Annotated in this window: 53 protein-coding genes and 1 pseudogene (1 of these 54 cut by a window edge); 24 read left to right on the top strand and 30 right to left on the bottom strand. The window is 59.5% G+C overall.

Annotation, left to right across the window (positions count from 1 at the left end):
• A protein-coding gene (locus tag AC1DIH_RS22330) for a methyl-accepting chemotaxis protein (protein WP_477773326.1) crosses the window boundary here: on the top strand, positions 1 to 773 show its final stretch. Its footprint begins 853 nt before the window's first position; the window shows 773 of its 1626 coding nt (coding positions 854–1626); the start codon falls outside the window, past its left edge; it ends in the stop codon at positions 771 to 773.
• Between the two features lie 118 nt (positions 774 to 891).
• Here AC1DIH_RS22330 and AC1DIH_RS22325 read toward each other — a convergent pair whose 3' ends face one another.
• From AC1DIH_RS22325 to AC1DIH_RS22315, 3 genes are all read right to left on the bottom strand, one after another.
• Positions 892 to 2190 (bottom strand): NAD(P)/FAD-dependent oxidoreductase, encoded by a 1299-nt coding sequence (locus tag AC1DIH_RS22325; protein WP_477773325.1) that lies wholly within the window; start codon positions 2188 to 2190, stop codon positions 892 to 894.
• 60 nt (positions 2191 to 2250) lie between these two features.
• Positions 2251 to 2424, bottom strand: coding sequence for a DUF3094 family protein (locus AC1DIH_RS22320; protein ID WP_054595534.1), 174 nt, complete (start codon positions 2422 to 2424; stop codon positions 2251 to 2253).
• Positions 2425 to 2500: 76 nt separating this feature from the next.
• The gene (locus tag AC1DIH_RS22315; protein ID WP_019691642.1) at positions 2501 to 3127 is read right to left on the bottom strand and encodes a DUF1780 domain-containing protein; all 627 of its coding nucleotides are present in this window, start codon (positions 3125 to 3127) and stop codon (positions 2501 to 2503) included.
• Positions 3128 to 3379: 252 nt separating this feature from the next.
• Between AC1DIH_RS22315 and AC1DIH_RS22310 the strand changes: the two genes are divergently transcribed.
• The 3 genes and pseudogenes from AC1DIH_RS22310 to AC1DIH_RS22300 all read left to right on the top strand — a co-directional run.
• Complete coding sequence (locus tag AC1DIH_RS22310; protein ID WP_477773324.1) at positions 3380 to 4723, top strand: aromatic acid/H+ symport family MFS transporter; 1344 nt, start codon at positions 3380 to 3382, stop codon at positions 4721 to 4723.
• 74 nt (positions 4724 to 4797) lie between these two features.
• Positions 4798 to 6066, top strand: a complete 1269-nt coding sequence (locus AC1DIH_RS22305; protein WP_477773323.1) for an OprD family porin — start codon at positions 4798 to 4800, stop codon at positions 6064 to 6066.
• A 494-nt stretch (positions 6067 to 6560) separates the two neighbouring features.
• Positions 6561 to 6953, top strand: a pseudogene (locus tag AC1DIH_RS22300) (methyl-accepting chemotaxis protein); the annotation flags it as partial.
• Positions 6954 to 6973: 20 nt separating this feature from the next.
• On the opposite strand, the gene AC1DIH_RS22295 reads toward AC1DIH_RS22300, so the two are convergent.
• The gene (locus AC1DIH_RS22295) at positions 6974 to 7213 is read right to left on the bottom strand and encodes a DUF2790 domain-containing protein (RefSeq protein WP_477773322.1); all 240 of its coding nucleotides are present in this window, start codon (positions 7211 to 7213) and stop codon (positions 6974 to 6976) included.
• A 121-nt stretch (positions 7214 to 7334) separates the two neighbouring features.
• Here AC1DIH_RS22295 and AC1DIH_RS22290 point away from each other — a divergent pair, with 121 nt between their 5' ends.
• The 3 genes from AC1DIH_RS22290 (at position 7335) to AC1DIH_RS22280 (ending at position 9363) form a co-directional block, all read left to right on the top strand.
• Positions 7335 to 8267 (top strand): LysR family transcriptional regulator, encoded by a 933-nt coding sequence (locus AC1DIH_RS22290; RefSeq protein WP_477773321.1) that lies wholly within the window; start codon positions 7335 to 7337, stop codon positions 8265 to 8267.
• A gap of 130 nt (positions 8268 to 8397) precedes the next feature.
• Positions 8398 to 9084, top strand: a complete 687-nt coding sequence (locus tag AC1DIH_RS22285) for an energy-coupling factor ABC transporter permease (protein ID WP_477773320.1) — start codon at positions 8398 to 8400, stop codon at positions 9082 to 9084.
• A gap of 63 nt (positions 9085 to 9147) precedes the next feature.
• Positions 9148 to 9363: a hypothetical protein gene (locus AC1DIH_RS22280; RefSeq protein WP_477773319.1), complete on the top strand. Its 216-nt coding sequence runs from the start codon at positions 9148 to 9150 to the stop codon at positions 9361 to 9363.
• Between the two features lie 9 nt (positions 9364 to 9372).
• Here the strand turns inward: AC1DIH_RS22280 and yacG are convergent, their stop codons facing one another.
• The 5 genes from yacG to pilB are packed head-to-tail and all read right to left on the bottom strand — an operon-like array spanning position 9373 to position 13986.
• Positions 9373 to 9573, bottom strand: coding sequence for a DNA gyrase inhibitor YacG (yacG, locus tag AC1DIH_RS22275; protein WP_427532279.1), 201 nt, complete (start codon positions 9571 to 9573; stop codon positions 9373 to 9375).
• The gene (gene coaE / locus AC1DIH_RS22270; RefSeq protein WP_427532277.1) at positions 9570 to 10193 is read right to left on the bottom strand and encodes a dephospho-CoA kinase; all 624 of its coding nucleotides are present in this window, start codon (positions 10191 to 10193) and stop codon (positions 9570 to 9572) included. The genes yacG and coaE overlap by 4 nt, the downstream gene beginning before the upstream one ends.
• The gene (locus tag AC1DIH_RS22265) at positions 10190 to 11062 is read right to left on the bottom strand and encodes a prepilin peptidase (RefSeq protein ID WP_477773318.1); all 873 of its coding nucleotides are present in this window, start codon (positions 11060 to 11062) and stop codon (positions 10190 to 10192) included. Before AC1DIH_RS22265 ends, coaE begins: the two co-directional genes overlap by 4 nt.
• Positions 11063 to 11064: 2 nt before the next feature.
• Positions 11065 to 12282 carry a type II secretion system F family protein gene (locus tag AC1DIH_RS22260; RefSeq protein ID WP_477773317.1) on the bottom strand — a complete coding sequence of 406 codons (1218 nt, stop codon included), beginning with the start codon at positions 12280 to 12282 and terminating at the stop codon, positions 11065 to 11067.
• Positions 12283 to 12285: 3 nt separating this feature from the next.
• Positions 12286 to 13986 carry a type IV-A pilus assembly ATPase PilB gene (pilB, locus tag AC1DIH_RS22255; RefSeq protein WP_477773316.1) on the bottom strand — a complete coding sequence of 567 codons (1701 nt, stop codon included), beginning with the start codon at positions 13984 to 13986 and terminating at the stop codon, positions 12286 to 12288.
• Positions 13987 to 14212: 226 nt separating this feature from the next.
• Here pilB and AC1DIH_RS22250 point away from each other — a divergent pair, with 226 nt between their 5' ends.
• Both AC1DIH_RS22250 and AC1DIH_RS22245 read left to right on the top strand, forming a co-directional pair.
• A complete protein-coding gene (locus tag AC1DIH_RS22250) occupies positions 14213 to 14629 on the top strand; it encodes a pilin (protein ID WP_477769432.1) in 417 nt (138 codons plus the stop codon).
• A gap of 274 nt (positions 14630 to 14903) precedes the next feature.
• Positions 14904 to 15260 carry a BON domain-containing protein gene (locus tag AC1DIH_RS22245; RefSeq protein WP_477773315.1) on the top strand — a complete coding sequence of 119 codons (357 nt, stop codon included), beginning with the start codon at positions 14904 to 14906 and terminating at the stop codon, positions 15258 to 15260.
• Positions 15261 to 15430: 170 nt separating this feature from the next.
• On the opposite strand, the gene AC1DIH_RS22240 is transcribed toward AC1DIH_RS22245, so the two are convergent.
• The 16 genes from AC1DIH_RS22240 to dksA form a co-directional block, all read right to left on the bottom strand.
• On the bottom strand, positions 15431 to 15730 hold the full coding sequence (locus AC1DIH_RS22240; RefSeq protein ID WP_477773314.1) for a DUF2845 domain-containing protein: 300 nt from the start codon (positions 15728 to 15730) through the stop codon (positions 15431 to 15433).
• A 2-nt stretch (positions 15731 to 15732) separates the two neighbouring features.
• Positions 15733 to 18675, bottom strand: coding sequence for a DUF748 domain-containing protein (locus AC1DIH_RS22235; protein WP_477773313.1), 2943 nt, complete (start codon positions 18673 to 18675; stop codon positions 15733 to 15735).
• Between the two features lie 106 nt (positions 18676 to 18781).
• A complete protein-coding gene (locus AC1DIH_RS22230; RefSeq protein ID WP_477773312.1) occupies positions 18782 to 19798 on the bottom strand; it encodes a class I SAM-dependent rRNA methyltransferase in 1017 nt (338 codons plus the stop codon).
• 244 nt (positions 19799 to 20042) lie between these two features.
• Positions 20043 to 20915, bottom strand: coding sequence for an oxygenase MpaB family protein (locus tag AC1DIH_RS22225; RefSeq protein ID WP_427532259.1), 873 nt, complete (start codon positions 20913 to 20915; stop codon positions 20043 to 20045).
• Positions 20916 to 20977: 62 nt separating this feature from the next.
• Entirely contained in the window at positions 20978 to 22915 is a 1938-nt protein-coding gene (gene acs, locus AC1DIH_RS22220; RefSeq protein WP_477773311.1) for an acetate--CoA ligase, read from the bottom strand.
• 191 nt (positions 22916 to 23106) lie between these two features.
• Positions 23107 to 24771, bottom strand: coding sequence for a glucose-6-phosphate isomerase (gene pgi / locus AC1DIH_RS22215; protein WP_477773310.1), 1665 nt, complete (start codon positions 24769 to 24771; stop codon positions 23107 to 23109).
• A gap of 245 nt (positions 24772 to 25016) precedes the next feature.
• On the bottom strand, positions 25017 to 25397 hold the full coding sequence (panD, locus tag AC1DIH_RS22210) for an aspartate 1-decarboxylase (RefSeq protein ID WP_477773309.1): 381 nt from the start codon (positions 25395 to 25397) through the stop codon (positions 25017 to 25019).
• Between the two features lie 200 nt (positions 25398 to 25597).
• Entirely contained in the window at positions 25598 to 26458 is an 861-nt protein-coding gene (gene panC / locus AC1DIH_RS22205) for a pantoate--beta-alanine ligase (protein WP_477773308.1), read from the bottom strand.
• Positions 26455 to 27255: a 3-methyl-2-oxobutanoate hydroxymethyltransferase gene (panB, locus tag AC1DIH_RS22200; protein ID WP_477773307.1), complete on the bottom strand. Its 801-nt coding sequence runs from the start codon at positions 27253 to 27255 to the stop codon at positions 26455 to 26457. Before panB ends, panC begins: the two co-directional genes overlap by 4 nt.
• A 398-nt stretch (positions 27256 to 27653) precedes the next feature.
• The gene (gene folK / locus AC1DIH_RS22195) at positions 27654 to 28139 is read right to left on the bottom strand and encodes a 2-amino-4-hydroxy-6-hydroxymethyldihydropteridine diphosphokinase (RefSeq protein WP_477773306.1); all 486 of its coding nucleotides are present in this window, start codon (positions 28137 to 28139) and stop codon (positions 27654 to 27656) included.
• Between the two features lie 4 nt (positions 28140 to 28143).
• Positions 28144 to 29547 (bottom strand): polynucleotide adenylyltransferase PcnB, encoded by a 1404-nt coding sequence (locus AC1DIH_RS22190; protein ID WP_477773305.1) that lies wholly within the window; start codon positions 29545 to 29547, stop codon positions 28144 to 28146.
• Between the two features lie 846 nt (positions 29548 to 30393).
• Positions 30394 to 31827, bottom strand: a complete 1434-nt coding sequence (locus AC1DIH_RS22185; protein ID WP_054595560.1) for a sigma-54-dependent transcriptional regulator — start codon at positions 31825 to 31827, stop codon at positions 30394 to 30396.
• 22 nt (positions 31828 to 31849) lie between these two features.
• On the bottom strand, positions 31850 to 34804 hold the full coding sequence (locus tag AC1DIH_RS22180; protein WP_477773304.1) for a sensor histidine kinase: 2955 nt from the start codon (positions 34802 to 34804) through the stop codon (positions 31850 to 31852).
• Positions 34788 to 34964 (bottom strand): hypothetical protein, encoded by a 177-nt coding sequence (locus AC1DIH_RS22175; RefSeq protein WP_003176118.1) that lies wholly within the window; start codon positions 34962 to 34964, stop codon positions 34788 to 34790. Before AC1DIH_RS22175 ends, AC1DIH_RS22180 begins: the two co-directional genes overlap by 17 nt.
• Before the next feature lie 77 nt (positions 34965 to 35041).
• Entirely contained in the window at positions 35042 to 35938 is an 897-nt protein-coding gene (gene gluQRS / locus AC1DIH_RS22170) for a tRNA glutamyl-Q(34) synthetase GluQRS (RefSeq protein WP_477773303.1), read from the bottom strand.
• Between the two features lie 84 nt (positions 35939 to 36022).
• Positions 36023 to 36466: an RNA polymerase-binding protein DksA gene (gene dksA / locus AC1DIH_RS22165; protein WP_427534217.1), complete on the bottom strand. Its 444-nt coding sequence runs from the start codon at positions 36464 to 36466 to the stop codon at positions 36023 to 36025.
• Positions 36467 to 36798: 332 nt separating this feature from the next.
• Here dksA and AC1DIH_RS22160 point away from each other — a divergent pair, with 332 nt between their 5' ends.
• Both AC1DIH_RS22160 and sfsA read left to right on the top strand, forming a co-directional pair.
• Positions 36799 to 37971, top strand: a complete 1173-nt coding sequence (locus AC1DIH_RS22160; RefSeq protein ID WP_054595564.1) for a pyridoxal phosphate-dependent aminotransferase — start codon at positions 36799 to 36801, stop codon at positions 37969 to 37971.
• Positions 37971 to 38684 (top strand): DNA/RNA nuclease SfsA, encoded by a 714-nt coding sequence (gene sfsA, locus AC1DIH_RS22155; RefSeq protein ID WP_477773302.1) that lies wholly within the window; start codon positions 37971 to 37973, stop codon positions 38682 to 38684. The genes AC1DIH_RS22160 and sfsA overlap by 1 nt, the downstream gene beginning before the upstream one ends.
• On the opposite strand, the gene AC1DIH_RS22150 is transcribed toward sfsA, so the two are convergent.
• Positions 38681 to 38998, bottom strand: coding sequence for a Rieske (2Fe-2S) protein (locus tag AC1DIH_RS22150; RefSeq protein ID WP_477773301.1), 318 nt, complete (start codon positions 38996 to 38998; stop codon positions 38681 to 38683). The genes sfsA and AC1DIH_RS22150 overlap by 4 nt on opposite strands.
• Positions 38999 to 39183: 185 nt before the next feature.
• On the opposite strand from AC1DIH_RS22150, the gene AC1DIH_RS22145 reads away from it, so the two are divergent.
• From AC1DIH_RS22145 to AC1DIH_RS22130, 4 genes are read left to right on the top strand one after another with little or no spacing between them, the layout of a single operon-like run.
• The gene (locus AC1DIH_RS22145; protein ID WP_477773300.1) at positions 39184 to 40071 is read left to right on the top strand and encodes a heme/hemin ABC transporter substrate-binding protein; all 888 of its coding nucleotides are present in this window, start codon (positions 39184 to 39186) and stop codon (positions 40069 to 40071) included.
• Between the two features lie 50 nt (positions 40072 to 40121).
• Positions 40122 to 41105 (top strand): FecCD family ABC transporter permease, encoded by a 984-nt coding sequence (locus AC1DIH_RS22140; protein WP_427534221.1) that lies wholly within the window; start codon positions 40122 to 40124, stop codon positions 41103 to 41105.
• Positions 41105 to 41872, top strand: a complete 768-nt coding sequence (locus AC1DIH_RS22135; protein ID WP_477773299.1) for a heme ABC transporter ATP-binding protein — start codon at positions 41105 to 41107, stop codon at positions 41870 to 41872. Before AC1DIH_RS22140 ends, AC1DIH_RS22135 begins: the two co-directional genes overlap by 1 nt.
• Before the next feature lie 9 nt (positions 41873 to 41881).
• Positions 41882 to 42733, top strand: coding sequence for a ChaN family lipoprotein (locus AC1DIH_RS22130; protein WP_477773298.1), 852 nt, complete (start codon positions 41882 to 41884; stop codon positions 42731 to 42733).
• A gap of 255 nt (positions 42734 to 42988) precedes the next feature.
• Here AC1DIH_RS22130 and AC1DIH_RS22125 read toward each other — a convergent pair whose 3' ends face one another.
• From AC1DIH_RS22125 to AC1DIH_RS22115, 3 genes are all read right to left on the bottom strand, one after another.
• Positions 42989 to 43261 carry a TfoX/Sxy family protein gene (locus tag AC1DIH_RS22125; protein ID WP_019691679.1) on the bottom strand — a complete coding sequence of 91 codons (273 nt, stop codon included), beginning with the start codon at positions 43259 to 43261 and terminating at the stop codon, positions 42989 to 42991.
• 222 nt (positions 43262 to 43483) lie between these two features.
• Positions 43484 to 43828: a pentapeptide repeat-containing protein gene (locus AC1DIH_RS22120; protein ID WP_054595571.1), complete on the bottom strand. Its 345-nt coding sequence runs from the start codon at positions 43826 to 43828 to the stop codon at positions 43484 to 43486.
• Between the two features lie 92 nt (positions 43829 to 43920).
• Positions 43921 to 45477 (bottom strand): bifunctional aminoglycoside phosphotransferase/ATP-binding protein, encoded by a 1557-nt coding sequence (locus tag AC1DIH_RS22115; protein ID WP_477773297.1) that lies wholly within the window; start codon positions 45475 to 45477, stop codon positions 43921 to 43923.
• 117 nt (positions 45478 to 45594) lie between these two features.
• Here AC1DIH_RS22115 and mrcB point away from each other — a divergent pair, with 117 nt between their 5' ends.
• From mrcB to AC1DIH_RS22100, 3 genes are read left to right on the top strand one after another with little or no spacing between them, the layout of a single operon-like run.
• The gene (gene mrcB / locus AC1DIH_RS22110; protein ID WP_477773296.1) at positions 45595 to 47919 is read left to right on the top strand and encodes a penicillin-binding protein 1B; all 2325 of its coding nucleotides are present in this window, start codon (positions 45595 to 45597) and stop codon (positions 47917 to 47919) included.
• A 16-nt stretch (positions 47920 to 47935) separates the two neighbouring features.
• The gene (locus AC1DIH_RS22105; RefSeq protein ID WP_477773295.1) at positions 47936 to 48694 is read left to right on the top strand and encodes a tetratricopeptide repeat protein; all 759 of its coding nucleotides are present in this window, start codon (positions 47936 to 47938) and stop codon (positions 48692 to 48694) included.
• Positions 48694 to 49029, top strand: a complete 336-nt coding sequence (locus AC1DIH_RS22100; RefSeq protein WP_477773294.1) for a YqcC family protein — start codon at positions 48694 to 48696, stop codon at positions 49027 to 49029. Before AC1DIH_RS22105 ends, AC1DIH_RS22100 begins: the two co-directional genes overlap by 1 nt.
• Positions 49030 to 49047: 18 nt before the next feature.
• Here AC1DIH_RS22100 and AC1DIH_RS22095 read toward each other — a convergent pair whose 3' ends face one another.
• A complete protein-coding gene (locus AC1DIH_RS22095) occupies positions 49048 to 49467 on the bottom strand; it encodes a DUF4124 domain-containing protein (protein ID WP_477773293.1) in 420 nt (139 codons plus the stop codon).
• A 399-nt stretch (positions 49468 to 49866) separates the two neighbouring features.
• On the opposite strand from AC1DIH_RS22095, the gene AC1DIH_RS22090 reads away from it, so the two are divergent.
• The 6 genes from AC1DIH_RS22090 (at position 49867) to msrQ (ending at position 55849) form a co-directional block, all read left to right on the top strand.
• A complete protein-coding gene (locus AC1DIH_RS22090) occupies positions 49867 to 51591 on the top strand; it encodes an acetolactate synthase 3 large subunit (RefSeq protein WP_477773292.1) in 1725 nt (574 codons plus the stop codon).
• A 2-nt stretch (positions 51592 to 51593) separates the two neighbouring features.
• Positions 51594 to 52085, top strand: a complete 492-nt coding sequence (gene ilvN, locus AC1DIH_RS22085) for an acetolactate synthase small subunit (RefSeq protein ID WP_003205610.1) — start codon at positions 51594 to 51596, stop codon at positions 52083 to 52085.
• 48 nt (positions 52086 to 52133) lie between these two features.
• Positions 52134 to 53150, top strand: coding sequence for a ketol-acid reductoisomerase (gene ilvC, locus AC1DIH_RS22080; protein WP_003185459.1), 1017 nt, complete (start codon positions 52134 to 52136; stop codon positions 53148 to 53150).
• Between the two features lie 144 nt (positions 53151 to 53294).
• Complete coding sequence (pssA, locus tag AC1DIH_RS22075; RefSeq protein ID WP_054595577.1) at positions 53295 to 54152, top strand: CDP-diacylglycerol--serine O-phosphatidyltransferase; 858 nt, start codon at positions 53295 to 53297, stop codon at positions 54150 to 54152.
• Positions 54153 to 54215: 63 nt separating this feature from the next.
• Positions 54216 to 55229 carry a protein-methionine-sulfoxide reductase catalytic subunit MsrP gene (msrP, locus tag AC1DIH_RS22070; protein ID WP_477773291.1) on the top strand — a complete coding sequence of 338 codons (1014 nt, stop codon included), beginning with the start codon at positions 54216 to 54218 and terminating at the stop codon, positions 55227 to 55229.
• Positions 55229 to 55849 (top strand): protein-methionine-sulfoxide reductase heme-binding subunit MsrQ, encoded by a 621-nt coding sequence (gene msrQ, locus AC1DIH_RS22065; protein WP_477773290.1) that lies wholly within the window; start codon positions 55229 to 55231, stop codon positions 55847 to 55849. Before msrP ends, msrQ begins: the two co-directional genes overlap by 1 nt.
• Positions 55850 to 56005 lie beyond the last annotated feature (156 nt).

The following is a 56005-nucleotide window of genomic DNA, read 5'->3' as shown; positions in this document are numbered from 1 at the left end:
TCGACAGCACTCAGGGCCTGCAACAGCAGAACAACGAGATCGAACAGGCGGCGACTGCGGTCAACGAAATGACCACCGCCGTGGAGGAAGTCGCGCGCAATGCGGTGTCGACTTCCGATGCGACCCGCCAGTCCAGTGAGTCGGCGCAACTGGGGCAGGAGCGGGTCAGCGAAACCGCCAGTGCCATCAGCGCCCTGGCCAACGATGTGCAGCACACCGGTGAACTCGTGCAGTCACTGGCCAACCAATCCCAGGACATCGGCAAAGTGCTGGATGTGATTCGCGCCATTGCCGAGCAAACCAATTTATTGGCCCTCAATGCGGCGATTGAAGCTGCCCGGGCGGGGGAAAGCGGTCGGGGTTTTGCGGTGGTGGCCGATGAAGTGCGCGCGCTGGCGCATCGCACGCAGCAGTCGACCCAGGAAATCGAGCAGATGGTGCAGGGCATGCGCAACGGCTCGAGCCTGGCACTCGAGTCCATGCAGGCCAGCGCCTCCCGTGCCGCCAGTACGCGGCTACTGGCCGAGCGGGCGGGCGAAGCCCTGCAAACCATCACCGCGTCGGTGCATGAAATTCACGAGCGCAATCTGGTAATCGCCAGTGCTGCCGAAGAGCAGGCGCAAGTGGCGCGGGAAGTGGATCGCAATCTAGTGAACATCCGTGATTTGTCGGTGCGTTCTGCGGCAGGTGCGGATCAGACCAGCGCTTCCAGCCATGAACTGTCGCAACTGGCCAGCGCGTTGCAAGGCATGGTGCGGCGCTTTCAGGTGTAAATTTGAGCGATAAAAAATGTGGGAGCGAGCCTGCTCGCGATGGCGATAGGTCAGTCAACATTGAGTTAACTGGCAGTCCGCTATCGCGAGCAGGCTCGCTCCCACATCACTGGTTTTGTTAGTGCAGCTTCAGACGCGGTTCAGTGCCGCGACCAATCCTGCTGCCGAGCATCAGCATCGCCGTGCGGAACGGGCCGTACAGCGCGACCTGGTGCATGCGGTACAGCGACACGTAAAACATCCGTGCCAGCCAGCCTTCGAGCATTACGCTGCCGGTCAGGTTGCCCATCAAGTTACCCACAGCCGAAAAACGCGATAGCGAGATCAGGGAGCCGTAATCGGTGTACTTGTACGTCGGCAACGGCTTGCCTTCTATGCGCAGTTTCAACGATTTGGCCAGCAGCGAGGCTTGTTGGTGTGCGGCTTGCGCACGTGGCGGTACGTTGCGATCGGTGCCCGGTTGCGGGCAGGCCGCGCAGTCACCAAAGGCGAAAATGTTTTCGTCGCGGGTGGTTTGCAGGGTCGGCAGCACTTGCAGCTGGTTGATCCGGTTGGTTTCCAGGCCATCGATGTCCTTGAGGAAACCCGGCGCACGGATTCCGGCTGCCCAGACTTTCAGGCTGGCCTTGATCTCCTGGCCGCTGGCCGTGATCAGCGCATCGGCAGTCACTTCACTGACCGCTGCGTTGGTCAGCACCTTGACCCCGAGCTTCTCCAGGGTTTTATGCACAGGGCCGCCGATCCGCTCCGGCAGGGCAGGTAGCACCCGTGGGCCGGCTTCGATCAGGGTGATGTGCATGTTTTCCGGCAGAATCCGGTCCAGGCCGTACGCCGCCAGTTCGTGGGCCGCGTTGTGCAGTTCCGCCGCCAGTTCGACGCCGGTGGCACCCGCGCCGACGATGGCCACGCTGATCTGTTGCACCGCATCGGATTGCCCGGCGTGGGCGCGCAGGTAGTGGTTGAGCAATTGCTGGTGGAAGCGCTCGGCCTGTTTACGGGTGTCGAGGAACAGGCAGTGTTGCGCCGCGCCCTGGGTGCCGAAATCGTTGGTGGTGCTGCCGACCGAAATCACCAGCGAGTCGTAAGCCACTTCGCGTGCCGGCACCAGTTCCCGGCCATTTTCATCGTAGGTAGCCGCCAGCTGGATTTTTTTCTGTGCGCGATCGAGCCCGCTCATGCGCCCCAGCTGGAACTCGAAGTGGTTCCATTTTGCCTGGGCGACATAGTTGAGTTCGTCTTCGGAAGAGTTCAAGGAACCGGCCGCCACTTCATGCAACAGCGGTTTCCAGATGTGCGTCAGGTTCGCGTCGACCAGCATCACACTGGCGGTGCCACGCTTGCCCAGAGTCTTACCCAGACGGGTAGCCAACTCCAGACCGCCGGCGCCGCCGCCAACGATGACAATACGATGAGTCATGGGGATATCTCGCAAGGCTAAAGGAAATCGGTGCAATTACCCGAGCGAGCGCCACGCTGCTCATAGCGTCAGGTAACTGATAAGTCGGCTCACAAGGCCCAGGCCAATGGTCACTGCCAATACCACCACGAGGAGCATCCACGGCCGGAAAGGCCGGCGCTCGACTCGGTTCTGGGACAGTTGCAGATACTCTTCGACATGCTGCTGGTCGTCGGGTTTCAGGCGGCTGGTCATGATAAGCCCTCGTCAGGTAGACGTTGCTAAATGTATAGAAGCTACAGCAGGGGCGCCAACAATTGCTGTCGTGGGTTCACAGGCTGATCCCGACGTCGAAGAGGATGCTGCGCCCCAGATTGCTGCGTAAAAAGTCCGGTGCATCGGGATGGGCAAACAGCACTCGGGCGAAGGTCGGGCCGACCAGTGACAGCGAGCGCCACCCCTGGCGCAGGTATTCGGTCGGCGGCGGGAAATGGCTGTTGAGGTCAAGCACTTCGCGCTTGAGGCTGGCGAAGGCGATGATGTCCAGTTCCCCCAGGTCCATCCCCCGCTCTTTGTAGTTGTGCGCTTTTTTGCGCAAGGTCGGTGCCAGCCTCAGCAAGAACTCGTTGGCTGGAATACGCCTCGGCTTGGCTTCGCGGCGCACCAGTTGGCTCAGGGAGAACGCACTGCGCCGGCGTTGCAGTTCGTCGCGCCACTCGTCATTGAGTCGTCGACCTTCGTCGAGCACGAAGAACACCTCGAAATTCGCCTCGCGAAACAGTACGTCCGGCGGTTCACCGGCGGGGGTGAATTCGTCGACGCGGTAGGGAATGTTCAAGCCTTGCAGCAGGCGTTGGCAAACCCAACGCTCACGCTCCCATTTGCGGGCATTGGAAAGGAACGCGTTGGCTTGCTCGGCCGCGATGGTCAGCAGGCGCAAATAATCTGAGTCATCCATAGGCCAAGCTTAGCGTTCAAATGCGATCGCAAAGAAGACAGTTTGTCGGAGAGGAAAAACTTTCCCGAGTCTTCATCGTTGCAAGCATCCAGCGATCTTCCTCCAAAGCCCGGTCCAGGGCACTGCACAAAACGGATAGCGATCTGCACAAAGCGGATATTGCCGCGCGCCAAGCGTCCCTACCCTTGGCTGTACGGACGTTTACCGCGTTACCGAAGCTCTTAAAAAAACAACAACAAGAGAAAAGATGCCATGCGCACGATCGACGTACATGAGGTTATCGACAACGCACGCTTCAACCGTTTTCACTGGAGGGTGCTGTGCTGGTGTGCCCTGATCATCATCTTCGATGGTTACGATCTGGTGATCTACGGCGTGGTGCTGCCGATGCTGATGAGGGACTGGGGGCTGAGTCCTCTGCAGGCAGGTGCATTAGGCAGTTATGCACTGTTCGGCATGATGTTCGGGGCACTGTTTTTCGGCCCGCTGTCGGACAGGATCGGCCGCAAAAAAGCCATCACCCTGTGCGTGATGCTCTTCAGCGGTTTTACCGTACTCAATGGTTTTGCCGGCAACCCCACTGAATTTGGCATTTGCCGGTTCATCGCCGGGCTGGGGATTGGCGGGGTGATGCCCAACGTGGTGGCGCTGATGAACGAGTACGCGCCGAAAAGAATCCGCAGCACCCTGGTAGCGATCATGTTCAGCGGCTACTCGGTGGGCGGCATGCTCTCGGCCGGGCTCGGTATCGTGCTGATCCCGAGCTTCGGCTGGCAGTCGGTGTTTTATGTGGCGATTGTGCCGTTGCTGCTGTTGCCGCTGATCATGTACTTCTTGCCCGAGTCGGTAGGTTTCATGCTGCGTCAGGGCCGCAATGAACAGGCGCGCAAGGTTCTCCAACGGGTTGACCCGGCTTATGTTGCGCAAGCCACCGATCAACTGCACATGACCGAAGTAAAAGGCCGCGGCACCCCGGTTTTACAGCTGTTTCGTGAAGGCCGGGCGATGCGCACGCTGATGCTGTGGCTGGCGTTTTTCTGCTGCCTGTTGATGGTGTATGCCTTGAGCTCCTGGCTGCCGAAACTGATGGCCAACGCCGGTTATAGCCTGGGTTCGAGTCTGTCATTCCTGCTGGTACTGAACTTCGGTGCCATCTTCGGCGCGGTCGGCGGCGGCGTGTTGGGTGACAAACTCAACTTGCCGAGGGTCTTGGCGGCGTTCTTCGCCATCGCCGCCGTATCGATCACCTTGCTCGGCTTCAACAGCCCGATGCCGGTGCTCTATCTGCTGATCGCCATTGCCGGCGCCACCACGATCGGCTCGCAGATCCTGTTGTACGCCTGCGCCGCACAGTTTTACTCCATGGCCATTCGTTCCACCGGTTTGGGCTGGGCCTCGGGTATCGGTCGCAACGGGGCCATTGTCGGCCCGCTGCTGGGCGGTGCGTTACTGGGGATCAGTCTGCCGCTGCAACTGAACTTCATGGCGTTCGCCTTGCCAGGGGCGGTCGCCGCCATCGCCATGACCGTGTTCGCCATCAGCAGCCAACGCAGCAGCAAAGACGTCGCCTCGAGACTGGTGCCGTCCAGCGTCTGACTCCCACCACCCGCATCGCAACGCTGCGGGTGGCGTTCGCCAACCTGTCGATCAATAACAATAAGAGAAAAGCGATGAAACAGATTCTCCCCACGTTTGGTTCAGTGGCGTCCCTGGCGGTCGCCTCGGGTTTCTCCAGTGGCTTGATGGCCGCCGAGGGCGGCTTTATCGAAGACACCAGCGCCACCTTGCAGGCGCGCAATTACTACTTCAGCCGCGACTTCTCCGACATTGTCGGGGCCAACAAACAGTCGAAGGCCGAGGAGTGGGCCCAAGGCTTCATCCTTAACGTCAAATCCGGTTACACCCAGGGCACCATCGGTGTCGGCGTGGATGTCATCGGCTTGCTCGGCCTCAAGCTCGACAGCAGTCCGGACCGGGTCAATACCGGGTTGTTGCCGGTACAGAGCGATGGGCGCGCGGCGGATGATTACAGTCGTCTGGCCGGCGCATTGAAGCTGCGTTACTCACGTACCGAATTGAAGGTCGGTGAATTGCAACCCAACCTGCCGGTGCTGGCCTTCAGCGATATTCGCTTGCTGCCGCCGAGCTACCAAGGGGCGAGCATCAGCTCCAACGAGATCAACGGCCTGACCTTGCAGGCAGGGCATTTGAGTTCGACCAGCCTGCGCAACGAGTCCGGCGAGCAAAAGATGCAGGCGATGCTCGGCCATGTGCCGCAGCGCCAGGCCAGCAGTGACGGCTTCAACTTTGCGGGCGCCGATTACGCCTTCAATGACAAACGCACCTCGGTCAGCGCCTGGTACGGGCAACTGGAAGATATCTACAACCAGCGCTTCCTCGGCCTCAAGCACAGTGAACCGTTGGGCGACTGGACCCTGGGCGCCAACCTGGGCTACTACGACTCCCGTGAGGACGGTAAAAAGTTGCTGGGCAGCATCGACAACCGGGCGTTCTTCTCCTTGCTCTCGGCCAAGCATGGCGGCCATACGTTCTATGTCGGTTATCAGGGGATGTATGGCGACAGCGCCTTCCCACGGGTCTTCGCCAACATCTCGCCGCTGGGTAACGAGGTGCCGACCTACGAGTTCGCCTACACCGACGAACGCTCCTGGCAGGCGCGCTATGACTACGACTTCGCCGCCCTCGGGGTGCCGGGGCTGACCAGCACTGTGCGTTACATCACCGGCAACAACGTCGACACCGGCAAGGGTTTCGAAGGCAAGGACCRCGAACGCGATCTCGATCTCGGTTATGTGCTGCAGAGCGGCACCCTCAAAGGTCTCGGGATACGCGTGCGCAACGCCGTGGCGCGTTCCAACTACCGCAGTGATATCGACGAAAACCGCTTGATCCTCAGTTACACCTGGACGCTGCTATGACCGGCGCGCAAGAGCGCGGGCCGCGCAAGATCGGTGCGGGTTTGTTGTTGATGAGTGCTGGCGTGGGCGCTGTGATGTTGGCCTGGGGCGATAATGAGCGGCTGCTGCTGGCTGGCGGGATCAACCTCGCATTGCTGTTCGCTGCGGCGCTGTATCGTCGACAGCCACCGGTGACAGTGACGCCGCTGCTTGAGTCTGAAACTCCCGTGCCGAGCGTGGAGCTGATTGAGCCCCCGACCCCGGCAGTGCAACCCGAGCGCGAATGGCCCGGTGCGATTGTGCACCTCACGCTGGAGCAATTGACCGAGTCGGTGCTGCAAACCGAGGAAGACATGCGTTTTGCCAATCAACTGGCGCGCACGGCCGGCGAGCGGGTGAAGGCGAGTGCGCTGAGCATGCAGTCTTCGGCCAGTGTGCTGGGGGACCTGAACCTCTACATGCAGCGTCTCGATCAAGTATTCGATGAACTCGGCGCTCAGTCGATGCGCATCGGTGCGATTGTCGGCAGCATTCAGGATATTTCCCGACAGACCAATCTGCTGGCGTTGAACGCAGCCATCGAGGCGGCACGGGCAGGCAGCCATGGCCGAGGCTTTGCAGTGGTGGCGGACGAAGTGCGCAATCTGTCACGTCAGGCGGCGGATTCCAGTGCGCAGATCAGGCAGATCGCGACGGGTCTGGAACAGTCAGCCGAGCATGCGCGTCAAGGTATCGAGCAGTTGGCCGGCTCAACGCGTCTGGGGCTGGAAAAGGCCGAAGTGGCGCTGCACTCGATGGACGAACTGCAAAGTGGTGCGCTGGCCCGGGTCGAAGTGGTCGAGCGCATCATGGCGCGCTTGGCCGGGCTGCATGATCTGGCGTTGCAGGCGAAACGGATGGTCGTTTGAGTCGTGCCGCGAGCCAGGGATCACAGATCGCTCGTGCAGCTGCCCATGACCTGGTAAGTCACGCGATGGGTCTGGCCTTGATGATCGATGTAGACCATGGTCGCCGGCACGACGTCGCAGGCGGTGGCGGTGTTTGTCACCGATACCACCTTGGCGATGTCCAGCGGTTGTGACGGGTTGTACGGGGTGGCGGGTTCGTTGCCGGCGGCCATGGCTGAGGTGGCGGCAACGGTCAGAAACAGGCTGATCAAGGTTTTCATTGTTGTGTGCTCCGTGTGGGGTCCGATGATTGAAGTCTATGCCTTGCCCGCTACCGATAAAGGGGCAAACGCCTGATGCAGCCTTACGTGTAACGCAACAGTCAGTGCCTGAGGAGGGCCTATGGATCTGCTCAATAACTTGCGGGTGTTTGTCCGCGTGGTGGACAGCGGCAGCTTTACCGCCGCCGCCGACGCACTTGAACTCTCGACCGCGCAAGTGTCCCGGTTGGTCGCGGATCTGGAGCAGCATGTGCAAGCGCGCCTGCTGCAACGCACCACCCGGCGCTTGAGCCTGACCGAGGCTGGCGAGCGCTTTTTGCTGCGCAGTCGGCAAATACTCGAAGAGATGGAGGAGGCTACGGCCGAAGCGCGCGGGGCTCATCTCAAGCCCAGCGGACGGTTGCGGGTTCACAGCATGCATGGCCTGGGTGTGCTGATCACGCCGCTGATCGCTCGATACTCCGAACGCTATCCTGATGTGGTGTTCGAGCTGACCTTGTCGCAACGCAATCCGGATCCGCTGGAAGGAGGCCATGACGTGGTGATTTCGATTGCCCATGAGCTGGCCGACTCACAGTTTGTCGCCCAGGTCGTCGGGCAGATTTACAGCGTGCCCTGCGCCTCCCCCGACTACCTGCAACGCCAGGGGGTGCCAGACAAGCCGCTGGCCTTGAACGATCATCGCTGCCTGCGCATGCTCGATCCGTTGTACAGCGATCAATGGGTGTTCCATGACGAGGAGGGTGAGCACCGCGTCAGCCCGGCGAAGACGTTTCAGTGCAATGTTGCCGAGTCGATGGTCAAGGCTTCCGAGGCGGGGATGGGGGTCAGTCTGTTGCCGTTTTATACCGCGACACGGCCGTTGAGCGACGGCACGTTGCTGCGGCTGCTGCCGAGCTATCGTCCGCGTGAGCGCAATGTCTACGCGTTGTACCCGTCGCGGCGCTTTCTCGATGCAAAGGTCCGAACCTGGGTGGATTTTCTCAAGGCGGAGTTACCGCGCCTGTTCGCCGAGCATGAGGCAGTGATGAGCGATCCACGCCACTGGGCCTGAGATCGGAGGGCGCGTGCAGGGCGGTGTAGACTCAAGGCTTGTTTCGGTTCAGGAAGGAGTCTGGAGTGAAGGTCTGCTCAGTAGGGTTACCGGGTTTTGTGCCGTTGTGGGCGTGGGAGTGCCTGCCGCGATGATCGGTGCCGCATTGCTCTCGCCCGAAACCCTCACGGTCGGCTGGCTGATCTACGTGCCGGTGCTGATCTGGGCCGTTGTGCGAGCACCGTGGGTCGAGTTGTTCACCGACAGTCGGCGTCAGCATTTGCTGTTCGGTACGGTGTTCGCGTTGTTCGTCCTCTGGCTGGTGCGCCGGGACTTCGACACCGGCGTGTCTTATCACATCATCGGCATGACGGCGGTGACGTTATTGCTGGACTGGCCGCTGGCGATTGTCGGCGGGCTGGTGGCGCAGGTGGGACTGGTGCTGCTCGGGCGTCAGGACCTGGCCGCGATGGGGGTCAATGGCGCATTGTTGATTCTGTTGCCGGTGCTGATCACCGAATGCTGCGCGATCCTGGTGGAGCGGGCGCAACCGCGTAATCCCTTTGTGTATATCTTTTGCTCGGGCTTTTTGGCCGCCGGGCTTTCGGCGTTGCTCTGCCTGCTGGCTGGGCTGGGGCTATTGTGGTTCGACGAGCGTTTTGCGATGCCGGAATGGCTGGAGGATTTTGTCGGTTACCTGTGGCTGATCATTTTCCCCGAGGCGTTTATCAACGGCATGGTGATCAGTTCGCTGGTGGTGTTCTGTCCGGAGTGGCTGGAGACCTTCAACCGCACGCGTTATTTGTCGGCGCCGTGGAAGGACGACGACAAGCCTTGATCCATATCAAATGCTCGAATCGGCTGCGATTCCATGCTCTGGAAAATCCTCAGGAGCAGTGGCATGAGCGTTTACGAATGGGCAAGACAGGAATTGCGCAACAGTCTGGAGTCGGCGCATGAAGCAGGGTTTGAACCAGGGTTGAGCCTGCGCGCCTTGCTCAGTGCGGTGGTGCAGCAGAGCAAGGGCGTACGCAGTGTCGAGGACTTGGCCGATGAGTTGCAGTTTCTGGCAGAGAATCTCGACGAAAGCCAGGACTACGGGTTCATGCGGCCCTGAGGGGCGGGATCAGTGGCGCGGGTCGAAATCTTCCGAGAACAACTCGTCTTCAGAGTCGGGGCTGACCGGGATCTTGTGTTCTTCCGAAGCCCAGGCGCCCAGATCGATCAGTTTGCAGCGGTCCGAGCAAAACGGCCGGAATTTGCTCTCAGGGGTCCATTCAACAGGGGCGCCGCAAGTCGGGCATTCGACGGTTGGGGTTTGGCTCATGACTGGCCTCCACGCAAAGTAAGGTAAAAGTGATGCAGGCGTTCGACCTCGCTGTGCAGCCAGGCGAGGTCGCGGTCGTTGACCACCACATCGTCGGCATGGCTGAGGCGGTCCTGACGGCTGGACTGGGCCTTGAGGATCGCCTGGACCTGCTGTTCGCTGGTCTGGTCGCGCTGCAGGGTTCGTTCGATCTGTAAGTGTTCCGGTGCGTCGATCACCAGCACTCGCTGGGTCATTTTGTACTGCCCGGACTCGATCAACAGCGGCGACACCAGAATCGCATAAGGTGATTGTGCGCGTGCCAGGTGAGCAGCGATCTCCTGAGCGATCAGCGGATGCAGCAACGCTTCGAGCCAGCGGCGTTCTTCGGGAACTTCAAAGATCAGCTTGCGCAGCGCTGCGCGATTCAGTTGGCCATCGGCTTGCAACACACCGGCACCGAAGTGCTCGGCAATCTGCGCCAGCGCCGGGCGACCGGGTTCGACCACCCAGCGTGCGGCATGATCGGCATCCACCGCATGCACACCCAGATCGATGAAGTGCTGGGCTGCTGCGCTTTTGCCGCTGCCGATGCCACCGGTCAGGCCGAGAATCCAGGGTTTTTCCACAGGGGTATTCATTTGAAACCGACAAACTGCCAATAGAAGCCGGCTATTTGACCACCCCAGAGCAAGGCAATCCAGCCGGCAATTGCCAGATAGGGGCCAAAGGGGATCGGTGTCGAGGTGTTGGCGTCTTTCAGGCGCAGCAAAATCACTCCTCCCACCGCGCCCACCAGCGATGAAAGCAGGACCGTCAGCGGCAGAATCTGCCAGCCGCCCCAGGCACCAAGCAGCGCCAGGAGCTTGAAGTCGCCGTGGCCGATACCTTCCTTGCCGGTTATCAGCTTGAACAGCCAATACACCGACCACAGCAGCAGGTAGCCGGCTACTGCCCCCCATATTGCCGCCTGCAAAGGCACGAAAAGCTCGAAGCTGTTGACGATCAAACCCAGCCACAACAACGGCAATACCAGCACATCCGGCAGCAATTGGTGGTCGGCGTCGATCAGACACATCGCCAGCAACCCCCAACTCAAGACCAGCACCCAAGCCGCCTGCCAGCCGAAGCCGAAGTGCCAGGCGACAAACGCCGAGAGCACGCCGCAGGCCAGTTCGGTCAAGGGGTAGCGGGCGCTGATCGGCGCTTTGCAATTCGAGCAGCGGCCGCGCAGTGCCAGGTAACTGAGCAGCGGAATGTTTTCCCAGGCGCGGATTCGATGGTCGCACTGCGGGCAGTGTGAATGCGGCAGTATCAGGTTGTAGGTCGGGCCCGGTGCTTCGGGCGGTAAACCCAGTACGTCCAGGGCTTGTTGCCGCCAGTCGCCCTCAAGCATTTTCGGCAGGCGCCAGACCACCACATTGAGAAAGCTGCCGATCACCAGCCCGAGCACGAGTGCGGTGACAACGAACGCCAGTGGGTAACCGGTCATGTATTCACTCAAGGGCATGTTCAAATCGCCGAGCCGAGTTGGAAAATGGGCAGGTACATGGCAACCACCAACCCGCCGACAATGACGCCGAGCACTACCATGATGAACGGTTCCAACAGGCTGGTCAGGCTGTCGACCATATTGTCGACTTCAGCTTCATAGTAGATCGCAACTTTGTCGAGCATATCGTCGAGTGCACCGGACTCCTCGCCAATGGCAGCCATTTGAATCGCCATGTTGGGAAAAACCCCGCTGGTGCGCATCGAGAAGTTCAATTGCATGCCGGTGGAGACATCTTGCCTGATGCGCAAGACCGCCCGTTTGAACACGATGTTGCCAGTGGCGCCCGCTACCGAATCCAGGGCTTCGACCAAGGGCACACCCGCGGCGAAAGTGGTCGACAGTGTGCGGGCAAAACGGGCCACTGCCGATTTGTAGAGCAGTGCACCGACTATCGGCATTTTCAGCAGTTTGGCATCCAGCCAGTCGCAAAAGCGTTGCGAGCGCTTGAGCGCATGGCGAAAGCTCAGGGACCCGACGATCAGGCCGCCGAGCAGCAGCCACCACCACGCCTGCATGAACTCGGACAGACCGATCACCATCAGGGTAAAGGCCGGGAGTTCTGCACCAAATCCGGAAAACACCGACTGAAACTGCGGGACCACTTTGACCAGCAGAATGCCAGTGACGATGATTGCGACAAAGATCACGGCCAGCGGATAGGTCATGGCTTTCTTGATCTTGGCCTTGAGGCTTTCGCTTTTTTCCTTGTAGGTCGCAATCCGCTCCAGCAGCGTGTCGAGCGCGCCGGCCTGCTCGCCTGCGTCGACCAGGTTGCAGTAGAGCTCATCGAAGTACCGCGGCTTTTTACGCAGCGCGGTGGCGAAGCTGTTGCCGGCGGCGACTTCCTGTTTCACCTCGTCCACCAGCTTGCGCATGTTCGGGTTGTCGAAGCCTTCACCGATGATGTCGAACGACTGAAGCAAGGGCACACCGGCTTTCATCATGGTCGCCATTTGCCGGGTGAAGAGGGCAATGTCCAGCGGCTTGATACGGTTGCCGAGGTTGAACAGCGAAGCGGTTTTTTTCCGTACTTTGCCCGGGTTGATGCCTTGTTTGCGTAGCTGCGCCTTGATCACGGCCGGGCTATGACCGCTCAGCTCGCCGGTTACCTTGCTGCCTTTCCTGTCGGTACCTTCCCAGGCGTAGACGCTGACCTTGATTGCTTTGACCGCCATGACTCAATCCTTGGTGACCCGGTTGATTTCTTCAAGGCTGGTAATGCCCTGCATAGCCTTGAGCAGGCCTGAGGTGCGCAGGTCGTTGAAGCCGTCCTTGCGCATCTGCGTATCGATTTCCAGAGAGTTGCCTTCAGCCATGATCAGCCGTTGCAGCTGCGGGGTGTTTTTCACCACTTCATAAATACCGACTCGTCCTTTGTAACCATTGTTGCAGTGATCGCAACCGACGGGTTCGTAGATCGTGAAGGAGCCGATGCGTTCCCGTGGGAAGCCTTCCTTGATCAGCGTTTCGTCGGGAATCGAGAGGGGTTTTTTGCAGTGGCTGCACAACTTGCGAGCCAGGCGCTGGGCAATGATCAGGTGCACGGCCGTGGCGATGTTGAACCCCGGGATGCCCATGTTGTGCAGCCGGGTCAGGGTTTCAGCGGCACTGTTGGTGTGCAGGGTGGAAAGCACCAGGTGCCCGGTTTGCGCAGCCTTGATCGCAATTTCGGCGGTTTCCAGGTCGCGGATCTCGCCGACCATGATCACGTCCGGGTCCTGGCGCAGAAATGAGCGCAACGCCTGGGCGAAATCCAGGCCTTGCCTGGGATTGACGTTGACCTGGTTGATGCCTTCCATGTTGATTTCCACCGGGTCTTCGGCGGTGGAGATGTTGATGTCGACAGTGTTGAGGATATTCAGCCCGGTGTACAGCGACACGGTTTTCCCTGAACCCGTCGGCCCGGTCACCAGTATCAGCCCCTGAGGTTGCTTGAGCGCTGCCATGTACAGGTCTTTCTGGTCGGGCTCGTAACCCAGCGCATCAATGCCCATCTGCGCGCTGGAGGGGTCGAGAATCCGGATCACGATTTTTTCGCCCCACAACGTTGGCAGGGTGTTGACCCGGAAATCGATGGATTTGTTTTTCGACAGGTGCATCTTGAGCCGCCCGTCCTGGGGTTTTCGACGTTCCGAAATGTCCAGGCTGGCCATCACCTTGAGACGGGCAGCGATGCGGTTGGCCAATTGAGTCGGCGGTCTGGCGACTTCGCGCAGCATGCCGTCGGTCCGCACCCGCACCCGATAGATTTTTTCGTAGGGCTCGAAATGCAGGTCCGAGGAGCCGCCCTTGATCGCGTCCAGCAGCATCTTGTTGACGAAGCGCACCACCGGGGCATCGTCGGAGTCCTGGCCGGTGACGGCGTCCTGGCGCTGGTCGTCGACGGCTTCGATGTCCAGACCGTCGAGATCGACATCGGCCATGTCTTCCAGGCCCGTGCTGTGGCTGTCGAAGAATTTGTCGATGGCGTCGCTGAGCTTGTCGTCTTCGACCAGGATCGCTTCGGTGGTGAGGCCGGTGCTGAACTGGATGTCGTTGATCGCCTGTTGATTGCTCGGGTCGGAAATGCCCACGAACAGTTTGTTGCCGCGCCGCAAGAGCGGCAGGGCGTGGTGCTGGCGAATCAGCTTTTCGCTGACCAGGTCTTTGGGCTGGGAGTCCTTGTCGAGACAGTTGAGGTCAAGGAAGGCGACACCGAAATGCTCGGAGGCAATTTCCGCAACCTGGCGACTGCTCACCATTTTGTTCTGTACCAGATAGCTGACCAGGGAAACGCGATTGCGTTGAGCTTGCTGATACGCCTGTTGCGCGCTTTTGTCAGTGAGCAGTTCGGCCAGCACCAATTGCTTGGCCAGGCCGCTGAGGGCGATGTCATTCATTCGAGTACCAGGCACAGACCGTTCAAGACTTATAGCCTAGTCAACGGATGGAACCACACCAGCGCCTTTGAGGTGACAAAAAGTGTCAGATAGTGCGGTTCCTCGGGGCCTGCGCCGGACTTTTACCGATCTGACACCCTGTAAACAGGGGGCGCAGGGTTTGGCACGTGCTGTGCTGTGACTGGTTCAGGACATGAGATTTCGCCTCATGCATGGAGCCTGTTCTATGAATAATCAAAAAGGTTTTACTCTTATCGAGCTGCTGATCGTGGTGGCGATCATCGGCATTCTGGCGACGTTCGCGTTGCCGATGTATTCCAAGTATCAGGCGCGGGCCAAGCTCACCGCCGGACTGGCCGAGATTTCGGCGATGAAGGTTCCGTATGAGGATGTGATCAATCAAGGGACTGCGCCGACCACGGCGAACGTGGGGCCTGGCGGCGCTGCGGCGACCAGCAATTGCACTCTGGTGGTGACAGGCACTGCAGCCACAGGGGCCGGCACCATTGTGTGCACGCTGGTGAATGCGCCAGCGCCTGTGTTGAGTAAAACCATCACTCTGACTCGTGATGCTACAAACGGCTGGTCCTGCGCGACCACTGCCTTGCAGGACTACGCGCCGAAGGGTTGCACTGGCGCCTGATCTCGCGTCAATCAATGCCTCGCTTCTACGGACGCGAGGCATTTTTTTTCACTGTTCGATGGGCCCGCGGTCAATCGATAAAACCCGCAACTTGCATGTCGACAATGCCCGGGTCATGCATTTTGCATGATTCCAGGGGTTTGATTTTTTTGTAATTTATTGATTTATATAGACTTATTGGGTTGCGGGAAGTTGGCACAGCCTTCGCACTGTCTCTGCTAACCCTGCTGAGAAGGCATGCAGCAGACTTTCTGGAAGAACAGGAGTTACTCGTATGAAGACGTTCGCTATCGCTGCCGCCGCTGCAACCGCCCTGACCCTGACCATGGCCAACGTTGCATTTGCGCAGACCACTCAAACCACACAGTCGCCGATGGTGGTGGCTGCCGGTGAAATGACCAAGGCCGAGGAAGCGACTTCCGATACCTGGATCACCACTAAAGTGAAAAGCGATCTGGTCACCGAGAAAGGGATTCCTGGCACTGACATCAAAGTCGAAACCAACAAAGGCGTCGTTTCTCTATCGTCGAAAGTAGCCATTACCCAGTCTCAGAAAGAAATGGCCGTCGCTATCACCAAGAAAATCAAAGGCGTCAAAGCCGTATCGGCTGATGGCCTGATGACCCAGTAAGACTCAAGGCTTTTCCTCTTAACCGGGAGAAGGGAATCTTGAGAGCGCTGTAGAACCAATGTGGGAGCGAGCCTGCTCGCGATAGCAACTCATCATCCAACCTATATGTTGAATGTTAGTCAGCTATCGCGAGCAGGCTCGCTCCCACATTGGCACATTGGATCGTAACTTCAGCTACCGCGTTTGCTGGTGATCCGTACCAGGCGGTTGCCTTCAAAACGCAGGTATTGGTACATGCCGCTGTTCGGACCGTAGGTCCATTCCTCAACCGGGACTTCTTCCCGGCGATTGACGCTGCGTTTGTAGCCCAGCGCATCACGCGCAACCGGCTCGCCACATTTGTGCAGCACTTCACCTGTGCGATCGCCGAGGCTGATCAATTGACTGCCGCAGCGCAAGGTATCGGTCTGGGCCTGCACCTGGCTGGCGAACAACGCCAGTGCCAGGCTGATCAGCAATCGGCTATTCATGCTTACTCCGCGTCCAGGTGCATGGGCGTGACGACTCGGCCATCGCTTTCGGCTTCGCCCAGGTTAGCGTCAACGAAATACACCCGGTCATCGGCGAGCTGGGTTTTGTCGACCAGATAGTCCTTGATGGTACTGGCGCGATCCTGACCCAGCTGGCGCAGCAGCGCGGTGTCTGAAGACCAGAACTTGATCACGCCTTCACGCAGTTTGGCGGTGCGCTCTGCTTTGCCCAGTTGCGTCCATTCGGCCGGTGGCTGGGTTTTCAGGCGCGTACGGTAGATGGCTTCGAGCAGCGGGCCTTTTTCGCTGTCCGGGACGTCCAGCAACGAGGCTTGCGCAGGGACTTTTTCGCCGCGACGCTGGAGCATTTTGTAGTAGTTGTACTGGTATTCACGTTCCAGTCGCTGTTCGGCAATCAAGGGCCCATCGCTCTTCTCGGCGGCGGTGCCTTCGATTTCCAGGCGCAGGGCCGGACGTTCCTTGAGCGCTTTGGCCAGGGTATCGAGCGCCGACTCGGCGTTCTTGCTCAGCTCGCTTGAGCCGGGTGCGAACGACACACTGCCCAGGTCCTCGGCCCCACTGCCGTTGACCAGCCCACCAATGAGCTTGAAGGGCGCCTCGGCCGCGCGCACGATCAGGTTGCGCAGGGTTTGCCAGATGATCGGCATGATGCTGAATTGCGGGTTGTTCAGATCGCCTGTTATCGGCAGGTCAATGGAAATTTTTCCATCGCTGTCCTTGAGCAAGGCGATGGCCAGCTTCAGCGGCAAGCTCACGGCGTCCGGGCTGTCGACTTTTTCGCCCAATTGCAGTTGCTCCACCACCACTTTGTTTTCGGCTTTCAACTGGCCTTTGACGATCTGGTAGTGCAGGTCGAGATTGAGCCGGCCCTTGCGGATCCGGTAGCCGGCAAACTTGCCGGAGTAGGGGGTCAGGGTGGTCAGTTCGACCCGCTTGAAACTGGTGGCGATATCCAGCGCGGACATCGGGTCGAACGGGGTGACGCTGCCCTTGATGGTCACCGGGGCGTAGCGGTCGACTTTGCCCTTGATGTCGACGGCGGCGGGTTTGACCTGGCGGCTGTCGATAGTGCCGATCTGGCCGTTGAGCTGTTGAATGGCGGTGGCGAAGTTCGGTGTCAGGCTGAAGTCGGCGAAGTTTGCCGAGCCGTCGTTGATCGCAATCGCGCCGATGTGGATGCCCAGTGGCTTGTCCTTGCTCGCGGCAGGTTTCGTGGCGGCGGTTGTGCTGGCGCTGTCGGCCGATTGCGGGATCAGCAGGTCATTGATGTTGGTGGTGCGGTCATCGTTGATCATGAAGCGCACATACGGCTGTTGCAGGTTGATCTTGTCGATCGACAGGCTGTCGCCGTGCTGGTAATTCAGGCCTTCGACCACCACTTGCTGCCACTTGAGGAAGTCGCGGGTTTTCAGGGTGTCGAGGGTGTGCAGTTGATCGACCTGAGCGCGGCCGGTGACGCTGAACGCCAGTGGCTCGGTGCTTTTCAGATCAACCGCGAGGTCGCTGCCGAGCATCCCGGAACGCAGTTCCAGACGAATGAACGGGTTGATATAGGATTGGGCGATGCGCAAGTCGATGTCTTTGGTCTGGACCTTGAGCTTGGCGCTGATCGGCGCAAGGTTGACATCGCCGACCGCGAGAATCTTGCCCTGCTTGCCCAGGCCGGTATCGACCTTGAGGGAGAACGGCGAGCCATTGAGGCTATCGAAGTTCTTCACGTCGACATTTAGCGGGCCGAGCTCCAGTGCCACTGCCGGCTGGGCCTGACGGTCGGCCAGGTGCACTTGATAGTTGCGCAGTTCGACATCCTTGAGCAGCACTTGCCAGGGCTTGCTCGGCACCGCTGGATCGGGTTTTGGTTGCGGCGAGTCTGCCGCTGCCGGGGCCTTGGTCGACTCGGGTTTTGTCGCCGGTTTGGCCGGTTGGCTGGCGAAGAGTTTCTGCCAGTCGAGTTGGCCATCGGCTTCACGGGCGGCCCAGGTTTCGAGCTTCTGGCTGCGGATCTTGCCGACGATCACTTGTTGTTTGACCAGATCGACCGTGGTCTCGCTGACGTCCAGACGTTCGAGGCGCACCAGTGGCCGGCCATCCGGGGCCTTGATGGCGAACGGTGCAACGCTGACCGAGGCGTTGTTCAGCAGCAGTTCGGTTCCCTGTGTCAGGTTGAACTTGTAATCGGTGCTCAGGTTCAGCGTTCCGTCTTCGAGCACCAGCGGCAATGCGTCACGCACGTAAGGCCACCAGGATTTCATTTTGCCGTCGGTGACTTTCAGTGTGCCTTCGGAGCTGATGGGCACCAGGCTGATGTGGCCGGTCCAGTCGATCCGGCCACCGGCCGGGCCGGCTGCGACGAGGGTCATGGCGGCGTTGTCGTCGGGCAGGGTGCTGAGGTTGTTCAGTTCCAGGTCGAGTTTGTCGTAGAGGAACTCGATCGGCTCACTCGGGCGCAGGTCCTGGAAGTGCACATAACCACCGGCCAGGTTGATGTGGTCGATGCGCAACGGGAAGGGCTTGGCGTTCGGGTCAGCGGGCGTCGGCTCACTGGCCGGCAACTTGAACAGTTGCGTGAGGTTCAGGCTGCCGTCCTTGTTGAACAGAATCTCGGTTTTCGGCTTGTCCAGCTGCACATCAGTCAGGTGCAGTGCACGGGTCCAGAGGCTGTCGATCTGCAGATTGGCGTACAGGCGCTCGAAGGCGATTTGCTCCTTGCCTGGCTCACCGATGTTCAGGCCCCAAACGGTCAGTTCGAGACTGAAAGGATTGAGTTCGATCCGTTGAATGTGCGCCGGCACCGTCGCGTAGTTGGCCAATTGTTGATTGGCGATCCGCAAGGCGATGCCCGGTAAAATCAGAAACCCCAACACGCTGTAAAGGGCGATGGCAATCAACAAGGCGCCGATGGCGCGAATCAATCCTTTGGGCATGTTCGGCTTCAACTATCGGAATCGGGAGTGCCTTGGAGTATGGCATGCGATTCTGGTTCCAAAGCAATCACCTTGAACCGCAAATGTCTGGTTTGTTCGAAAAAAGTCAGAGTTGCAGGATCAGGGTTTTCAGCGGCGGCTGCTGATCCATCGACGGAAAGTCGCTGCCAGGTGTCAGCACTTTCCAGTCACGGACCGGGCGTCCGGCCTTTTCTGCGCAGCGCAGCACCTGCTCACGCCAGTCGTCCATGCTGACTTTTGCCAGGTTGTTGCAGCAGATCAGCACGCCATCCTCCGCGGTGGCCAACAGCGCCGGCTTGAGCAGGCTCTGATAGTCGCGCAGCAGGTCGACGGTGCCGAATGCACTCTTGGCCCAGGCTGGAGGATCGAGCAGGACCAGGTCGTATTGACGCTGTTCCAGGCGCGGGTAACTGGGCAGTTTCTGCCCGCGGCGCTGACTGATCGGCAGGCCGGCGAGTTGGCGGATGGCCGGGAAGTAATCGGACTGTACGAACTGCATGGTCGGCAATTGCGGGTTGAGCAGGCCGTTCTCGCGACCGACGGCCAGGTTGCCCTCGGCGAAATCCAGATTGCACACCTCGCGTGCCCCGCCGGCCGCGGCGCAAAGGCCGACGCCACAGGTGTAGGCGAACAGGTTCAGCACGCTTTTGCCGGCGCTGTGATCCTTCACCCAGCCGCGGGCGTTGCGCAGGTCGAGAAACAGCAGCGGGTCTTGCCCGGCGTGGCGACCACGGACCCGGTAGTTCAGGCCCCACTCGTGGCCGACCATGTCGGCAAGTGCGGCCTCTTCGGCGCGGTAGACCGTGTCTTCGCGATCAATGCGCGAGTTACCCCGCGAGCGATCGTTATAGACCAGCAGGGTGTTGAGGTTGAGGTGTTGATTGATGACCTCGTGCAACGCGAGCAAGTCATCGCGTTCCAGCGACTGGTGAAAGCTCTGGACCAGCAGTTGCGGGCCATAACGGTCGATGGTCAGGCCGCCGGCACCTTCCTGGCTGCCATGAAACAGTCGATAGCAGTCGGTGCCTTGCTGGTGCAGCTCGGCGAGCAAGTCTTGGCGATGATCGAGGGCGGCGCGCAGCGCCTGATTCAAGGAAGACATGGACGCGCCTTGCTGGGGAATTTGGCGCGAGAGTTTAACAGGATTGTGATCGATGGATCCCCTGTGGCGAGGGAGCTTGCTCCCGCTCGGGTGCGCAGCGCCCGTAAAACATTCGACCGTGCTCTGTCTGAAAGAACTCGGCAGGGGGATTTGGGAGGGCTTCGCGCTCCAACGGGAGCAAGCTCCCTCGCCACAGGGTAATTGTTTGGCGAGGACTTGGTGTTCGATTGGCAGCAGTACGCATTCAGCTGGGGATTCCCATCCGCCGTTTGGCCCGCTGCACCGAACCATTGCGCACCGCCCAGCGCAGCATCGGGGCACTGCGATTGACGCTGGCGCGAATCAGTTTGCGTTGCAGCGGATTCTGATGGACACCGAGCATGTCACTGGCCCAGTCGGGCAGCAGGTCGATGCCCGCTTGCATCATCAGCCCACCGAAGGGCCTGGCCAGGCGGCTGGGTGACGGTGCAGCGAGGAGCAACCGCAGCACTTCGCGGCTGCGTTCATCGCACAGCAGTTGTGGGCGAACTCGTTCAAGGTACTCGCTGATTTCCCGCCGTGAGCGCGGAACATCGCGGGCGCCCAGACGCTCGGCGACCAAGGCGATCTCGGCGTAGTAACGGTCCTGATCGGCGGGCGAAAGATTCGGATTGCGGTAGCGCAAATGCGCGGCGAGAAAATTGCTGACCTCGGCCACATGCACCCAGGTCAGCAGGTCCGGATCGCTGGCGGCATAAGGGCGCCCATCGGGTGCGGTGCCGACCACTTGCAAGTGAATGGTGCGCACTTTCTCGATCAGCCACTCGGCGTCCTGACGCGAACCGAAGGTGGTGCCCGAGATGAACTGCCCAGTGCGACGCAGTCGACCGAGCATGTCTTCACGGAAGTTCGAGTGGTCCCAGACCCCGGCCAGTGCCAGCGGATGCAGGGCTTGCAGCATCAAGGCGCTGATGCCGCCGATGAGCATGCTGCTGAAGTCGCCGTGCACTTGCCAGCTCACCGAGTCGGGGCCGAAGAGTCCGGGATCGCCCTTGGGGTTTTCCAGGTCGAGCTTGCCCAGCGAAAGGCCGGACAGGCTCATGATCTGGGTTTCGATACGGCTGCGGATGAATTCCATGACAACTCGGTGGCAACAACATTAAAAGGTGCGCGGCCGGCGGCCGCGCCTGGGTGATCAGATCATTGGTTCAAACGCTTGTCGATCAGCCCTGCGACCACACTGGGGTCGGCCAGGGTCGAGGTGTCGCCGAGGCTGTCGAGCTCATTGCAGGCAATCTTGCGCAGGATACGCCGCATGATCTTGCCCGAACGGGTTTTCGGCAAGGCCGGCGCCCATTGGATCAGATCGGGTTTGGCAAAACTGCCGATTTCCTGGCTGACATGGGCCAGCAGTTCTTTCTTCAATGCGTCGCTGGGTTCGATGCCGTTCATCGGCGTGACAAAGGCGTAGATGCCCTGGCCCTTGAGGTCGTGGGGATAACCGACCACCGCAGCCTCGGCGATGCTGTCATGCAGTACCAGCGCGCTTTCGACTTCGGCGGTGCCAATGCGGTGTCCGGAAACGTTGATCACATCATCGATACGCCCGGTGATCCAGAAGTCGCCGTCTTCATCGCGCCGTGCGCCGTCGCCGGTGAAGTAATAGCCGGGGTAGGGTTTGAAATAGGTATCGACCATCCGTTGCGGGTCGCCATAGACACTGCGGATTTGCCCAGGCCAGCTTGATTTTATGGCGAGCACGCCGCTGCCGGCGCCGCTGATTTCCTTGCCTTGCTCATCGAGCAATACTGGTTGCACACCGAACATCGGTTGGGTCGCGCAACCGGGTTTGATCCGGTGTGCGCTGACCAGCGGGCTGAGCATGATGCCGCCGGTTTCGGTCTGCCACCAGGTGTCGACGATCGGGCAGCGCTGCTCGCCAACCGCATTGAAATACCAGTCCCAGGCTTCCGGGTTGATCGGTTCGCCGACGCTGCCCAGCAGCCGCAAACTGGCGCGCGAGCTGTCTTTCAACGGCTCCAGGCCTTCGCGCATCAGGGCACGCAAGGCGGTGGGTGCGGTGTAGAAGATGTTCACCTGATGCTTGTCGATGACTTGCCAGAACCGTGAGCTGTTCGGGTAGCTTGGCACGCCTTCGAAGATCAGGGTGGTCGCGCCATTGGCCAGCGGTCCGTAGACGATGTAGCTGTGGCCGGTGACCCAGCCAACGTCGGCGGTGCACCAGAAGACTTCGCCGTCGCGATAATCAAACACGTACTTGAAGGTCATCGCCGCTTGCAGCAGATAGCCGCCAGTGGTGTGCAGCACGCCTTTGGGTTTACCGGTGCTGCCGGAGGTGTAAAGAATGAACAGCGGGTCTTCGGCGCCCATCGGCTCTGGCGGGCAGTCGTCGCTGACGTCGCGCAGGGCCTGGTGATACCAGAGGTCGCGGCCCTCGACCCAATTGACTTCGCCCTGAGTGTGTTCGACCACCACGACGGTGCTGACAGCCGGGCAACTGAGCAGGGCTTTGTCGACGTTCTGTTTGAGCGGTACGTATTTACCGCCACGTACCCCTTCATCGGCGGTAATCACGGTACGGCAGTCCGCGTCGAGGATCCGGTCACGCAGGGAGTCGGGGGAAAACCCGCCAAAGACCACCGAGTGCACGGCGCCAATACGTGCGCAGGCGAGCATCGCGTAGGCGGCTTCAGGGATCATTGGCATGTAGATGCACACCCGGTCGCCTTTTTTTACGCCCCGGCTTTTCAGCACGTTGGCCAGGCGGCAGACGTAATGGTGAAGCTTTTGATAGGTGATGTGCAGCGAGTCGACCGGGTCGTCACTTTCCCAGATGATCGCTGTCTGTTCACTGCGTTGGGCGAGGTGGCGGTCGATGCAGTTATGGCTAACGTTGAGCTGAGCACCGGCAAACCATTGTGCCGCGCCGGTTTTGATATCCGATTTCCGGACGCTGTGCCAAAGGCTCGACCAATCGAGAAAACGCTTGGCTTGTTCGGCCCAGAAGATGTCGGGTTGCTCGATGGATTGGCGGTACAGGCGCTGGTAGTCGTCCTGACTCAGTTGTGCAGCCTGGCGGACGGCATCGGCTTTGGGGAACGTGCTGATATCGAACATGGCGGTTCCTTATGCTTGTATTGCACAAGTGATAAAGATGCGCCGAGTGACTATCGGGTTCAAGTCGTACAGGAAACCAATGTGGGAGCGAGCCTGCTCGCGATGACGGCTTAACATTCAACGAAAACGTTGGCTGAAATTCCGCTATCGCGAGCAGGCTCGCTCCCACAGGTTTTGCAGAGCGTTTCAGATCAACCGCGGTGACGACCGCGGAAGTAGTTGATCAGGCCCTGGGTCGAAGCGTCTTCGGCCGGGGTTTCTTCGCTGCCGACCAGGCGGCTGTAGACGCCTTTGCCCAGCTCCTTGCCCAGCTCCACGCCCCATTGGTCGAAGGCGTTGATGCCCCAGATCACGCTCTGCACGAACACCTTGTGCTCGTACATCGCCACCAGCGCGCCCAGACGACGCGGGCTGATGCGTTCGACCACCAGGGTGTTGCTCGGGCGGTTGCCCGGGATCACCTTGTGCGGCGCGAGTTTTTGCACCTGGTCTTCGGCCACGCCTTTTTCACGCAGCTCGGCTTCCGCCTCGGCGCGGGTCTTGCCGAGCATCAGCGCCTGGCTTTGCGACAGGCAGTTGGCGTACAGCCACTGGTGGTGGTCGGCAACCGGGTTGAAGCTGACGATCGGCACGATGAAGTCGGCTGGAATCAGCTGGGTGCCCTGGTGCAGCAACTGGTGATAGGCGTGCTGACCATTGCAGCCGACTCCGCCCCAGATGACCGGGCCCGTGTCGGTGGACACGGAGGTTCCGTCCTGGCGCACGCTCTTGCCGTTGGACTCCATGTCCAGTTGCTGCAAGTGCTTGGTGATGTTGCGCAGGTAGTGGTCGTACGGCAGGATCGCGTGGCTTTGCGCGCCCCAGAAGTTGCCATACCAGACACCCAGCAATGCCAGCAGTACCGGCATGTTCTGTTCGAACGGTGCGCTCTGGAAGTGCTGGTCCATGGTGTAGGCGCCGGACAGCAGTTCCTTGAAGTTCGACATGCCGATGGCCAGGGCAATCGGCAAACCGATGGCCGACCACAGCGAGTAACGCCCGCCAACCCAATCCCACATCGGGAAGATGTTTTCTTCGCGAATACCGAAGGCCACGGCCGCAGCGTTGTTGCTCGAAACGGCGATGAAGTGGCGATACAGCTCGGCTTCGGAGCCGCCCTGAGCCAGGTACCAGGCGCGTGCGGCCTGGGCGTTTTTCAGGGTTTCGAGGGTGTTGAAGGATTTCGAGGAAACGATGAACAGGGTGGTTTCGGCACGAATCTTTGCCGACAACTCATGGAACTCGCTGCCGTCGATGTTCGCCAGGTAATGGCAGCGCACGCCTTTCTGGGCGTAGGACAACAGCGCTTCGGACACCAGCTCAGGGCCGAGGAACGAACCACCGATACCGATGTTCACCACGTCAGTGATCGGCTTCTCGGTGTAACCGCGCCACAGGCCGTCGTGGATGCGCCCGACCAGCTCGGTGATCTGGTTCAGCACTTTGTGCACGTCAGGCATGACGTTGACGCCATTGACCGACAGTTTGTCGCCCACCGGGCGGCGCAGGGCCGTATGCAGTGCCGGACGGCCTTCGGAGGCGTTGACGATTTCGCCGTTGAACAACGCCTTGATCGCGTCCTGCAAGCCGACTTCGTTCGCCAGGCCCACCAGCAGATTGCGGGTTTCGGTGTTGATCAGGTTTTTCGAGTAATCAAGAAATAGCCCACAGCTGCTCAGTGTGAACTGGGTAAAACGCTGCGGGTCGGCATTGAACGCTTCGCGCATGCTGAAATCCTGCATGGCTTGGCGGTGATCATTCAGCGCCTGCCAGGCTGGCAGAGCGGTAACGTCATGAGGAGTGCGGTAGTACGCCATCGCTGCGGGTTTCCTTTTTACTTGGACTGCCTTTAGGACATTGAAAAATCCGGAATGTCCTGTTTGATGACAGGCACCCTCCGGTTGAACTGCGAATAAACGATTTAATAGCGCAGGGCGATTACAGTAAACCTCGCGGTGTGATCTGTCTTGGCTTTGTCTGACCTGTGGCCGGTACTATTTTGTACCGGCACTCAAGGTCGCCAGGCAGGCGGGCTTTCAGTGTTCGGAGTACGGGGGAGGGCTCAGGCGACCTGAACCGGGATGGCATTGCTGGTATGGCTCAACTCGTTGCCGGGGGCCATGTAGAGCATGCGCGGTTTGAAATTGTGCAGTTCGGCTTCGCTGTAATGAGCGTAGGCGCAGATGATCACCCGATCACCGACCTTGGCCTTGTGTGCGGCGGCGCCGTTGACCGAGATCATGCGCGAGCCTTCTTCGCCACGGATGGCGTAAGTGGTGAAGCGTTCGCCGTTGTCGACGTTGTAGATCTGGATCTGTTCGTACTCACGGATCCCGGACAGGTCCAGCCATTCGCCGTCGATGGCGCAAGAGCCTTCGTAGTCGAGCACTGCGTGGGTTACTTCGGCGCGATGCAGCTTGGCCTTGAGCATGATGGCGTGCATGAATGTTTCCTTGGGCTGATCCGAACCGCGGCAGTTTGCCCGAAGCCTTTGAGGTGGGCAATACGACGTGAGAAACCGAATGCAATCTACAAAAACAACGCCGATCTATTGTGGGAGCGAGCCTGCTCGCGATAGCGGTCTGGCGGCCAACATCTTTGTTGAATGTTAAACCGTCATCGCGAGCAGGGGGATTGCGGTGGTTAAGCCGGCGTGTCGAGGTTCAGGTGCAGGTTGTCGATCAACCGGGTCGTGCCCAGGAAGGCGGCGGCCAGGATCACCAGGTCACGGTCGTCCGCGGTCGCTGGACGCAGGGTCAGCGCGTGGCGGATTTCCAGGTAATCCGGACGCAGACCAGCGGCCACGAGCTGGTCGATCTTCCGGGCCAGGAGTGCCGGGTAGTCGCGTTCGCCCTGTTTGATGGCTTCGGCAATGTCGCTCAGTGTGCGGTACACCACGGGCGCGACGGCCCGCTGTTCTTCGCTGAGGAAACCATTGCGCGAGGACAGCGCCAGGCCGTCGGCCGCTCGTACGGTGGGCTCGCCAATGATCTGGATCGGCATGTTCAGGTCATGCACCAGCGCGCGAATCACCGCCAGTTGCTGGAAGTCCTTCTGACCGAAGATCGCGAGGTCTGGCTGGACCATGTTGAACAACTTGCTGACCACAGTCGCCACGCCTTCGAAATGCCCGGGGCGGCTGGCGCCACACAGGCCTTCAGAAAGCAGTGGAACGCTGACGCGGGTCTGGCCGGCCATGCCATCCGGGTACATTTCCTCGACGGTTGGGGCGAACAGCAGGTGACAGCCGGCTTGCAGCAGTTTCTCCTGGTCGGCGGCCAAGGTCCGCGGATACTTGTCGAGGTCTTCGCCGGCACCGAATTGCAACGGGTTGACGAAAATACTTGCGACCACAAAGTCCGCTCGTTGGGCGGCTTTGGTGACCAATGCGACGTGACCGCTGTGCAGGTTGCCCATGGTCGGTACGAAGCCGATACGTTTGCCTTCACCTCGAGCGCGGGCGACGGCGGCACGCAGTTCACGTACGGTCTTGACAGTGTTCATGCAGAGAATCCGTGTTCGGCGCCAGGGAAGGTTGCGGCTTTGACTTCAGCGACGTAAGCGCTCAGGGCGGCGTGAATGCTGTCCTTGCCGGCCATGAAGTTCTTCACGAACTTCGGTGCGCGGCCGGTGATGGACAGGCCGAGCATGTCGTGCAGTACCAGTACCTGGCCGTCGGTGGCATTGCCGGCGCCGATGCCGATCACCGGAATCTTCACCGCTTGAGTGATTTCGAGGGCCAGCTCGCTCGGTACGCATTCGAGCAACAGCATTGCCGCGCCGGCCTGTTCCAGGGCAATCGCGTCGGCACGCATCTGCCGGGCCTGGTTTTCATTGCGGCCCTGGACTTTATAGCCGCCGAGAATGTTCACCGACTGTGGCGTCAGACCCATGTGTGCGCACACCGGAATACCGCGTTCGGCCAGCAGACGAATCGACTCGGCCAGCCACAGCGCGCCTTCGACCTTGATCATGTGTGCACCGGCCTGCATCAACTGGGCACTGTTGGTCATCGTTTGCTCGATGGTGGCATAGGCCATGAACGGCAGGTCAGCGAGGATCAAGGCGTCGGTGTTACCACGCTTGACTGCGGCGACGTGGTAAGCCATTTCGGCGTTGGTCACCGGCAGGGTGCTGTCGTGTCCTTGCAACACCATGCCAAGGGAGTCGCCCACCAGCAGCACTTCAACACCCGCCTCATTGCAAGCGTGGGCGAAGGTAGCGTCGTAGCAGGTCAGCATGGTGATTTTTTCACCCTTTTGCTTGAGGCTCTGCAATGTGGTCAAGGTGATAGCTGGCATGTAAGAAATCCTCATTCAGGCGCTTGGAAAACTACTGCGAGTAACGCGCGTGATTCTTCATTTACTCAGGCGCACGGTCTTGTGTCGTGCTTTAAAAGCCTGGATTGCGCCCTTGTAGTGCCGGGTTGCCGGCAGCGGGACGCCTATAGTCGTGAGGAGAACTCGGGAAGTCAATTGGATGTGTTACCGCAATGTTACGCCGTTGGTGTTACCGGCGTTACTGATGCGATTCAGCAGGTTCAACGCACACTCCGTAGCAGCTGGCGCAGCCTGCGTTCGGCTGCGTAGCAGTCGTAAAACAAGCATCCACGGTTAACCTGAAAGACCGCAATAGCCGATTTTACGACTGCTACGCAGCCGAACGCAGGCTGCGCCAGCTGCTACGGAGCGTGTAAGGCTCACATAGAAGGGAGGCGTTCCAGTCCGACGAACGGGCATGCAGCGAGCAGGTCGCGCAGGTGACGACCGTCGGCCAGTTGCAGGTCAGCGGGCGCCAGTTCGGCCAATGGGTACAGCACAAAGGCTCGGACCTGCATGTGGTAATGGGGGACTTTGAGGCGGGGCTCGTCGATCAGTCGATCGCCGAACAGCAGGATATCCAGATCCAGCGTGCGCGGGCCCCAGCGTTCATGACGCTCGCGACCCTGGTCGATTTCGATGGCTTGCAGCGCATCGAGCAGCTCAAGCGGCGTCAGCGTGCTGTCGAGCGCGGCCACCGCGTTGGTATATCGCGGCTGGCCCGGCAGCAAGGAGTCGCTTTGATAGAAGGATGAAACTCCCGCCAGCGCTGTCTGGGGTAACTGCGCGAGCGCTTCGACGGCGCTGCGCAATTGTTCCACGGGGGCGGCGAGGTTGCTGCCCATGCCAATGTAAATGCGTTCCATCGATTTACTCGCCTGACGCACTCGGTACGCCAGCGGCACGTTTGCGCTTGGCGCCACCGCTGCGGCGACGTTTACGCGGCGCACCGCTGGCACCGTCGTCCTTGCCGCTGAGGTCGCGGATCATGTCGCGGCGTTCGCTTTCGTTGCCGTCCTGATAGTCCGTCCACCATTCGCCCAGGCCATTGGTCTGTTCGCCAGCGCTTTCACGCAGTAGCAGGAAGTCGTAACCGGCACGGAATCGCGGGTTGTCCAGCAACAGGTCGGCACGTTTGCCGCTGCGGCGTGGCAGGCGCTCCTGCATGTCCCAGATCTCGCGGATCGGCATGGTGAAGCGCTTTGGAATCGCGATCCGCTGGCATTGCTCGCTGATCAGTTCATGAGCGGCTTCCTGCATAGCCGGAATCGGTGGCATGCCACGATCCTGCAAGCGCAGTACGCGGGCCGGCAAGGCTGGCCAGAGCAGGGCGGCGAACAGGAACGCCGGCGTTACCGGTTTGTTCTGCTTGATCCGCAGATCGGTGTTGATCAGCGCTTCGCTTATCAGGGTGTGGGTATAGGTTGGATTGTTTTCCAGCGCTTCGGCGCTGGCCGGGAACAGTGGGTCGAACAATTGCAGATCGACCAGCATCTCGAAGGTGTCCGCGGCATGACCCGAAAGGAACAGCTTCAACACTTCTTCGAACAAGCGCGCCGACGGGATCTCGCGCAGCATCGGTGCCAGGCTGCGGATTGGCAAGGCGCTGTGTTTCTCGATGCCGAAGTCCAGCTTGGCGGCGAAACGCACCGCACGGAGCATCCGCACCGGGTCTTCCTGGTAACGCTGGGTCGGGTCGCCGATCAGGCGGATCAGGTGATTGCGGATGTCGTGTACGCCGTTGGCGTAGTCGAGAATGCGCTCGCTGACCGGATCGTAATACAGGGCGTTGATGGTGAAATCGCGGCGTTGCGCGTCTTCCTCCAGCGTGCCGTAAACGTTGTCGCGCAGAATGCGCCCGCTTTCGTTACGCGAGGACTGGTTGCTGTCTTCCTCTTCGTCGTTTTGCGGGTGATTGGCGCGGAAGGTCGCGACTTCAATGATTTCGCGACCAAAATGGATGTGCACCAGTTTGAATCGGCGCCCGATGATCCGCGCATTACGAAACTCGGCGCGAACCTGTTCCGGTGTGGCGCTGGTGGCGACGTCGAAATCCTTGGGTGTGATGTTGAGCAGCATGTCGCGCACACAGCCACCGACCAGGTAAGCCTGGTAGCCGGCGCTCTGCAGGCGTTCGACGATGTTCACCGCATAACGGCTGAACTGAGCCCGTTGCAGCGAGTGTTGGCTGCTGTTGAGCACTTCAGGCGTGCTGCGAATGTGTTGCGTACGACGCAAGGGAGAACGGAATGACTGGAACAGCTTCTTCAGCATGGGATGCACTGTTTGAAGGAATGTTCGGCCAAAACGAAGAATGACCGCATGATGGGCCGGGATTCTAGCATTTAGTCGGGGGATGGTGTAGGAAGCTGCGCAAGGTCTCTGTAGCAGCTGTCGAGCCATGCGAGGCAGCGTTCGGCGGCGGAGCCGTCGTAAATGCATACACCTCATACTGCCTGACAGAGCGCAATCTCAGATTCTACGACGGCTACGCCGCCGAACGCAGCCTCGCGGGCTCGGCAGCTGCTACAAGCTACAAGGGCCAAACGCCAGAAACCACAAGGGGAGCCGAAGCTCCCCAAGAAGTAGTTGCATGCTCTATTTTTATTTTTGGTTTCGGGCTTCTTGTTTTTGTGTCGCGCCCTTGTCATGAAGGTTTCCTTCATGACCCTCCCAATCGGGAGCCAAGAGCAAACGGATTGCTTTGGTCGCTGTGTTGCAATGATCTATGCGATCCAACCAGTTCAGGCTCTGCCTTAGGGCAGTTTTTGTTGTTCTCGGCCTGGTTGCGGGGCAAGCCCCAAATACAACGCCTCTCCAAAAGAATCAGTTAGCTACGCCTCTCGCCGTCTTGTTTTTGTTGTGCGTGAGTCGATTCGTCTTATTTTTATTGTCTTGTGCATTGCTTGTTATTGTTCTTGTACCAAACATATAGCAGGTGCCGTGCCAACTTTTGCGAGCCCCAGTAAAACAAGGGGTTAGGTGCCTGGATCGCTTTTTTCGGGGCCAAAAAAAGCCGGGGCTTCGTTACCGTAAGCCCCGGCTTCTGTTACGAGAAAAAGCTGCGGTAACAGTTTTTTCACATTGTCATGTGTTACTCGCACACYCGACAGGTGACGTTCAGCTCTCGCTGGTCGCGCCGGTCTTGCGCCGCGGGATACCCAGGCGCTGACGGCGCTCCCACAGGCATTTGCGACTGACGCCGAGTTTGCGAGCCAATTCGGTTTCGGTCATGTGGTCCTGGTGTTCGAGGACGAAGTGCTGGAAGTAGTCTTCCAGTGACAGGTCTTCGGTGGGCTCGTGGCTGGTGTTACCGGTGCTGCCCTGTTGCGGTGCCAGGCCGATGAACTCGTCGTCTTCAAGATCGCTGAGCTCGATATCGATGCCCAGCAACTCGGCGGAAATCTCCGGGCTCTCACACAGGATGACAGCACGCTCGACSGCATTTTCCAGTTCGCGCACGTTACCCGGCCAGGAGTAATGACGAATCGCCTGTTCGGCGTCCGGAGCGAATTTCAGGTCGGTGCGATTCACGCGCGCGCTCTGGCGGGCGAGGAAAGCATTGGCGATTTCGTTGACGTCCGCGCCACGCTCACGCAGGGCCGGCAGTTTCAGGGCGATAACGTGGAGACGGTAATACAAGTCTTCACGGAACTGGCCGATCTTGGCCAGGCTCTTCAGGTCACGGTGAGTCGCAGCGATCAGGCGGACGTCGACCTTCTGCGATTGCACCGAGCCCACACGGCGGATTTCACCTTCTTGCAGCACGCGCAGCAGGCGCGCCTGGGCTTCAAGTGGCAGTTCGCCGATCTCATCAAGGAACAAGGTGCCGCCGTCGGCTGCTTCAACCAGGCCTGCACGCCCGGCGCTGGCGCCGGTAAACGCGCCTTTCTCGTGGCCGAACAGCTCGGACTCGATCAGGCTTTCCGGGATGGCCGCGCAGTTCACCGAAATCATCGGTGCCTTGGCGCGTTTGGACAGGTTGTGCAGGGCGCGGGCGACCAGTTCTTTACCAGTGCCTGATTCGCCCTGAATCAGCACATTGGAATCGGTGGGAGCCACTTTACGGATTTTGCCGTACAGATCCTGCATCGGTGGGCACGAGCCAATGATGCCGATTTCGCCATTGCTGTTATCGACAGCGGACTTCGCCGAGCCGCTGGCTTTGCCGACCGCAGGTTCGCCCACGGAGCTTTGCGCCGATTGCCGGTCACGCAGGATGCGCGCGACGGCCTGGAGCATCTCGTCATGGTCGAAAGGCTTGGCGATGTAGTCCACCGCGCCCATCTTCATTGAGTCGACTGCCGAGCGCAGGCTGGCGTAGCTCGTCATGATCAGCACCGGCTTGCCCTGGCCCAGCTTGATCAGTTCGGTGCCCGGTGCGCCAGGCAGGCGCAGGTCACTGACAATCAGGTCGAACGTGGGAATGCTGAAGCGTTCTTGTGCTTCCTGCACTGAACCGGCTTCGCTGACCTGGTACTGGTTACGTTCCAGCAGGCGGCGCAAGGCGGAGCGGATAATTGTTTCGTCTTCGACGATCAAAATGTGCGGCATTGATTCGATACTCTCGACGGTCTCAGTTCACAGCGGACGTCGCTTCGACATGACGCGGTAAGGTCACCCGGATACGGGTGCCGCGTTGGCTTTGTGTGTCAGCCGGGCTGTCGATGGTGATTTGTCCATAATGCTCTTCAACGATGGAATAGACCAGTGCAAGGCCCAGACCGGTGCCTTCGCCAGGATCCTTGGTGGTGAAGAAGGGTTCGAACAATCGGTCCATGATGCTCGACGGGATACCACTGCCTTCGTCTTCCACGATCAGATCGATCGTGTGTTCGTTGGCTTCACTTTTTACCCGTACCGCGCTGCCGGCCGGCGATGCATCGCGGGCGTTGGACAGCAGGTTGATCAACACCTGGGCGAGTCGTTGCGGATCGCCATCGACCCAATGCTCGGGATCGCACAGGTTAAAGAACTGCACTTCGAAGTTGCGGCGGTTCAGCGCCAACAGACCAATGGCATCCTGAGCCACCTCGGCCAGGCAGACCGGTTCGTCATTGTGCTGGTGGCTGCCGGCGTGGGCGAAGCTCATCAGCGACTGAACGATGCGTGACACGCGCTTGGTCTGTTCGAGGATTTGCCCGCTGATTTCCTTCAGCTCGCCGTCTTCTTCGCGCTCTTCGCGCAGGTTCTGCGCCAGGCACGCGATGCCGGTGATCGGGTTGCCAATTTCGTGGGCCACGCCGGCCGCCAGTCGACCGATACTCGCCAAACGTTCGGAGTGCACCAGTTTGTCTTCGAGCATCTGGGTTTCAGTCAGGTCTTCGACCAGCAATACCAGGCCACTGTTACCGGGCGCGAGCGGTTCGTCGATCGCCGCTTTGTGCAGGTTCAGCCAGCGCGTCTGGCCGTCCAGGGCCAGGTGCTGTTTGTGCAAATGTTCGTCCGGAAGATTGATGAAGCCTTGCAGCAGTTCTTTCCACGGCTCGCCGAGGGTGCCCAGGCGTGAACCGACCACGCGCTGCGCGGCGATCCCGGTCAACTCCTCCATGGCCTTGTTCCACATGAGGATTTCCTGATCCTTGGCCAGCGAGCAAACACCCATCGGCAATTCTTGCAAGGTCTGGCGGTGATAGCGGCGCAGGGCATCGAGTTCGGCGGCAAGGCCGGTGAGGCGCGAGTGATAGTCCTCAAGACGGCTTTCGATGAAGTGAATGTCTTCGGTGACGTAGTTTTCACCGCCAGCCTTGTACGGCAGGAAAGTTTCGACCATGTCTTGCGCAACGCTCGGGCCCATCAGGCCGGAGAGGTTGGCTTCGATTCGGTCACGCAGTCGGCGCAAGGCGTACGGGCGACGCTCGTCGAATGGCAGATAAAGATCGCGCAGCGCCTGTTCGACTTCTTTCTGCGCGGCTTTGGCGCCCAGCGGTTTGGCCAGTTGGGTGGCGAATTCCTGGGGTGAGGCGGCGTGCAGTTCGCGGCGTTGCGGGCGGCGTACGTTGTCCACGGCGCAGGCTTCGGCGGCGCTGGCTTCTTCGGAGCTGGCGTTGGTGAACAGCGAGATCAGCGTGAACATCAGCACGTTGGCCGCCAGCGACGCGATTGCCGCCATGTGCCAGCTGGTGTCGTCGAGCACGTAGATCATGTTCAGCAACGGGATATAGAAGCCTTGCAGGTTGCCGACCAGCGGCAACAGCATGGTCACCAGCCAGACCAGAATCCCCGCCAGCAACCCGGCGATGAAGCCGCGACGGTTGGCGGTTGGCCAATACAGGACGGACAGTACGCCGGGCAAGAACTGCAGGGTGGCAACGAATGCGACGATGCCCAGGTTGGCCAGGTCTTGCTCGGCGCCCAGCAGCAGGTAGAAACCATAGCCGGCCATGATGATCGCGACGATCAAGGCGCGGCGGGTCCATTTCAGCCAGCGGTAGATGTTGCCTTCGGCAGGCGGCTGATAAAGCGGCAGCACCAGATGGTTCAGGGCCATTCCGGACAGTGCCAGGGTGGTGACGATGATCAGGCCGCTGGCAGCTGACAAACCACCGACGTAGGCCAGCAGTGCCAGGGCCTTGCTGTTGGCGGCGATGCCGACGCCGAGGGTGAAGTATTCGGGGTTGGTGGTGGCGCCAAGTTTGAGGCCGGCCCAGAGAATCAGCGGTACGGCCAGGCTCATCAGCAGGAGGAACAGCGGCAAGCCCCAGCTCGCACTCACCAGCGAGCGCGGGTTGAGGTTTTCGGTGAACGTCATGTGGTACATGTGCGGCATCACGATCGCCGAGGCGAAGAACACCAGCAGCAGCGTGCGCCATGGGCCTTCTTGCAGCGGCGTGTGCAGGGCGGCGAGGGCGGTCTGGTTTTGCAGCAACCAGACTTCCAGCTGTTGCGGGCCATCGAACACGCCGTACAAGGCGTAGAGACCAACGCCACCAATGGCGATCAGCTTGATCACCGATTCAAAGGCAATCGCGAACACCAGGCCTTCGTGTTTCTCCCGGGTCGCTATATGCCGCGAGCCGAAGAAGATCGTGAACAGGGTGATCAGCGCACAAAAACTCAAGGCGACCCGATGCTGCACCGGCTCACGGGTGAGGATGCCAATCGAGTCGGCGACCGCCTGAATCTGCAATGCAAGCAACGGCAGCACACCGATCAGCATGAAGATGGTGGTCAGCGCGCCGGCCCAGGTGCTGCGGAAACGAAACGCAAACAGGTCGGCCAGGGAGGAAAGCTGATAGGTGCGGGTGATCTTCAGAATCGGGTACAGCAACACCGGCGCCAGCAGAAACGCCCCGGAGACACCTAGATAGCTGGACAGAAAACCATAGCCGTACTGATAGGCCAAACCAACCGTGCCATAAAACGCCCAGGCGCTGGCGTAGACACCCAATGACAAGGTGTAGGTCAGCGGGTGGCGAATGATCGCTCGCGGGATCATTCCGCGTTCACTGATCCAGGCAACACCAAACAGCACCGCCAGGTAGGCGGCACTGATCAGGATCATCTGGGTCAGGCTAAAGCTCATCGGCATCTTTTTGGCTCTGCAGGATGAAGGTCACGACGATCAGAATCAGCCACAGCAGATACGGGCGATACCAGGCGCCAGTGGCGTCGATCCACCAGTCCATGATGGCTGGGGAGAACAGATAGATCCCCACTACCAGGAGCAGGACCAAGCGATAGATGTACATCCCGGCCTCTCTTTATTGTGCGCGTGCCCGAAAACGTGCGGCGATGGTAACGGATGGGCGCCAACCTGCAAGCTTAGTCAGCGTAATTGCGCTTCGGGCAGTGTCAGTGTGCGCGGGATTAACGCCGCATCCCAGTGCTTGATACCCCAATTCAGTACTTCCCCGGGGCTGGCGTTATCGAGTTCGTGGCCAGGGTTTTGTCCCAGTGCGCGCAGGGCACGCAGCAACAGGGGCGTGGCCTGATCTTCGGTCAATGGCGGTGAGCGATAGGACTTGCCGAGCTTGTTGCCGTCCGGCTGGGTAATCAGCGGCAGGTGCAAATAGCGTGGTTGCGGCAGGCCGAGCAGCTCTTGCAGGTACAACTGGCGCGGGGTGGAATCGAGCAAGTCGGCACCGCGGACGATATCGGTGATGCCTTGCCAGGCGTCGTCGAGCACCACTGCCAGTTGATAGGCATAGAGCCCGTCGCGCCGACGGATCACGAAGTCGCCGACCTCGCGGCCCAGGTGCTGGCGGTACTCGCCTTGTACGCGGTCTGTGAAGTGATATTCCAGTTCCGGGACGCGCAAGCGGATTGCGGCGTCTTCGCTGGCATGACCGGCGTTGCGGCACAGGCCTGGATAAATCCCGTGATAAGGCGCCAGTTTTTTCCGCGAGCAGGTGCAGGCGTAGGCCAGGCCGTGGTTGAACAGTTGATTCAACACCTGCGCATAGGCGTCGTGACGGTCGCTCTGGCGGACCATTTCGCCGTCCCATTCGAAGCCGTAGCTTTCCAGTGCCTTGAGGATCGCCGCCTGCGCGCCGGGCTCCTCCCGAGGCGGGTCGAGGTCTTCCATGCGCAACAGCCAGCGCCCGCCGACCGAGCGGGCGTCAAGGTACGAGGCCAATGCCGCGACCAGCGAGCCGAAGTGCAGGTGCCCGCTGGGGGTGGGAGCGAAGCGCCCGATGTAGGCGGGGGATTTGATGGCAGTCATGGTCGCGATGTTAATGGAAAGAACAAAACAGTCAGAAACAAAAACGGAGCGTTCGCACGCTCCGCTTTTTGTTCAAGTGGCCACTTACTTGCCGACTTGCTTTTCCTTGATTTCTGCAAGGGTCTTGCAGTCGACGCACATGTCTGCGGTAGGGCGGGCTTCCAGGCGTTTGACGCCGATCTCGACACCGCAGGACTCGCACCAGCCGTATTCTTCGTCTTCGATCAGTTGCAGGGTCTTGTCGATTTTCTTGATCAGCTTGCGCTCGCGGTCGCGGGCACGCAGTTCGAGGCTGAATTCTTCTTCCTGACTGGCACGGTCGGCCGGGTCGGGGAAGTTCGCCGCTTCGTCCTTCATGTGATCAACAGTGCGGTCGACTTCCTGCATCAAGTCCTGTTTCCACTTGTTCAGGATCTTGGTGAAGTGCGCGCGCATGGACTGGCCCATGTACTCCTCACCCTTCACTTCTTTGTAGGGTTCGAAGCCGCTGATCGACTGGTTCTGCTGTTGCTTTGCTTGGGTGGGCATGAAATGGACCGCCTCTACTCTTGTAATCCATTGCGCAGGATTGCTCCATCACCGACACCTGCCGGCCCTGCGGCTGCAAGCGGGCGAACTTACCAGATCAAATCGGAGCGCGCTACTCCCGGATGTCGAGGCTGCGGTCCGCGAGGCTTGCAAATGTTTGCAAAGCCTTGTCTGGTGGGTCTGGAGGCCTGATCAGATATTGATTTTAGTCAATCCTGAGCCATATGTATCAGCTCTTTTACGGGTGAACTTCCGGTTGTGACCGCTTTAGGTTCTCGCTCGTTCCCGGGCTTGGGTAGAATCAATTCTTTTCCCCCGTTGAAGGAAGGCTAATGGCTCAGCCCTACAGTGCGCGCAGCCGCGCTATCGAACCTTTCCATGTCATGGCATTGCTGGCGCGCGCCAATGAATTGCAAGCGGCCGGGCACGACGTGATTCACCTGGAAATCGGTGAACCGGATTTCACCACCGCCGAGCCGATCATCAAGGCCGGCCAGGCGGCGCTGACGGCGGGGAAAACCCGTTACACCGCGGCTCGCGGCATTCCAGAGCTGCGTGAAGCCATATCGGGCTTCTATGAACAGCGTTACGGGTTGAACATCGACCCGCAGCGCATCCTCATCACGCCGGGCGGTTCCGGCGCGTTACTGTTGGCCAGCGCCTTGCTGGTCGATCCCGGTAAACACTGGCTGCTGGCCGACCCGGGTTATCCGTGCAACCGGCATTTCCTGCGGCTGGTGGAAGGTGCGGCGCAATTGGTGCCGGTCGGCCCGGACGTGCGCTATCAGCTGACGCCAGGCCTGGTCGAGCGTTACTGGGATCACGACAGCGTTGGCGCACTGGTCGCTTCACCGGCCAACCCGACCGGGACCATCCTGACCCGCGATGAACTGGCCGGGCTGTCTGCGGCAATCAAAGAGCGCCACGGTCATCTGGTGGTGGACGAGATCTATCACGGCCTGACCTACGGCACCGACGCTGCCAGTGTGCTGGAAGTCGATGACAGCGCTTTTGTGCTGAACAGTTTCTCCAAGTATTTCGGCATGACCGGCTGGCGCCTTGGTTGGCTGGTCGCCCCGGAGGCTGCGGTCGGCGAGTTGGAAAAACTCGCGCAGAACCTTTACATCAGCGCGCCGAGCATGGCCCAGCACGCAGCACTGGCCTGCTTCGAGCCGGACACCATCAGCATTCTCGAAGAGCGCCGGGCCGAGTTCGGGCGCCGACGTGACTTCCTGTTGCCAGCCTTGCGCGAGTTGGGTTTCGGGATCGCCGTGGAGCCGGAAGGCGCCTTCTATCTGTATGCCGATATCAGTGCCTTTGGCGGTGATGCGTTTGCCTTCTGCCGGCATTTTCTGGAAACCGAACACGTTGCCTTCACCCCGGGCCTGGATTTTGGCCGGTATCAGGCCGGTCATCACGTGCGGTTCGCCTACACCCAGAGCCTGCCACGTTTGCAGGAAGCGGTTCAGCGGATTGCCCGTGGCCTGCGGAGCTGGCAAGGCTGATGCATTTCAATCCTCCTCTGGAAGAAGGTCGGCTGATTCGTCGCTACAAGCGTTTTCTCGCCGATATCGAAACCGTTGGCGGCGAGTTGCTGACCATTCACTGTCCCAACACCGGGTCGATGTTCAATTGCATGGTCGAAGGCGGGCAGGTCTGGTTCAGCCGCTCCAACGATCCGAAACGCAAGTTGCCCGGTACCTGGGAGATCAGTGAAACCCCGCAAGGGCGGCTGGCCTGCGTAAATACCGCGCGGGCCAATACCTTGATTGAAGAGGCGCTGCGTGGCGGTTTGATCACTGAACTCAATGGCTTTACCGGGCTCAAGCGTGAAGTGCCATACGGTCAGGAAAACAGCCGCATCGATTTTCGCCTCGATTACCCGAGCGGCCCGGCCTTCGTTGAAGTCAAAAGTGTCACGCTGGGCTTCGACGGCTCAGCGGTCGCGGCGTTTCCGGACGCGGTGACTCAGCGCGGTGCCAAGCACTTGCGCGAGCTGGCGTGCCTGGCGCGGGACGGTATTCGTGCGGTGCAGTTGTATTGCGTCAATCTGACCGGCATTGACTCGGTGCGCCCGGCCGAGGAGATCGATCCGGGTTACGCGGCCGCGTTGCGCGAGGCGAAAGCGGCCGGGGTTGAAGTGTTGGCGTACGGTGTGAGCCTGACCTCGAATGAGGTGCGCGTTGACCGTCGACTGGAGGTGTTGCTCGACGCCTAAAGTTGAACCCAGATGCCCTGGCTGTCTTCGCGGCACGCCAGGGCGCTGAGGGACTGCCCGGCACAGGGCCCGGCCACGCATTCGCCGCTTTCGATCAGAAACAGTGCGCCATGGGTGGCGCACTGGATCAGGCTGGCGCTGGGGTCGAGAAACTGGTCAGGGTGCCATTCGAGGCCGACACCGCGATGCGGGCAGCGATTTTCGTACACATAGACCCGACCTTCACGGCGCACGGCAAACAACTTCTGGCCGTCGATCTCGAAACCACGGCTGCTGGCATCGACCAGCTCGGCGCTGGAGCAAAGAAACTTCATGACTATCCTCAAGTGCCAAAGGCTCTGGCCTCTGGCGGTGATGCGTGCGCGCTCACTGGTTAGCAAATGTGTCTGCGCTTGACGTGCAAATGCAAACAATTATCAAATGGGTGTTTCGCCCGTGGTGATTGCGTAGCTGACGACGCCTTGATCCTGCGGGAAAACTCCACAAAGGAAACCCTGTTATGCGCCTGAGTACCAGCGCTATTGCGCTCTGTGTCGGACTTTTGCTCAACCATGGGGCTCAAGCGACCGAATTGCCGCAACGCTGGGTCAGTGCTGGCGGGGCTTTGTCGGAGTGGGTGAGTGCATTGGGTGGCGAGTCGAAACTGGTCGGCGTCGACAGCACCAGCCAGCATCCCGAATCGCTCAAGGCCTTGCCGAGTATCGGTTATCAGCGGCAATTGTCGGCAGAAGGCATCCTGAGTTTGCGTCCGCAGATTCTTGTTGGCACCGAAGAAATGGGCCCACCGCCGGTGTTGTCGCAGATTCGCAGTGCCGGGGTGCAGGTTGAGCTTTTCTCTGCACAACCTGACTTGCCAACCCTGCAAGGCAACTTGCAGCACCTGGGTAAATTGCTCGGTAGCGAGCCGCAGGCCACGGCGTTGTTCCAGAGTTATCAACAGCAACTTGAGCAGCAGAAAGCCTGGGTCAGCCAGGCTCAGGCCAAACAAAAAGCGCCGGGCGTGTTGCTGTTGCTGGGGCACGCTGGCGGCAAGCCGCTGATCGCCGGTAAAGACACCGCAGCCGATTGGCTGTTGCAACAGGCGGGTGGGCATAACCTGGCGACCCATACCGGTTACAAGCCTTTTTCCGTTGAGTCCCTCGCGGGCCTGACGCCAGACGTACTGGTGTTTGCCGACCGGGCGCTGAGCGGTGACGCCGCGCGCGCCGCGTTGTTCAGGGAAAACCCGATTCTTGCGTCGACGCCGGCGGCCAAGGCCGGGCGGGTGTTCGAACTGGACCCGACGCTGTTGGTTGGCGGCTTGGGGCCACGCTTGCCTTTGAGCCTGGTGAAGCTGTCGGCCGGGTTCTATCCCGCTGAATCGGCCAAGGCAAACATCGCCCCATGAGTACTCTGGTCAAACCCCGTTCGTTGTTCATTGGGCTGAGCCTGCTGTGTTTGCTGGCGATCTGGTTGTCATTGGCCCTGGGCCCGGTCAGCTTGCCGCTGCTCGATACGTTGCGCGCCGCGATGCGGATGATTGGATTGCCGATTCCTGCTGAAGGGCTGGAGCAGGCTGAATTGATTCTGGGGCAGATTCGCTTGCCGCGTACCTTGCTCGGTTTGGCGGTGGGCGGGGTGCTGGCATTGTCGGGTGTGGCGATGCAGGGCTTGTTCCGCAATCCGCTGGCCGATCCGGGGTTGGTCGGTGTCTCCAGTGGTGCCGCGCTGGGTGCGGCGATTGCGATTGTTGGCGGCGCGCTGTTTGGCGGTTTGCCTGAGGCGATAGGCCCTTATCTGTTATCGCTGTGTGCGTTTCTGGGTGGGCTCGGGGTGACGGCGCTGGTTTACCGTCTCGGACGACGTAACGGCCAGACCAACGTGGCAACCATGTTGCTGGCAGGCATCGCCCTGACGGCGCTGGCCAGTTCGGCGGTGGGTTTGTTCACCTATCTGGCGGACGACGCGACCTTGCGTACGCTGACTTTCTGGAACCTGGGCAGCCTCAATGGCGCCAGCTATGCGCGACTCTGGCCATTGTTGCTGGTGAGCGCCGCGGTAGCACTGTGGTTGCCGCGCCGGGCCAAGGCGTTGAATGCGTTGTTGCTCGGCGAGTCCGAGGCCAGTCATTTGGGGATCAACGTCGAAGGGCTCAAGCGTGAACTGGTGTTTTGCACGGCGCTGGGCGTCGGCGCTGCTGTTGCGGCGGCGGGGATGATCGGTTTTGTCGGGCTGGTGGTGCCACATCTGGTGCGACTGTTGGCAGGGCCTGATCATCGCGTGTTATTGCCGGCCTCAGTCCTGGCAGGCGCCAGCCTGTTGTTGTTTGCCGATCTGGTGGCGCGGTTGGCGCTGGCCCCGGCTGAATTGCCGATTGGCATCGTCACGGCGTTTATCGGCGCACCGTTCTTTCTATATTTGCTGCTACGAGGTCGCGCCTGATGCTGCGAGTGGAAAACCTGCAGATCTGCCGCGGCAAGAAAATTGTGCTGGCGGATATCGATCTTGAGCTCAAGCCGGGTGAAGTCCTTGGGGTGCTGGGCCCCAATGGCGCAGGCAAAAGCACCTTGCTCGGCGCGTTATGTGGCGAGTTGCACCCTGATCATGGCCGTGTCTGGCTCGATCAGCACGAGCTAAGCCAATGGGATGGCACACAGCGGGCGCAACGCCTGGCGGTATTGCCACAGGCCTCGACCCTGGATTTTGCCTTCAGCGTCGAGGAAGTGGTCGGCATGGGGCGTTTGCCCCATCAAACAGGCCGGGTGCGCGATGACGAAATTATCGCTGCTGCCTTGCAGGCTGCCGATGTCGGGCATTTGAGTGGTCGCAGTTACCTGGCTCTGTCCGGCGGTGAGCGCCAGCGTGTGCACCTGGCGCGGGTGCTGGCGCAGCTTTGGCCGGGGGAGGTCGGGCAAAACTTGCTGCTCGACGAGCCGACGTCGATGCTCGATCCGCTGCATCAGCACACCACCTTGCAGGCGATTCGGGAATTTGCTGATCGCGGTGCGGCGGTGCTGGTGATTCTGCATGACCTGAATCTGGCGGCGCGTTACTGTGATCGTATTCTGTTGCTCGAAGGTGGCCGTCCGCATGCGTTGGACACGCCGCAGCAGGTGCTGCGGCCGGAACCGCTCAAAGCCGTGTTCGGGCTGGATGTGTTGGTGCAGCCGCACCCGGAGCGCGGGCATCCGCTGATCATCGCCCGTTGAGGTGAGCTCATGCGTGGGATATTGATTCTGGCGCTGTTGTTACTGGTGTCATGCCAAAACATGGCACCCAGTGCCGTGGATCAACCGGCGGGTGTGATTCGCGATCTGCATAGCGGTCAGCGCCTGAGCGCGCAAGCGCTTGTCGAACGGTTGGCCGGGGCGCCACGGCTGATCGTTGGCGAGCAGCATGACAATCCCGATCACCATCACGCGCAACTGTGGTTATTGCAGGCACTGGCCCAGCGCCGGACTCAGGGCAGTGTGCTGCTGGAAATGCTGACGCCGGATCAGCAGGCACGTGTCGATGAAATCCATGCGTTGGACACCGCTCGCTGGCCTGCCGATTTGCCGACGGCGTTGGCCTGGCAATCGGGTTGGGACTGGAGTCTGTATGGGCCGATTGTGCGCTATGCCCTGGCTCAGCCCTATCCGTTACTGGCGGCGAATCTGGACTCGACTGACATTCGGCGTATGTACAAGCAAGCGCCGGCCGTAAGCGGAACCCGGTCGAATGCGCCTGCGGTCAGGATTGAGCTGCTGGCGCAAATCCGCGAGTCTCATTGCGGGTTGTTACCCGAAAGCCGGATGCCGGCGATGCTGGCAGTTCAGCAACAACGTGATCGGCAAATGGCCGCACAGCTGCTGGCAGCGCCCGCGCCGGCATTGTTGTTTGCCGGCGCTTATCACGCGCGGCTGGACATTGGCGTACCGCTGCATGTGCAGGATCTTGGCGAGCATTCGGCGCCCGTGGTGGTGATGCTGGCGGAGAAGGGAGCTGTGGTCACGTCGGCATCGGCGGATTACGTCTGGTACACGACCGCCCGACCCGTGCAGGACTATTGCGCGCAAATGCGTCAGTAACAAACAGTCGGTGCATTTCGCGAAGTACTTTTCGACAGGCAAAAAAAGACCCGGCAAGAGCCGGGTCAAATAACCGTGATTAGCCTGATGAGGAGATAATCTGAGAGTCCGAACCAATGGTCTTTCAGAAGATCAGCTGATCTCGCGATCAGTTGCGATAATCATAACGATTCTCATTTGTAAGTCAATCGCTGTTTTCCGAGTTCTTTGCTCTTTTGCCAGGCACTTGTCTGGATTACCTGCAAATGCTGGGCTTTAGACCTTGTGACGTGACGAAATGGCTTCAAGCTGTTTATTGAGTGCTTCCTTGCGATCAGCGGGGATATCGTTCCAGTGCACATCCATCAGCGCCCCCTCAATCGCATACAACAACACCTTCGAGGCGCGAAACCCGCGAGTGCGTACCGCCCGATAAGCATCCACTGCGCCCAGGCGGCGCAAGTCCGAGGCGCTGTGGATGCCCACGGCATGCAGCCATTGCGCCGATGTCTTGCCAAGGTTTTTCAGGTGTTGCAGTTCATCATTCATCAAGCCTCCTTGCGACAGCCGAAGAGTGCGTGGGCAAGCCTCACAGGAGTGTAGCGGTCAGTAGGAAAAGCGTGGTTGTTTGGTCAGTTTGAACGCAAAAGCTTCTAAGGCGTTCTACCAGATAGCTCTGGAAAGGGCGGTAGCGGCGGCAGGAAATGATTTGGTAGATCCTGCATGCAGTCCGGCGCACGGTAGGGCGCCGGACTCAGGTGACGGCAGGTGTTAGCGGGTGCGGTAGCGCAGGCGAGTGCCGAAATTCATCGACATGAGAATTTCGTCAGCGCTCAGCTCGGAGGGAAAGTAAGCACCGGAGATTTGTGCGTGAGCCAGGCTCGCGCCTTCGAGGGAAGCATCACGGAAATCAATGCCGCGCAAGTCGGCTGAGCGGAAATAGGCATCGCTGAAATCAATACCTTCGGCGTTCAGCTCGCGCAGGTCTAGACCACGAAAGTCGCCACCCACCATATCGATAGGCCCGGACTTGGGCCGTTCGCGATTGAAGCCTTCGATGTCGTCTTTGTGCAGCAGGGCATACAGCGGGGTGTCGAGAAGTTTCGGCTGGCTCATAAGGTGTCACCTGTTGGTTTTATGACGCCAGTATAGTGCCACTATTTTGCAGGCGTGAAGCCGGTGAGGGCTTCGCGCCTGAATATAGTTTCTTACAACCCCGGAAGACGCTGACGAATTTGCGCGACCACAGTGTCGAGGGTCCCGCTTTCATTGGTCTGAACGCGTTTGCTGCAGAGAATCTCTGCCGGAGTCAGCGGCTCGCGACTGGCTTGTTGAGCGGCGATAACAGCCAGATTGGCGTCGGACGGATCGTTTTTGTCTGCCTGACGCTGCGCCAGCCAGCTCTCGATCACGGCTTGTGGCGCATTGCAATCAAGGATCAGGAATGGCGCGCCGGTCGCTTCGGCAATTTTTGCCGCGCTATCGCGTTGTTCGCGCTTGAGGTAAGTCGCGTCGATGACCACCGGGAAACCGGCGCGCAGAATCACGCCAGCAATTTCATGCAGGCGGGAATAGGTGGCGGCACTGGCGTCGGTGCTGTAGATGCCGGCTTGCAGGTCGTTCGGTACGTGCTGTTCACCGAACAGACGCTTGCGCTCGACATCGGAGCGCAGGCGAATCGCGCCCAGTGCTTCTACCAGGCGCATGGCTACGTGGCTTTTGCCGACGGCGGAAACACCATGGGTGATCGCCATGAAGCGCGATGGAATGGTGCTGTAGCTTTCCGCCAGGTTGGCGTAGTTGCGGTACTGGCGCAGGGTGGTGGCGCGTTGTACCGGGTCGGCCTCGGCGGGCATGCTGAACAGGGCAACCTTGGCGCGAACCAGCGCGCGGTAGGCTTTATAGAAGTTCAGCAGCTCAAGGCCCTGATAGTCGCCGGTCAGCTCCAGGTATTGGCTCATGAAACGGCGAGCGAGGCTTTTCAGACCACGGTCTTCGAGGTCCATCGCCAGGAAACCGGTGTCGGCATAGACGTCGGTGAAGCGGAACGGCTCGTTGAATTCGATGCAGTCGAAAATCACCACGTTGCCGTCGATCACGGTGACGTTGCCCAAATGGATATCACCGTGGCATTCGCGGATGAAACCTTCGGCCTTACGTTGTACCAGCAGTGGTTTCAGGCGTTCGAAACTGCTTTCGGCCCAGGCTTGCAGGGCGTCGAGTTGCAGCAGGTCGGCTTTTTCGCTGAGGAACGGGCGGATTTGTTCGAAGTTCTGCCGCACCGGTGCCATGACGCTTTCAGGCGTGCCGGCTTCATGAGCTGCCGGAACCTTCGGGGTGCTCAGGTGAAACCGGGCGATCTGCCTGGCCATCTCGTCGATGTGCGTAGTCGTCAGTTCGCCATTGGCCTGCAGGTTGCTGAGCAACTGGCTTTGCGGGAACTGGCGCATTTTCAGCGCGTAATCGAGCACTGGCCCGGTGCCGCCCAATTGCGGTGCTTCAACACTCCCGGTGATCGGCAAGACTTCCAGGTACAAATCCTTGGTCAGACGCTGGTTCAGACGCAGTTCTTCGCCGCAGAAATGTTCGCGTGACTCGAGACTGGTGAAGTCGAGGAAGCCGAAATTGACCGGCTTCTTCACTTTATAAGCATAGGGGCCAGTGAGCAGCACCCAGGAGATGTGCGTTTCGATGACCTGGAATCCCTCTACAGGATGCGGGTAGAGGGCCGGGTTTTGCAGGGCAGCGATCAAGGACTGGCTCACAGGTGATCCTTCAGAGTCTGGAAAAATTCAAGGGCAACATTATGGCGGCAAGCCGGACTAACGCAAACCTCGTCGGGCTCATGTTGATCAGGAATAAAGTGCGTATAATCCGCCGCCATGACTCGTACCCGATCCCCTCGTTCCCCTAAAAAACCTCCTTCTAGCGGCCTGCGCCCCTGGTTAGGCTGGGCGCTGAAGCTCAGTCTGGTCGGCCTCGTGGTGCTGGCGGGCTTCGCGGTTTACCTCGATGCCGTGGTCCAGGAGAAATTCAACGGCAAGCGCTGGACCATTCCGGCCAAGGTTTATGCGCGCCCGCTCGAGCTGTTCGTCGGACAAAAGCTGAGCAAGGAAGACTTTCTCGTCGAACTCGATGCCCTGGGTTATCGCCGCGAAAGCGTGGCCAATGGACCTGGCGCGGCATCGGTCAACGGCAATACCGTCGATCTGAACACCCGAGGGTTCCAGTTCTATGAGGGCCTGGAGCAGGCTCAACCGGTGCGTGTGCGTTTCTCGGGCGATTACGTCGCCGAGCTGTCGTCGACCAACGGTTCAAAACTGTCGGTAGTGCGCCTTGAGCCGCTGTTGATCGGTGGCCTTTACCCGAAAAACCTCGAAGACCGCATCCTGATCAAGATCGACCAGGTGCCGCCGTATCTGCTCGATACGCTGGTGGCGGTGGAAGACCGCGACTTCTATCACCACTTCGGTGTGTCGCCGAAGTCGATCATGCGGGCCGTTTGGGTCAACACATCGGCCGGGCAAATGCGTCAGGGCGGTAGTACCTTGACGCAGCAACTGGTCAAGAACTTCTACCTGACCAACGAGCGCAGCCTGAGCCGTAAGCTGACCGAAGCGATGATGGCGATGCTGCTTGAGTTGCACTACAAAAAGCCGGACATTCTTGAGGCTTACCTCAATGAAGTGTTCATCGGTCAGGACGGTCAGCGCGCCGTGCACGGTTTTGGTCTGGCCAGCCAGTTCTTCTTCAGCCAGCCACTGTCCGAGCTCAAATTGCATCAAGTCGCGTTGCTGGTAGGTATGGTCAAAGGGCCGTCCTATTACAACCCGCGTCGCTACCCGGAGCGCGCGCTTGAGCGACGCAATCTGGTGCTCGATCTGCTGGAACAGCAAGGTGTCGCTACCGCCGAGCAAGTCGCCGCTGCGAAGAAAATGCCGCTGGGCGTGACCAAGCGCGGCAGCCTGGCCGACAGTTCGTTCCCGGGCTTCCTCGATCTGGTCAAGCGCCAGCTGCGCGAAGACTACCGTGATGAAGACTTGACCGAAGAAGGTCTGCGGATCTTCACCAGTTTCGACCCGATCCTGCAGATGAAAGCCGAAGCCTCGGTCAACGATACCTTCAAGCGCCTTGCCGGCCGCAAAGGTTCGGATGACGTTGAAGCGGCGATGGTCGTGACCAACCCTGAAACCGGTGAAGTCCAGGCGATGATTGGTAGTCGTCAGGCCAGCTTTGCCGGATTCAACCGCGCGCTGGATGCCGTGCGGCCAATCGGTTCCCTGATCAAGCCGGCGGTGTACCTGACTGCGCTTGAAAAGCCGAGCCAGTACACCTTGACCAGTTGGCTGTCCGATGAGTCTTTCTCGGTCAAAGGCGCAGATGGTCAGGTCTGGAAACCGCAGAACTATGATCGTCGCTCCCACGGTACGGTTTTCCTGTACCAGGGGCTGGCGCATTCCTACAACCTGTCGACGGCGCGTCTGGGGCTGGAAGTCGGTGTACCGAACGTCCTGAAAACCCTTGGACGTCTGGGCATCACTCGTGAGTTTCCGGCCTTCCCGTCGATGTTGCTGGGGGCGGGTGGCATGACGCCGATAGAAGTGGCAACCATGTACCAGACCCTGGCCAACGGCGGTTTCAACACGCCGATGCGCGGGATTCGCAGTGTACTGACCGCCGAAGGTCAACCGCTCAAGCGTTATCCGTTCCAGATTCAGCAGCGTTTCGATCCGGCGTCCATCTACCTGATCCAGAGCGCCATGCAGCGCGTGATGCGTGAAGGTACCGGCAGCTCGGTTTACAACGTGCTGCCCAAGACGCTGACGCTGGCCGGTAAAACCGGTACCAGTAACGACTCGCGAGACAGCTGGTTCGCCGGTTTCAGTCAGGATCTGCTGGCAGTGGTCTGGCTGGGTCGCGATGACAACGGCAAGACGCCGTTCACCGGTGCCACGGGCGCATTGCAAGTCTGGACCAGTTTCATGCGCAAGGCCGACCCGTTGCCGCTGGATATGCCGCAGCCGGATAATATCGTTCAGGCCTGGGTCGATTCGCGCACCGGGCAGGGTTCTGAAGCCAGCTGCCCAGGCGCGGTGCAGATGCCGTATATTCGCGGCAGCGAACCGCCTCCTGGCGCTGCGTGCGGTGGTTCAGGCCCCTCGCCAGGCGAATCGGTGATGGATTGGGTCAAGGGCTGGATGAATTAAGCAAAGAGGGATTCAAGTGAACAAGTGGTTTATTCCAGCGGTTACGGTGACAGCCCTGGCTTTGCTCAGCGGTTGCTCCAATGTGCAGCATGGCTCGATTCCAGTGGTCGACTCCGGTACGGCCGTGTCCAACAGTGAGCGGATCTCTGCCACTGGCGGTTTCCGCAAAAGCACCGTGAAACGTCCGGCACAAGCCCAGACTCAGGCGATCCCGCAGGGTGACACTGGCGTGGTGGTCATGATCCCGGGCGGTGGCGCGACGACGTCGACGCCAATCAGCACGCAGCCGATCAGTCCTGGCCCGACCAGCTCCGGTCCGATTACTCCGGGGACGTATGACAGCGGACCGATGCAGTCGGCACCAATCAATCAGGGTAACTACAGCATGCCATCGACGCCGAGCGGGATTCCTCCCGCGAGCAGCGCCGGCGGTTTGTCTGCCGACGAGCAGCTGGACGGTCCGGTGCTGGCCTTGCTGACTACCGCACAACAGCAACAGGCGGGCGGCGATCTTAATGGTGCGTCCTCCAGCCTCGAGCGTGCCCAGCGGGTTGCTCCGCGTGAGCCGCAAGTGCTTTATCGTCTGGCGCAGGTGCGCTTGGCCCAAGGTGATGCAGCGCAAGCCGAGCAGTTCGCTCGCCGTGGTTTGACGTTTGCCAATGGGCGTCCGGACCTGCAGGCGAGCCTGTGGGAATTGATCGCCCAGGCGCGTGAGAAACAGGGCGACTCCGCAGGCGCGGCGCAGGCTCGTCAAAAGGCCAAGGTTTCGCTCTGATGGATGTCCGTTTTCCGAAGATCGCTGAACAGCTGCTGCTGATCGAGCGCGAGTTGCGTCTTCAGGGCTGGTGGGACGAGCTCCCACCTAGCGCTGAGGCGCTGGCCAGCGTCGAGCCATTTTCCGTCGATACGCTGGATTTCGAGCAGTGGCTGCAATGGATCTTCCTGCCACGCATGAAGACCATCCTCGAGAACAACCTGCCGCTGCCAAATGCCTCGGGCATTCAGGAAATGGCCGAGATGGTCTTTGCTTCGCGTAATGTCCAGGGCAAGGATCAGCGGTTGCAAGCCTTGCTCAAAGAGTTCGATCAGCTCATCACGGCCTCCCGCTAAGCCGGAAACTGCCAGCGCCTACTGGCAGTTATCCTGGATCTGTTTTTGTGTTTCGGTGATGCGTTCCTGACGCTGTTGGTCTGTCAGGCGACGCATCTCACCGTCGACTTCCTCGCGTAGCCTCGGATTGTTCTGCAGTTGAGCCAGGTTCGTTCGTGCCTGTTCGCAGAACGTCTTGAGCTGGGCTTGCCGCTCGGCGACCTGCTTTTTCACTGTGTTGTCGATGGCCTGCTGATCGCCTATCGCGCTGTTGTGCGGTGGAGTGATCGGTTTGCCAGCGGGCAGGGCGGGTTTCACTACGGTGGCTTCCTGGCCTTGAGGCGGCTGTGCATCGAAATGGGTAACGCCCTGGCCATCGATCCACTTGTAGATCGGACTGGCCATGCACAAAGGGCTCAGGCCAATCAGCAGACTGGCCGTGAAGATCAACGTTCGCATGCCGTTTCCTTGTCGTGGGTTGCGCAATTGAAGCTAACACACCTGCTATTTATAGGTTTTTTCTTGCGTTCTCATGCGCTTAGTTCGAATAAAGCACATTGACGGCTTGACTTGCAGAGGGCGAAACAGAAGAATCCAAAGTCCGCTGTAGAGGGACTGCCAGAAGCAGGCCCGCTCGGCAGATCATGAGGCGCACATCCGCGCCGACCTGTTACACCCGCAACGCGTTACCTCGCGCTGGGTGGGAAAGCCCCGCAACACTTGGGACGATCCCAATACTTGCTCAGTCAGTGCTGACGTAGTCGGCGACCACCGTCGCTCATGCTCTGCCGAGAAGTAAACCTATTAAGACCCGTCCCCTTATGTGGGCGGTATTCTGGCGTTTTAGAGGTGAACAACGTGGAGCTTTTATCTGGCGGTGAGATGCTCGTCCGCTTTTTGCGTGACGAAGGCGTCAAATATATCTACGGGTACCCGGGCGGTGCTCTCCTTCATGTATACGATGCCCTGTTCAAAGAACCGGAAGTGACCCACATCCTGGTTCGTCACGAACAGGCTGCGACCCATATGGCTGACGGCTATGCCCGTGCTACCGGTAAAGCCGGTGTAGTACTGGTGACCTCCGGCCCGGGCGCAACCAACGCCATCACCGGTATTGCCACGGCCTACATGGACTCCATTCCGATGGTGATCATTTCCGGCCAGGTGCCTAGCACCATGGTAGGCACCGATGCGTTCCAGGAAACCGACATGATCGGTATCTCCCGGCCGATCGTGAAGCACAGCTTCATGATCAAGCACGCGTCGGAAATCCCGGAAGTCATGAAGAAAGCGTTCTACCTGGCGCAATCCGGTCGTCCTGGTCCTGTCGTTGTCGATATCCCGAAAGACATGACCAACCCGGCCGAAAAATTCGAATACGTCTTCCCGAAAAAAGCCAAGCTGCGCTCCTACAGCCCGGCGGTTCGTGGTCACTCCGGGCAAATCCGCAAGGCAGCAGAAATGCTGCTGGCGGCCAAGCGTCCCGTGCTGTATTCGGGCGGCGGCGTGATCCTCGGTGGTGGCTCTGCGCCGCTGACCGAACTGGCGCAAATGCTCAACCTGCCAGTGACCAACACCCTGATGGGCCTGGGTGCCTACCCTGGCACCGACCGTCAGTTCATCGGTATGCTCGGCATGCACGGTAGCTACACCGCCAACCTGGCCATGCACCATGCTGACGTGATTCTTGCTGTCGGCGCGCGTTTCGATGACCGTGTGATCAACGGCCCGGCCAAGTTCTGTCCGAACGCCAAGATCATTCACATCGACATCGATCCGGCTTCGATTTCCAAGACCATCAAGGCAGACGTGCCTATCGTTGGCCCGGTTGAGAGCGTCCTGACCGAAATGGTCGCGATCCTCAAGGAAATCGGCGAGACCCCGAACAAGGAGTCTGTTGCCAGCTGGTGGAAGCAAGTTGACGAGTGGCGTGGTGATCGTGGCCTGTTCCCGTATGAAAAGGGTGACGGTAGCCTTATCAAGCCGCAAACCGTGATCGAAACCCTGTGCGAAGTGACCAAGGGCGATGCCTTCGTGACCTCCGACGTGGGCCAGCACCAAATGTTCGCGGCGCAGTACTACAAGTTCAATAAGCCGAACCGCTGGATCAACTCCGGTGGCCTGGGCACCATGGGCTTCGGTTTCCCGGCGGCTATGGGCATCAAGTTGAGCTTCCCGGATGCCGACGTCGTCTGCGTGACGGGCGAGGGCAGTATCCAGATGAACATTCAGGAACTGTCCACCTGTCTGCAATACGGTTTGCCGGTAAAAATCGTCATCCTGAACAACGGTGTTCTGGGTATGGTTCGCCAGTGGCAGGACATGAGTTACGGCAGCCGTCACTCGCACTCCTACATGGAATCGCTGCCTGACTTCGTCAAGCTGGCAGAGGCCTATGGTCACGTCGGCGTGCGCATCACCGACTCGAAGGATTTGAAGTCGAAGATGGAGGAAGCGTTCGCCATGAAAGATCGCTTGGTGGTGCTCGATATTTCGGTCGACACCAGCGAGCACGTCTATCCGATGCAGATCAAAGACGGCTCCATGCGCGATATGTGGCTGAGCAAGACGGAGCGTACGTAATCATGCGGCATATTATTTCCTTGCTTCTGGAAAACGAACCGGGCGCTCTGTCTCGTGTAGTCGGCCTGTTCTCGCAGCGCAACTACAACATCGAGAGCCTGACCGTGGCACCTACTGAAGACCCGACCCTGTCGCGTCTGACGCTGACCACTGTTGGCCACGATGAAATCATCGAGCAGATCACCAAGAACCTGAACAAGCTGATCGAAGTGGTCAAGCTGGTCGACCTGTCGGAAAGCGCTCACATCGAGCGCGAACTGATGCTGGTCAAGGTCAAGGCCACCGGCGCCCAGCGCGCCGAGATCAAACGCACTACCGATATTTATCGTGGGCAGATCGTCGATGTCAGTGCCAGCGTGTATACCGTTCAATTGACCGGTACCAGCGATAAGCTCGACAGTTTCATTCAGTCGATCGGCACTGCCTCGATTCTGGAAACCGTACGCAGTGGCGTCACCGGGATTGCCCGTGGCGACAAAGTACTAAGCATCTAAACCAAATTAGCGAATGGCCTGAACGGCCTGGATATATAGGGGAAATTCATGAAAGTTTTCTACGATAAAGACTGCGACCTGTCGATCATCCAGGGCAAGAAAGTTGCCATCATCGGTTACGGTTCCCAGGGCCACGCTCAAGCGTGCAACCTGAAAGACTCCGGCGTTGATGTTACTGTCGGTCTGCGTAAAGGTTCGGCCACTGTTGCCAAAGCCGAAGCACACGGCCTGAAAGTGACTGACGTTGCTTCCGCTGTTGCTGCAGCCGACCTGGTCATGATCCTGACCCCGGACGAGTTCCAGTCTGCCCTGTACAAGAACGAAATCGAGCCGAACATCAAGAAAGGCGCCACCCTGGCCTTCTCCCACGGCTTCGCGATCCACTACAACCAGGTTGTGCCGCGCGCTGACCTCGACGTGATCATGATCGCGCCGAAAGCTCCGGGCCACACCGTGCGTTCCGAGTTCGTAAAAGGCGGCGGTATCCCTGACCTGATCGCTATCTATCAGGATGCTTCCGGCAACGCCAAAAACGTTGCACTGTCCTACGCTGCCGGCGTTGGCGGTGGCCGTACCGGCATCATCGAAACCACCTTCAAGGACGAGACCGAAACCGACCTGTTCGGCGAGCAAGCCGTTCTGTGCGGCGGTACTGTTGAACTGGTCAAGGCCGGTTTCGAAACCCTGGTTGAAGCTGGCTACGCGCCAGAAATGGCCTACTTCGAATGCCTGCACGAACTGAAGCTGATCGTTGACCTCATGTACGAAGGCGGTATCGCCAACATGAACTACTCGATCTCCAACAACGCCGAGTACGGCGAGTACGTTACCGGCCCTGAAGTCATCAACGCTGAATCCCGTCAGGCCATGCGTAATGCCCTGAAACGTATTCAGGACGGCGAATACGCCAAGATGTTCATCAGCGAAGGTGCTACCGGCTATCCTTCGATGACCGCCAAGCGTCGTAACAACGCTGCGCACGGCATCGAGATCATCGGCGAGCAACTGCGCTCGATGATGCCGTGGATCGGCGCCAACAAAATCGTCGACAAAGCCAAAAACTAAGTCACGAGTTTGTACAGAAAACGCGGCTTAGGCCGCGTTTTTTCGTTTGAGTGGTCGGTTCTGGTATAAAGCTGCATCGTTTGCGGCCGAACCGTTGTCGCAGACACCTGTCGAAACTTTCCACACCGTTGCAAGGTAATGTCCATGAGCGAACGTCCCGAAGAGCCAAACCAGGCCTCAGACGCCGAGAGCCTGCTACCCATCGATGAGCATGTCGAAGAAGGGCATGACGCTGAAGGCCGTAAAGTCCGGCATCGTGGTATCTATCTTCTGCCGAATCTGTTCACCACTGCGAACCTGTTCGCAGGGTTCTATTCCATCATCAACTCGATGAGTGCCCAGAGCGCCTTGAGTGCCGGTGATGCGGCAAGCGCGAGCAAGTACTTTGCTTTTGCGGCGATCGCGATTTTCGTCGCCATGGTCCTCGACGGCCTTGATGGCCGGGTAGCGCGCATGACCAATACCCAAAGCGCCTTCGGTGCCGAGTACGACTCGCTGTCGGACATGGTTGCCTTCGGCGTTGCGCCGGCGTTGCTGGCATTCGGCTGGGCGCTTGGGGATATGGGCAAGGTTGGCTGGATGGTTGCCTTCATCTATGTCGCAGGCGCGGCATTGCGCCTGGCGCGCTTCAATACTCAGGTCGGCACTGCAGACAAGCGCTACTTCATCGGCCTGGCCAGTCCGGCTGCGGCAGGTGTGGTTGCAGGTATTGTCTGGGCATTCAGCGATTACGGGATACAGGGCTCCAAGATGTCCTTCCTGGTTGCGCTGATGGTTGCCGCCGCCGGGATGTTGATGGTGAGCAACATCAAGTACAACAGCTTCAAGGAACTGGACCTGAAAGGCCGCGTACCTTTCGTGGCGATCCTGGCGGTGGTACTGGTGTTTGCGGTGGTCTTCAGCGATCCGCCACGCATTCTGCTGCTGGTTTTTCTCGCCTATGCAGCTTCTGGCCCGGTGCAGTACCTGTTGCATCTTCGTCGGCACAAAAACGCCGAGTGATGTAATTTCCCTCATACTCCGCAGTCTATTGGTGCATCTGTCCTCCAATTCTGCGGAGTTGCCATGTTGTTCAAGTTTCCCAAATCGTCCGACTGTCATGAGTCGGACGTCACGCCTGAGTCTCTCTATCTCTCTCGTCGCAGTGTGCTTGGTGGGGCGATCGCCGGTATGGCGGTCAGCGGCCTGCCACGATGGGCCAGCGCTGACAGCGCGGCTCGGTACGCGGATGTCGAGTCGGGCAAGGCGCCTTCCTGGTTTTCCGAAAAGCTCCCTGCAACCAAATGGGAGGCGGTTACCGTCAAGGATGAGGCGATTACGCCGTTCAAGGATGCAACTCACTACAACAACTTCTATGAGTTCGGTACCGACAAGGGCGATCCCGGGCAGAACGCTGGCGCGCTGAAAACCGAGCCGTGGTCTGTGGTTGTCGATGGCGAGGTGGGTAAGCCAGGGCGTTATGCGCTGGAGGACTTCATGAAGCCGTATCAGCTGGAGGAGCGCATCTATCGCCTGCGCTGTGTGGAAGCCTGGTCGATGGTGATTCCGTGGATCGGCTTTCCCATCTCGGCGTTGCTCCGTCAGGTCGAACCGACTTCCAAGGCAAAGTACATTCGTTTTGAAACCTTGCAGGACCCCAAGACCATGCCGGGGCAGCGCTCTGGTTTTGCCTTGATCGATTGGCCTTATGTAGAAGGGCTGCGTCTGGATGAGGCGATGAATCCGTTGGCGATTCTTGCGGTCGGCATGTATGGCCGTGAGCTGCCCAACCAGAACGGCGCTCCATTGCGTTTGGTGGTGCCATGGAAATACGGGTTCAAGAGTGTCAAATCCATCGTGCGTATCAGTCTGGTCAGCGAGCAGCCGAAAACCACCTGGCAGAGCATCGCGTCCGATGAGTATGGCTTTTACGCGAACGTGAACCCGACGGTTGATCATCCGCGTTGGACTCAGGCCAGGGAGCGGCGCCTACCGAGCGGGTTGTTCAAGCCTAATGTACGTGAGACGCAGATGTTCAATGGCTATGCAGATGAAGTCGCTTCTCTCTATACAGGCCTCGATTTGCGGAAGAATTACTGATGCGTTTTCCAGTGTGGCGCATTAGCGTCTTTATCGTTGCGGCAGTGTGGCCATTGCTCTGGCTGTATGAAGCCTGGAGTTTTGCCTTGGGACCGGATCCCGGAAAAGTGCTGGTGGATCGACTGGGGTTGGGGGCTCTGGTCCTGCTATTGATCACCTTGAGCATGACGCCTGTACAAAAGCTGACAGGATGGGCAGGGTGGATTGCCATTCGGCGGCAGCTCGGGCTGTGGTGCTTCGCTTATGTTGTTCTGCATTTGAGTGGCTATCTGGTTTTCATTCTCGGTCTAGATTGGTCTCAGTTGGGGGTGGAGCTGAGCAAGCGGCCGTACATTATTGTCGGCAGTCTGGGATTTCTTGGTCTTCTGGCGCTGGCGGTTACATCCAATCGTTATAGTCAGCGACGATTGGGTGGCCGTTGGAAAAAGTTGCATCGCTTGGTCTATGTGATTCTTGGCCTTGGATTACTGCATATGCTTTGGATAGTTCGGGCGGATCTAAAGGAGTGGGCGATCTATGCATCTATAGGTGCACTGCTATTAATGCTGCGAGCACCCTCTGTAATGCGCCGAATCCCTCGTTTGATGACCAGAAATGCACCTTCTGCAACAAAAGCGTAATTAACCCTTGACGGCAGATTCTGGAAGTCTATAATTCGCCCCACTTCCGGCGCAGTCGAAACGGAAAACTCCTTGATAAACAAAGAGTTACGCAGTTTTCGACAGCGGTTACGCTTCAGTTCATCGAAGCCTGAAGGAGTTGAAAGAGCGGTGTTG

This window comes from Pseudomonas sp. 05N36, from assembly GCF_056397385.1.
Note: the sequence above shows the minus strand (reverse complement) of the source record. Positions and strands in the feature narration are given on the sequence as shown.

What these genes read in the sequence shown, in the direction of transcription:
- AC1DIH_RS22245 (WP_477773315.1), top strand. Translation starts at nt 14,904, where the DNA reads ATGAAGACGTTCGCTATCGCTGCCGCCGCTGCAACCGCCCTGACCCTG.
- panC (WP_477773308.1), bottom strand. Translation starts at nt 26,458, where the DNA reads ATGAACACTGTCAAGACCGTACGTGAACTGCGTGCCGCCGTCGCCCGC.
- AC1DIH_RS22145 (WP_477773300.1), top strand. Translation starts at nt 39,184, where the DNA reads ATGCGCCTGAGTACCAGCGCTATTGCGCTCTGTGTCGGACTTTTGCTC.
- AC1DIH_RS22160 (WP_054595564.1), top strand. Translation starts at nt 36,799, where the DNA reads ATGGCTCAGCCCTACAGTGCGCGCAGCCGCGCTATCGAACCTTTCCAT.
- AC1DIH_RS22235 (WP_477773313.1), bottom strand. Translation starts at nt 18,675, where the DNA reads ATGCCCAAAGGATTGATTCGCGCCATCGGCGCCTTGTTGATTGCCATC.
- AC1DIH_RS22150 (WP_477773301.1), bottom strand. Translation starts at nt 38,998, where the DNA reads ATGAAGTTTCTTTGCTCCAGCGCCGAGCTGGTCGATGCCAGCAGCCGT.
- sfsA (WP_477773302.1), top strand. Translation starts at nt 37,971, where the DNA reads ATGCATTTCAATCCTCCTCTGGAAGAAGGTCGGCTGATTCGTCGCTAC.
- AC1DIH_RS22250 (WP_477769432.1), top strand. Translation starts at nt 14,213, where the DNA reads ATGAATAATCAAAAAGGTTTTACTCTTATCGAGCTGCTGATCGTGGTG.
- AC1DIH_RS22120 (WP_054595571.1), bottom strand. Translation starts at nt 43,828, where the DNA reads ATGAGCCAGCCGAAACTTCTCGACACCCCGCTGTATGCCCTGCTGCAC.
- AC1DIH_RS22280 (WP_477773319.1), top strand. Translation starts at nt 9,148, where the DNA reads ATGAGCGTTTACGAATGGGCAAGACAGGAATTGCGCAACAGTCTGGAG.
- AC1DIH_RS22320 (WP_054595534.1), bottom strand. Translation starts at nt 2,424, where the DNA reads ATGACCAGCCGCCTGAAACCCGACGACCAGCAGCATGTCGAAGAGTAT.
- AC1DIH_RS22190 (WP_477773305.1), bottom strand. Translation starts at nt 29,547, where the DNA reads ATGCTGAAGAAGCTGTTCCAGTCATTCCGTTCTCCCTTGCGTCGTACG.
- pssA (WP_054595577.1), top strand. Translation starts at nt 53,295, where the DNA reads ATGAGCGAACGTCCCGAAGAGCCAAACCAGGCCTCAGACGCCGAGAGC.
- ilvC (WP_003185459.1), top strand. Translation starts at nt 52,134, where the DNA reads ATGAAAGTTTTCTACGATAAAGACTGCGACCTGTCGATCATCCAGGGC.
- AC1DIH_RS22310 (WP_477773324.1), top strand. Translation starts at nt 3,380, where the DNA reads ATGCGCACGATCGACGTACATGAGGTTATCGACAACGCACGCTTCAAC.
- panD (WP_477773309.1), bottom strand. Translation starts at nt 25,397, where the DNA reads ATGCACGCCATCATGCTCAAGGCCAAGCTGCATCGCGCCGAAGTAACC.
- AC1DIH_RS22265 (WP_477773318.1), bottom strand. Translation starts at nt 11,062, where the DNA reads ATGCCCTTGAGTGAATACATGACCGGTTACCCACTGGCGTTCGTTGTC.
- AC1DIH_RS22135 (WP_477773299.1), top strand. Translation starts at nt 41,105, where the DNA reads ATGCTGCGAGTGGAAAACCTGCAGATCTGCCGCGGCAAGAAAATTGTG.
- AC1DIH_RS22175 (WP_003176118.1), bottom strand. Translation starts at nt 34,964, where the DNA reads ATGTACATCTATCGCTTGGTCCTGCTCCTGGTAGTGGGGATCTATCTG.
- AC1DIH_RS22260 (WP_477773317.1), bottom strand. Translation starts at nt 12,282, where the DNA reads ATGGCGGTCAAAGCAATCAAGGTCAGCGTCTACGCCTGGGAAGGTACC.
- dksA (WP_427534217.1), bottom strand. Translation starts at nt 36,466, where the DNA reads ATGCCCACCCAAGCAAAGCAACAGCAGAACCAGTCGATCAGCGGCTTC.
- AC1DIH_RS22125 (WP_019691679.1), bottom strand. Translation starts at nt 43,261, where the DNA reads ATGAATGATGAACTGCAACACCTGAAAAACCTTGGCAAGACATCGGCG.
- AC1DIH_RS22130 (WP_477773298.1), top strand. Translation starts at nt 41,882, where the DNA reads ATGCGTGGGATATTGATTCTGGCGCTGTTGTTACTGGTGTCATGCCAA.
- AC1DIH_RS22240 (WP_477773314.1), bottom strand. Translation starts at nt 15,730, where the DNA reads ATGAATAGCCGATTGCTGATCAGCCTGGCACTGGCGTTGTTCGCCAGC.
- AC1DIH_RS22100 (WP_477773294.1), top strand. Translation starts at nt 48,694, where the DNA reads ATGGATGTCCGTTTTCCGAAGATCGCTGAACAGCTGCTGCTGATCGAG.
- yacG (WP_427532279.1), bottom strand. Translation starts at nt 9,573, where the DNA reads ATGAGCCAAACCCCAACCGTCGAATGCCCGACTTGCGGCGCCCCTGTT.
- AC1DIH_RS22290 (WP_477773321.1), top strand. Translation starts at nt 7,335, where the DNA reads ATGGATCTGCTCAATAACTTGCGGGTGTTTGTCCGCGTGGTGGACAGC.
- mrcB (WP_477773296.1), top strand. Translation starts at nt 45,595, where the DNA reads ATGACTCGTACCCGATCCCCTCGTTCCCCTAAAAAACCTCCTTCTAGC.
- gluQRS (WP_477773303.1), bottom strand. Translation starts at nt 35,938, where the DNA reads ATGACTGCCATCAAATCCCCCGCCTACATCGGGCGCTTCGCTCCCACC.
- AC1DIH_RS22095 (WP_477773293.1), bottom strand. Translation starts at nt 49,467, where the DNA reads ATGCGAACGTTGATCTTCACGGCCAGTCTGCTGATTGGCCTGAGCCCT.
- AC1DIH_RS22225 (WP_427532259.1), bottom strand. Translation starts at nt 20,915, where the DNA reads ATGGAATTCATCCGCAGCCGTATCGAAACCCAGATCATGAGCCTGTCC.
- AC1DIH_RS22315 (WP_019691642.1), bottom strand. Translation starts at nt 3,127, where the DNA reads ATGGATGACTCAGATTATTTGCGCCTGCTGACCATCGCGGCCGAGCAA.
- AC1DIH_RS22180 (WP_477773304.1), bottom strand. Translation starts at nt 34,804, where the DNA reads ATGCCGATGAGCTTTAGCCTGACCCAGATGATCCTGATCAGTGCCGCC.
- AC1DIH_RS22285 (WP_477773320.1), top strand. Translation starts at nt 8,398, where the DNA reads ATGATCGGTGCCGCATTGCTCTCGCCCGAAACCCTCACGGTCGGCTGG.
- AC1DIH_RS22230 (WP_477773312.1), bottom strand. Translation starts at nt 19,798, where the DNA reads ATGTCTTCCTTGAATCAGGCGCTGCGCGCCGCCCTCGATCATCGCCAA.
- panB (WP_477773307.1), bottom strand. Translation starts at nt 27,255, where the DNA reads ATGCCAGCTATCACCTTGACCACATTGCAGAGCCTCAAGCAAAAGGGT.
- pilB (WP_477773316.1), bottom strand. Translation starts at nt 13,986, where the DNA reads ATGAATGACATCGCCCTCAGCGGCCTGGCCAAGCAATTGGTGCTGGCC.
- AC1DIH_RS22295 (WP_477773322.1), bottom strand. Translation starts at nt 7,213, where the DNA reads ATGAAAACCTTGATCAGCCTGTTTCTGACCGTTGCCGCCACCTCAGCC.
- msrQ (WP_477773290.1), top strand. Translation starts at nt 55,229, where the DNA reads ATGCGTTTTCCAGTGTGGCGCATTAGCGTCTTTATCGTTGCGGCAGTG.
- msrP (WP_477773291.1), top strand. Translation starts at nt 54,216, where the DNA reads ATGTTGTTCAAGTTTCCCAAATCGTCCGACTGTCATGAGTCGGACGTC.
- ilvN (WP_003205610.1), top strand. Translation starts at nt 51,594, where the DNA reads ATGCGGCATATTATTTCCTTGCTTCTGGAAAACGAACCGGGCGCTCTG.
- pgi (WP_477773310.1), bottom strand. Translation starts at nt 24,771, where the DNA reads ATGGCGTACTACCGCACTCCTCATGACGTTACCGCTCTGCCAGCCTGG.
- AC1DIH_RS22325 (WP_477773325.1), bottom strand. Translation starts at nt 2,190, where the DNA reads ATGACTCATCGTATTGTCATCGTTGGCGGCGGCGCCGGCGGTCTGGAG.
- acs (WP_477773311.1), bottom strand. Translation starts at nt 22,915, where the DNA reads ATGTTCGATATCAGCACGTTCCCCAAAGCCGATGCCGTCCGCCAGGCT.
- coaE (WP_427532277.1), bottom strand. Translation starts at nt 10,193, where the DNA reads ATGAATACCCCTGTGGAAAAACCCTGGATTCTCGGCCTGACCGGTGGC.
- folK (WP_477773306.1), bottom strand. Translation starts at nt 28,139, where the DNA reads ATGGAACGCATTTACATTGGCATGGGCAGCAACCTCGCCGCCCCCGTG.